The following is a 57,671-nucleotide window of genomic DNA, read 5'->3' as shown; positions in this document are numbered from 1 at the left end:
GGCGCCAAGAATTCGTATAGGAAGAGTCGAAGACCAGGAAGATCTCTCCCGGTTTCATCTCCAACAAGGGAAAACCGGGACAAAGGTGACAGTTCTGACTGGACGAAGTGCATTCTTCCGATTAATATGACCAAATTAGTCATGAACAAAAAGAATATCGCGAACTACCTTGATCAGACTGGGCAGGCCGGTTCGACGTGGCTTCACGGGTGGAAGTTGGGAGAGGCCAAAGCCAAGTTCAGCCGCGTCGTCCGCCTCGCTGTCTCCGGCCAGCCGCAACGTGTGACGGTTCGCGGCAAGGATGCGGTCGTTATCGTCGCGGCGGACGAGTACGAACGCCTCCGCGCCCGAGCTACGTCGGAGAGCCTTCACGAATTATTGTGTCAATCTCCTTTGAACCGCTTGGATTTCGACGTGGAAGGCGTGCAGAGTCCGGTCCGAGAGGTCGAGTTGTGACTGGATGGCTGCTCGACACCAATGTCGTGTCCGAGTTGCGCAAGACCCGGCCCAACCGGCGTGTGAAGGAATGGTCTGACGCCCGGACCGCGGACGCCTTCTTTCTGAGCACCATCACGCTTGCCGAGATCCGATTCGGGATCGAGCGTCAGATAGACCCCAGGTTTCGCCGGGAGCTCAAAAACTGGCTCGACCACCGGCTGAGACCCTGGTTTGCGGGACGCATTCTGCCGGTGGACGAGGAGGTGATCCTGGAATGGCGCCGCATGATCGCGCGCGGGAAAGAGAGGGCGGTGACCTTCAGCCAACCCGATCTATTCATCGCCGCAACCGCCAAGGTGCATTCCCTGACGCTCTGCACGCGCAACGAGAAGGATTTCCGCCGGACGAATATCCCGGTCTTTAACCCCTGGTCAGGGTGAATTCCGTAAAAATGCCGGTTTGAAACCCGCTCGCGGCTCGCAGCTTTCCCCAAGAATCGTCGGGTCTCGGACATGAGGACAGTTTCGCTCGGTTCGTGACCACCCCTGGGACGCGCGGAGAACCTCCGCTCAAAAACGCTCCGGACAAGGGACACCCAGCTCGGCCGAGAGGCGCTCCAGCATCTTCCAGGTGGCCGCTTCCAGACGGACTCCTTCCTGGAGACTCTTCTCGACCATCCTCCAGTCCGGGTCCCCCGGAACCAGAACCTCGTCGAATCCCGGCGCCAGTTCCGACGACTTCAACTGGCTCACGTAGTCCTGGACCCGGGTCAGAAAACGTTCCGGCTCCATGAAATGCTCCACCGACAGGGCCAGGAAGAAGTGGCCCGTGTCCTGGGGCTCCTCCTCCGGAGGATGGGCTGTGATGTCACGGCCAAAGAGCGCACCGGTCAACACGCCGCTGAGGATATCCACCATCACTGCCAGACCGTACCCCTTGTGATTCCCCATCGGGGCGGGCATCCCGCGGACCACTTCCTCGGGATCGGTGGTGGGAACCCCTTTACGGTCCAGCACCCAATTCCCCGGGATCGGATCTCCCCGGAGCAGCGTCACCATGATCTTGCCCCAGGCGGCGCGGCTGATGGCGATGTCGATCATGACTGGAAACTGGCCTCCCGTGGGTACCGCGATGGCCAGGGGATTGGTCCCGTAGGTGGGCGTGGAGCCGCCCCACGGCGCCATGCAGGCGCCCGTATTGCTGACGGCGAGTCCGATCAGACCCTGATCCGCGGCCATGCGCGCATAGTAGCCGGCGGTCCCGAAGTGATTGGACCGGAACACGCCCGCCGCAGCGACCCCCGTCTCCCGGGCGCGGGAGCAGGCCAGTGACATGGCCTGGTGGCTTGCCACCTGTCCGGGTCCCCGATCCGCGTCCAACAGGAGAACGGCTCCCCGGTCGGAGACGACCCGCACCTTGGGACGAGGGTTGACTCCTCCCTTCCGGACTCGTCCCACGAGGAAATCCAGGAAGGACAAGCCGTGGGAATAGACGCCCCTGAGATCGGCGTCCATAAGGTTGTCGACCACACGCTTGGCCTCGAATGACCCGAGGCCGGCCCGTTCCAACAGGGCCTCGGCGAAGGTTCGCAAGTCGCCGGCCCGGGCCCGTCTTCCCTTGCCCGTTCGGTCCGTCATCGGATCTCCATGCCCGTTAGGCCTGTTTGCTGCGTGTTTATGCCTATGTTGCGGCCCCGTTGGAGAAACCCTCGTCCTCCGGAACGCCCAGTGCCTCGGCCGCGTTCCTCCAGAAGATGCCCTCGATGTCCGATTTGGACAACTGCGCAATCTCGGCGGCGTCCCGCAGGGAAAGGAGCTGTTCATAGACCGACAGCACGGGCCGCCCGTCGCAGTGGGGGTATTTGAGGACGCCGTCGTCGGCATCGTAGTGCTGCCAGGCCCGGCCCAGCGCGGCGTAGTGCCCGTGAAAGAAGGCGGCGCCGACGCCGTCCGAGCCCCAGAAGATCCGCTTCGGGTTTTCTTTCGTCAGCAGAGTGATGTAGGGGCGAACATCGGTCACTGCCGAGGTGTCGTAGTGGATGTTGGGCAGATCCCGCAACCTTTCCACCGCCTGCCGAATGGGCCAGTAGGTGAAGCTCCGGGCGCAGTGGGCCAGCAACCACTTGATCCCGGGGTACCGCTTGGTGGTGAATTCGGTCAGGTCGTCCAGGTTCCACTCGTCCGCACAGCCGTGAAACCTCGAGAGGTGCATGGTGACCCAAAGCCCGTAATGGTCCGCCAGCTCCATCTGTTCATGGGGCAGGAATTCGTGGATCCGGCATTGGGCGATGTCCCCGGTCACCGAAAACGTCCGGTACGGTTTCAGGCCGGTGAACTGAGGATGCCGGAGGTCCCGCTCGATGTCCCGGATGCGGCAGGAGGGCGTGACGAGCCGATGGTAGCGGAGGCCGGGGACGCCTTCGATCTCCCGCCGGACCGTCTCCACGTGCCGGCCGACGTCAATGCCCACGACCGGCATGCCCAGAATCAGGTACTGCATTCGCCGGCCGGGATAGAAGACCCGGGCCCAGTCGTTCAGGGTGGCCAGCCCCGCATCGGTCCGCGTCCCCTGCGGGGGCGGGACGGGAAAATCGGAAGCCCAATAGAAATGGATGTGCGCGTCAAGAATCCGGTCGGGAACGAATTCGCTCAGTTCCTCTTCCCAGATCTGCCGGTCGCAGTCTCGGTAGTCGATGATCGAGTGATCCTTCATACGTTGCTCCCGAGTTCCGATGTAGCCGGCATGGAGGACCGGCTCCTCTTTGGCCGCGACATACGTTACCTTGGACAGTGACACGAATCCACCGGGGGCCGGAGTTCCTTGGGGGGCTCTCCGTGAACGACATTGATCCCGGCGACGGGCCGCGCACTTGCCCGCGATTCTCCAGGGAAACGAGATGGATCCTTTCGTCCACACTCAAGTCGCCGACCTGATCGGCAAGACGCCCGTGGTGCGTTTGGACCGGCTGGGCCCAAGCGGGCGGGCGGCGATCCTGGCCAAGCTCGAGTACCTGAACCCCGGGGGCAGCGTGAAGGACCGGATCGCCCGGAGCATGATCGATGCCGCAGAGGCTGAAGGACGGCTTCGGCCCGGAATGGGGATCGTGGAGGCCACCAGCGGAAACACCGGCATCGGACTGGCCATGATCTGCGCGGAGCGCGGGTACCGCCTGATCCTCACCATGCCGGAGACCATGAGCTTCGAAAGGCGCTCCCTGGCCATCCGTTACGGGGCCGAGGTGGTGCTGACTCCCGGCAAAGAGGACATCCCCGGCGCAGTTCGGCGTGCGCGCCGGTTGGTGGAGCGGAGTCCGGGCTGGATCGAGATGCGCCAGTTCGAGAATCCGGCCAACCCCCAGGTGCACCGGGAAACCACCGGACCCGAGATTTTGGAGGCGACCGGCGGGAACGCCGCTGCCCTCGTGGTGGGCGTCGGAACCGGAGGAACGATCACGGGAGTCGGAGAGTTCCTGAAGGAACGCGTCCCCGGCATCCGGATCGTCGGCGTCGAGCCGGCCGGCTCGGCCGTCCTCAGCGGCGGCCCGCCGGGATTGCACGCCATCGAGGGGATCGGCGCCGGGTTCGTTCCTCCGGTGCTGAACCGGGAGGTGATCGACGAGGTGATCCCGGTCGACGACAAGGACGCCTTTCGCATGGCGCGCCGGCTTGCCCGGGAAGAGTCGCTCCTGGTCGGTGTCTCCTCCGGCGCCGCCGTTCTGGCGGCCCGGCAGGTCGCCAAGCGACTGTCCCCGGACCAGAACGTGGTCACCGTCCTCCCGGATACGGGGTCCCGCTACTTCAGCGTGGAAGAGTATTTCAAGGAGGAACGGGACTACGACGAGAGCCTGCTGCTTTGACCTGGAAGTCCGGCCTGAGCCGGTCCGAGCGGAAGTTCGAACGGCAGTTCCGCAGGAAACTGGCGGTTTCCAAGAGAGTCTCACGGTGGCCGGGCCTGCTGGTCTGCGTCGTGCTGACCGGACTCGCGGCCTGGTTGAACCACCTGCCCTACCCCCCCTTCACCACCAGCGGCGGAATTCATCCCGTCAGCGAAGTCCTGCTGGCGCTGCTCTTGGGAATGGCCCTGCGGAATCTGTTTCGGTCTTCCGCGGGATTGAAACCGGGTGTGAACCTGGTGGTCAGGAAGCTGCTTCCCGTGGGAATCATCCTGCTGGGCGCCCGGTTGGATTTCTACACCATGCTTCAGGTGAGCCTGGACGTGCTGCTGGCGATTCTGGTCATCATCGCTGGCGTCGTGGCCAGCACCTGGCTTCTGGGACGCCTGCTGGGAATGGGGGAAAAGATCTCCCTGCTCATCGGGGTGGGGACGGCCATCTGCGGCAGTTCCGCCATCGTGGCCACGGCGCCGGTCGTAGACGGGGACGAACGGGAAGTGGCGTTGTCCATCGCCACCGTCAACCTCATGGGCGTCGTGGCCATGCTCCTGTTTCCACTCCTGGGCGCGCTCCTGGAGCTGACCGCCTCCGGCTACGGCATCTGGTGCGGCCTCTCCATCCACGCCACGCCGCAGGTGCTGGCCGCCGGTTTCGCCCACCAGCTCAACGGACAGTTGGCCGGCGAGCTCTCCACCATCGTCAAGCTCACGCGGATCTCCGTTCTGGGCCCCGCCGTCTTCGTCATCGGAGCCCTCTATGCCCGCAGGCGGCGGAGAGTGGCCTCGTTTCCCCGGCGGACCGTCCACTACGGGAAACTCCTGCCTGGCTTCGTCCTCCTTTTCCTGGGCATGGCGCTGCTTCGGACCCTGGGGTTCTTCCCGGAAGTCACCCTCCACCTGACCGATCGATTCATCCTGGGCCCAGGGGACTATCGGGTGGATCTGGCGCTGCTGCTGGGCAGTTCGGGCCGCTGGATCATTACCGGGGCCATGGCCGGAGTGGGACTGATGACCGACCTGCAGACCTTCAGGACGGGTGGGACCAAAGCCTTTTCACTCGGCCTGGCGGCCACCATCGTCATCGCCCTCCTGGGCTTGGCGAAAATCAGCCTGTGAGCCATGCCGCGGGTTGATCGAGACACACCCCCCGGCGATAATGGTGAATCATCGTAATTCGCAAGGAGGAGCCACAATGTCTGAATCCATCGACCGGAGACGTTTTCTGGGCAGCGCCGCCATCGGGGTAGCCGCCTCCGGACTATCGGTCTCTGCCAGGAGCAACATCAAGTACGATTCGCCCAACACCCGGGTCGTCGTCGGAATCATGGGGATGAGCCGGGGCAGGCGTCTGGCCGAGAGCTTCGGACAACAGCCCAACGTTCACATCAAGTACGTCTGCGACGTCGATTCGCTCCGTCTGGACAAGGTGGCCCACACGGTCGAGCAGCAGACCGGAAGGGCGCCTCAGAAGGTCGGAGACTTCAGGCGGATCCTGGACGATTCCGAGGTGGACGCCCTCCTCAACTCCGGGCCCAACCACTGGCACGCCCCGGCCACCATCCTGGCCTGTTCCGCCGGCAAGCACGCATACGTGGAGAAACCGTGCAGCCACACCCCCCGCGAGGGCGAGCTCATGGTCGCCGCCGCCCGCAAGTACAACCGGGCGGTCCAGATGGGCACCCAGCGGCGAAGCTCGCCGGGCACACGCGAGGCTGTTCAACAACTGCGGGAAGGGGCCATCGGCCGCGTCTACATGGTCCGCACCTGGTACAACAGCGGCCGGGGCACCCTGGGCCGGGGCAAACAAACCCCTGTCCCCGCCCACCTGGACTACGAACTGTGGCAGGGACCGGCCACCCGGGTTCCCTACAAGGACAACCTGATCCACTACAACTGGCACTGGCATTGGCATTGGGGCAATGGCGAACTGGGCAACAATGGAGTCCACACCCTGGACCTGTGCCGGTGGGGAATGGGCGTCGACTACCCGATCAAGGTGACCTCCAGCGGTGGCCGCTATCTCTTCGACGACGACCAGGAGACTCCGGACACCCACACCGTCTGCTACGAATTTGAAGGCAAGCGCTCCATCTCCTGGGCCGGCTTGAGCAACAACCGCCACAGCCCCGGCTTCATCACCTTCTATGGCGACCGGGGCGCTCTGGACCTGGGCACAAAAGGGTCCTACGCCCTCTACGACAAGGGCGACAATCTGGTCGCGAAGAAAGGGGAAGACACCTACGGAGACCTCCCCCACGCCCAGAACTTCCTGGCGGCGATCCGCAACGACGATCCCACGATCTGCAACGCCGAGATCCTCGAGGCACACAAGAGCACTCTCATGTGCCACCTGGGCAACATCGCTCACCGCACGGGCCGGAACCTCAAGTGCGACTCCAGCAACGGCCATATCCTGGGCGACGATGAGGCCAAGGGCTACTGGTCCAAGGAATACGCCAAGGGCTGGGAACCCAAGGTCTAGTTCGAGTTCGAGTTCCTTACCGGGGGGGCTGTCAAGCTCCCCCGTTTATCCCGGCTCAACACGCAAACGAAATCAAGGCGCTCGGACCAGATCTGTTCAGGGTTGGTACGGCAGCCGCCGGATCCAGATGTTCCGGAATTGAACCGGGCTGCCATGGGCCTGCAGCTTCAGCGGCCCCTCCGAAACCATGCGGTTGCGCCGGCCCGCGCCCGTCCCCTCCCACAGGGTGCGCTCGTACTGCACCAGGACTCCGTTGTGAAGAATGGTGAACCGGGCCGGTTTCACCACTCGTCCCGATCTCCGGTCCAGCCGGGCGGCGCGAAACAGGATGTCGTAGGTCTGCCATTGGCCCGGCGCCCGGGTCACATTGACCATGGGGGCGTAAAGGTTGAAGAACGAGGCGCACTGCTGTTTCGCAGTGAATCGGTTGGGGTTGTGGGAATCCAGGATCTGGACCTCGTAAAGGTGGTGGAAGTAGAAACCGCTGTTGCCGTGGGCCGGGTCGTCCGAGGGGAGATTGAACTCGACGTGAACCTGGGCGTCGCGGAACCAATCCTTGGTGATGATGTCGTGATCCCCGGCAATCAGGACGCCTTCCTCAACCTTCCAGTCCGCCGGACTGCCATCCGTGCGAGTGAAGCGGGAGTTGCCGGAACCGTCGAACAGAACCAGGGCGTCGGCGGGCGGACGGCCCCCGTCGTCGGTCTCCACGACCGGCAGGACCGGCACGTACTTCTGGGCCGGGGCCTCCGTGAGGTTGGACAATGGCAAAACACTCAGAATGCACGCAAACAGCAGCAGGCGTTGTGGAAGCATCAACCCGAGTATTCCAGTCCCGGACCACTCGAATCAAGGCCCGGCAGTGGAGTGAGCTACGAAGAGACTCGATGGCAGCCTCCTCTGTGCTCCCGTTTCCGTAGTAAACTTGGGCCTGCCGAAACCGACGACGCCATGATGATCCGAGACCGTGTCACCGAAACCCGATTCCGGGTGCGCTACGCCGAAACGGATCAGATGGGGTTCGCTCACCACTCCAACCACCTGGTCTGGTTCGAAGTCGCGCGGCTCGAGTTCTTTCGGGATCTGGGCCTGAGTTACGACCGGCTGGAACGGGAATCGGAGACGTTCCTTCCAGTCGTGGAAGTCCACTGCCGCTACATGAAGCCGCTGTTTTACGACCGGGAATTTGTGATTCGAACCCGTCTGAAGCGCCTGGGCCGACGGGGCATGACCTTCGGCTACCGGATCGTGGATCCCGCGGGAAACGTGAACTACGCCCGGGGAGAGAGCCGGCACATCGCCACCAACCGGCACGGCCGTCCCTGCACCTTTCCCGACTACTTTCTGACAGCCTGCCGCCTCGATGATGGGACCCAATGACATCGCCCCTTGGCACCGCCGAATGGTGAACCGGCTTCCCCGATGGGTGCGCCGGCTGATCCTTCGGTTCGAGACCCTGATCGAAGACCGGGTGGCCGATTTCGGCCGCTCGCTGCCGGCCGGGACCCGGGTGCTGGACGCCGGCGCCGGCGAGTGCCCGTACGCCCGCGAATTCTCCCATTGCCGCTACGTGGCCGTGGACCTGGCCGTGGGAGACGCCGACTGGGACTATTCGCGGCTCGACGGTGTGGCGGACCTGGCGCGGCTGCCGTTTCGGGACGGCTCCTTCGGGGCGGCCATCAACATCGTGGTCCTGGAGCACGTCCGGGACCCCCGGGCGGTGCTGGAAGAGCTGGGCCGGGTGTTGGCTCCGGGCGCCCGGCTGCTCTTGGCGGCGCCCCAGGAATGGGGAGTCCACCAGGCGCCCCACGACTATTTTCGCTATACCCGTCCCGGCCTCCAATGGCTGCTGGAGCGAGCCGGATTTGCCGGCATTGAAATCGAAGCCGGCGGTGGATTCTTCACGCTGCTGGGAAGGCGCCTGCTGGATTCGATACTCTACTTCCAGGGAGGATGGCGGTGGCTGCTGTTCCCGCCCGTCGCCGCCGTGTGTGGAGTGTTGGGAGTTCTGCTGCCCATGTTCGACTTCCTGGACCCAACCCGCAACACGACACTGGGCTACGTCTGCACCGCCAGAAAGCCGGGCCCGGTAGTCACATCAATGGAGCCGAGTCGATGAGCCGCAAGAAACGAACCGTCATCAACCCGCCGGGGATGTTTCCCCCGGGCGGAGAATACTCCTACGCCGTGGGTGCCGGAGGCCTGCTCTTCATCGCCGGACAGACCGCCTTCTCGCCCGAAGGAGAGCTGGTGGGAGAGGGCGACGACGCCGCGCAGACGCGCCAGGTCTTCGAAAACATCGGCCGGGTCCTCCAAGGCGCCGGCGCCTCTTTTTCGGACGTGGTGGAATTCACCACCTATCTGGTGGGCGTGGAATCGGTGGCGCCCTTTCTGGCGGCCAGGCGGGAGTTGTTCCCTTCCCTTTACCCGGACGGGGACTACCCCACCAACACTCTGATCAACATCGAGTCCCTGGCCGGTTCCAAGGCCCTGGTGGAGATCAGGACCGTGGCGGTCCTGCCCGAATCGGACTGACCGCAGAAAGAGGCCGTCCGGAATCCAACCCCTCCGGAGGTCCGGACGGAAGCCAGAGAAGCGCCTCGGTCCCGTCGGGCAGGGACCAGCGCCGGGTGACGCGCCAACCGCTTTGCTCCAGCCGTTCGTAGACCGCCTGATTGAAGGTGGTGAGGTAACTGATCCCCTGGTGCCCGGTCTTCCCCACCACGGCCTGCACGCGGTCCAACAGTTCCAGTGACGCGGCCGACTGGCCCACCCGGACGACTTCCAGTTCCCTTCCCGACTCCAGGGCCTGAAGCCGCAGGGCCAGCATGTGATAGTGGGCCAGATCGGGGACGAAGCCGATTCTGGCTCCCTCGGGAATCTGCTCCAGGATCTCCCGGTGGCGCCAGTTCTCCCGGCGCGGCGGACCGGCCACGTCGAAGTATCCCGGCGCGAACAAGACCCACTCCCGGCCGGCGCCCCGGTAGTCTCCGTCCTCCGGCACCTGGAAGAGAGCCAGCTTCCCGGGAACCAGAGGCAGGGAGAACGAGACGGCCAGGAACTGGAGGAACGCCAGCGCCGCCGCCAGCCGGACGACCCACTGGCGCCGGTCCCAAGGCAGCAGAATCAGGATGGCCAGCGGTCCGGCCAGCGGGAGGACATACCTGGGATCCTTGGCCTCCAGCATCGTCAGCAGAAAGAGTCCGCCCCAGAATGTCCACCGGATCAGGCTCGCCTCCGGAGGCCGGTCCCGGTTCCGGTCGGACTTGAGGAACGACCCCAGGACGAAGAGCGCGGTGAGGGGAAGGAACAGGTAGTAGCTGGCCAGCGACCTGGGATAGTAGAGCCAGCCCAGCAGCGATTCCAGGCCCGGGTCCTGTTCCCATCCGGCCGCCTGCATGGTGAGAGCGAACCGCTCCATCAGGTTCCGGGCGTTGGGCAGGTACCACCAGAAGACCAGAGGAGCCGCCACCAGCCCGGCGTCGACCAGATTCAGGAGCGAGCGCTTCCGGTCCCGGGAACGGACCAGCGCCCATACCAGCGGAAACGCCAGAAACAGGATGAAGGTCCACTTGGTCAACATCCCCGCCGCGATGACCAGACCCAGCAGCAGGCTATAGCCCTTTCGTTCCAGATGCCGGCTCTTGGCCACCAGGCAGAGGGCCAGCATGACCCACCCGCCGAGCGCCACGTCCAGGAGGGAGAAACGGCTGGTCCAGGCCACCAGGGGAAAGCACCAAGCCAGCAGCGCCGCCCAGGGAGCCGCCCCCCGGGTCAGGCACCGGGAGGCCAGCCACCAGACGCCGCCGAAAAGCATGACCAGTCCCGGGAGATTGGAGAGGAAGACGAGCGCGTCCCGGTTGGGCCACAGGGACAGAACCACCATCTCCTGGAGGTAGTAGAGGGGAGGGTAGTAGGAGGAGAGCGAGGAGAAGTCTTCCGGCAGCCTCCCGGCGTTCAGGGCCTGGAGGGACTCCCAGCCCCGGATCTGATGGTGAGCCATGTCCCAGACCTGGGGTTGCTCATCCAGCGCCAGCCAGGCCACGTGCAGCGCCAGGACGCCCAGTCCCAGGAAGAGGACCGCGAATCGATCCGGCGTCCGCCGGAATCGCTCACCAGTGGGTTGCAGGCTCGGGGACGGGACCGTCATAGGACTTCTTGACGCGGAAGATATTGAACCACTCCCAAGGCTTCCCGCCGGTAATGCTGACGGGGAGGATGCCCCAGCCGGTGCTGTAGAACCCGGCGTGGGAGGAGGGGTCCAGAATGCGCCACGGAGTGTTCATCAGGGCCGGGCGCTGCTCCAGCAGGTCGAGGTATTCATCGGAATCGTAGAGGGTCACCCAGGGGGAAGCCAGGACCGGCTTGACCAGGATATCTCCCGTCTTGGGGCCGACTTCGGTGCGCTCCAGAATCCTGGCTCCCTCCCGCTCCAGGTAGTGGCGGAAACCCCACTCGGCAGTGAACCAGAGCGTTTTCCCCTCGTGTCCGTAATCCTGCGCGATCTCCTGGGCCGCCCGCTGGTAGCTCCGGGCGAAACGGTAGTCGGCGTGGGCGATGGACAGGGAGTAGGCGGCGGTCAGCACCACCCCGAGCCAGACCAGGTTCCGGAGCAGAAAGGCCTCCTTGACCCGTTTCTCCAGTGTGGCGATCCAGAGCAGAATCACGGGTCCCGCCACCAGCGTCGAGTAACGCACCGATCCCGAGTAGTACATGAGGAGGCATGCCAGGCACCCCCCGAAAAACCAGAGCCAGACGGGAAGCCAGCGCCAGTCCCGCCGGGAGAGGAGGTCGGTCCCGAAGCCGGCCAGAAAGCGCCAGAAGACGGCGACGCCGCTGGTGAGAAACAGGGAAAAAAGGAACGCCTGGCTCCAGGTCCAATCCTCCCGCCACACGTAGAACGGGACGATGGAGAGCAGGAACAGGACGGCCAGAACGCGGGCGCCGATGCGGTCGGCCAGACCGTACCAGAGCGCCAACGGAAAGAGCACCGTTCCACCCAGGTTCAGCAGCAGGGACAGGGTCTTTTCCCCCATGATCCAACCCGAATAGATGTCCCGTCCGAGTGCGTGGAGGGCCGTGTTGAGCAGCAGGAATCGATCGTAGTGCAGATATGCGCGCAGATACCACAGGCCCCACAACAGCAGCGGCGATGCCAGAACCAGCAGCGCCTTGCCCCGGGAAATCCGGGGCGCCCCGGACTCGCGCAGGAAGAGACAGACCAGCATCAACAGCATCAAGCCCGCCCCCAGGACGGAGATGAAACAGGTCCCCAGCAGCGATGCTCCCCAGATCAGCCAGTCCCGCCGCGAGGCGATCCCGTCCCTGACCCGCAGGAAACGGGACAAAGCCACAATCCACAAGGACCAGAAGGGGACGTCGGTCATAACCGTGTGGCTGGAGGCGAGAAAACCGGGCGCCGTGACCAGGAGGCAGGAGGCGGCCAGGGGAAACCGGACATAGCGGCGAGCCAGATCGTGAAACCCCCAAGCCGCCAGGAGGGGAAAGACCAGAAAGCCGAGATGGTAGACCCATTCCGACTCGCTGTTGGTGACCCACTTCAGCAGCGCCAGGTAATAGCTGACCAGGGGCAGGTGGCTGTGGCTGGCGCCGTCGGGCGCTCCCATGCCCTCGAAGCTGATGCGGAAATCATAAGGGTAGAGGGGCGTCTGCAGAATGTTGTCGGCCACCCGCAGATAGATGCGGTCGTCGATGTGGAAGGCCTGGAAGAGGAACGGGAGCTGAGTCCCCAGAATCAGCAGGATCAGGACTCTTGCCGGACTTCTCATGGCCTTCGGAACGAGCCGGGTGGATGAACTGATCACATCCCCCACACCATGACCGGGGCGCCGCCTTCCGTCTCCTCGCGGCGATATACCTTCTCGTCCCACGGCCGGCCCTCGGTACGGTCGAAGATCACCAGGTGTCCCGCCGCCGCGGCGCAACGATCCATGTAGGCGCGCGTCTGGGCCAAGCCCTCGCTCAGCGTCCGCTCAAGGCCTCGATGCAGCAGCTTGCACTCTACCACGACCTTCCGGGTCTCCCGGTTCTCACCGGCCCGTCCGCCCAACGGCCAGACCAACAGCAGGTCCGTGCGCCCCCGGCCCAGGCCATACTCGCGTTCGATCCGTCCGCCGCTGTTGACGATGCGCTGCAGGAACGCCTGCAACAGCAGTTGCGGCCCGGCCTCCTTGTACTGGAACCGCTCCACCCAGTGCTCCGAGTGCTCCCGGAAGGATTCCTGGAACGCGGCCAGCAGCTTGTCTACCCGCAGCACGCCGGCGTCATCGACGTACCAGGCCGGGTCGTGATGAAAACCTGCCTGGGTGGTATACGTGAGATCGTGCGGGATCACCTCTTTGTAGATGGGGTTGGCGATGGCGATGGGGTTGTTACGCGCCACGAGACCGAGGTCGCGCACGTACTCCAGATCGTCGACCGGAATCGATTCCACGGCGTCCGCGCCTCTCAGCAGCGGCTCGATGACCCGACGCACCCGTTCCTCCCCGAGCTTGTCCGTGAGCTGGTCCAGATGCGTCTCTCGACGGAGGATCAATCGCTCGCGCGCGTCCTGGATGGCGTCGCCGGTGATCTCCCGGCTGCGGTCCCGTCCGGCCTTGTCGTCGAAGCAGACTTCGTAGGCAAGCGCGTTCACCAGCCATGGCTGTCCCTGCGTGAGTTCCCAGACCCCCCGCCGCGCGTCGTCCGTGAACACTTGGCCCGTCTCCTCAGTGTGCTGTTCCAGCAGAGACTCGACCTCACGTTTTGAGAAGTCCCCCAGTCGCAAGGACTTGGCGCGGATGTTGAAGGCGCTGCCGCCGGTGATGATCGCGTTCCCTGTCGCGGACTGTATGCGGTAGTCACGCACGTCGCGCACCCCACACAGGATTACGGACTGCGGGAAACCGCCCGGCCGGTCGTCGTATCCGGCGCGAAGCTGGCGCAGCACCGAGAGCAGGGTGTCGCCGATCAGGGCGTCGATCTCGTCGATCAGCAGCACCAGAGGCCTCGGATCGGCCTCCGCCCAGCGTGCCAGCACGTGGCGGAAGGCGCCGTCCGGGCCGGCCTGGTCGAGCACCTCCGGCCAGAAGCTCGCCAACGACTCGTCGTCCAGAGTCCTCCGCGCTCGAATCGCGAGTTCGGAGAGCATGGATCGCATCGCCCGCTCCACGTTCTCGCGCGACGCCTGAGCGGCCTCGACGTTCACGTAGACGCAGCGGTATTCGCCCTCGGCGCCGCCGTTCAGCAGATCTCTCAGAGCCAGCAGAGCGGAAGTCTTGCCGGTCTGGCGCGGCGCATGCAACACGAAATACCGCTTCTGCCGGATCAGCATCAGCACTTCATCGCGGTCCAGCCGCTGCAGCGGCGGGATGTGGTAATGATCTTCCGCGATAATGGGGCCGGCGGTGTTGAAGAAACGCGGGATCGTCGTCATCTGTTGAGACTCCTGACCGACGGCCGGACCAATGCCGCTGGGCGTTCGCGCTACCGCGCAAGTTGCGCCGGCAGTCCGAGCGGACCGCAGAGCAGCCATCCTCCGGCCTGGGTCAGAATCTGCACGTCCCCCGGATCTCGTCGACGTCCGTTCCGTCGCTGACGGCCGTCAGTGATCCCTGAAGATGGGCATCTTGTAGAAGATGGCCAGCTTCTCCATCCGGGGAATCAGGCGGCGGACCTTCAGCGTGTCCACCATGAAGCTGCCCAGGATGACGGGAAGACGAGGATTGGGAGCGTGGCAGTCCTGGCACTCGGGGTAGTCGGTCAGGTCGCCCTTCAGATGAGCCTCGCGCATGCGGTTCATCCTCTCCGAATTCCAGAGGTCGTAAATGGAGGAGTCCCGGACGTTGCCGATGGGTTCGGACTGCCAGGTATGGCAACAGGGGAAGAATTCTCCCTTGTAATTGACCATGGCCGGCCCCTGCCAGAGCTGATAGCAGGGATGCCGCCGCCGGGTGTGCTGGACCCTTTCCTCCAACGCCACTTCCGGAATGACGATCTCGTCTTCCTTGATGCGGACTTCGTCGACGCCGTCGATGGACCACATCCGCTGAAAGTCCCGGACCTGATGCTGGTTTTCGGGCAGGCGGACCATCTGAAGGACCACGAACAGATCGGGACGCTGAACCCTCTTCATCTCCAGGAAACTCAGGATGTTGGCCCTGACCTTCTCGAAATCGGCCCCCTTGCGGTACTTCTCGTAAGTTTCGGGAGTGGTTCCGTCGAAGGCGATGATGAGACTGTCCAGACCCGACTCCAGGAGTTCCTGGCTCCGGCGTTGATCCAACAGGGTGGCGTTGGTCGAGACCACCGTGTAGATGTCGGCGTCCTTGCAGTACCGGACCATGCGGAAGATGTCGGGATTCATGAGAGGCTCGCCGCCGCCCCAGGGGAACACCAATTCGGTCTTCTGGCTGATCTCGTCGATGATCTGCTGGAAGAGGCCGAAATCGAAGTCTTCAGGAGGATAGTAGCCCAGCTCCCGCGGACACATGGGGCACTTGAGGTTGCATTTCCCGGTGTTCTCGATGATGAGGGTGATGGGGTAGGCTTCCAGGTCGGCGCGTCCCGTCAGGTATCCCGAGAGCAACTTCCACCGATTCCGTGCCTGAGTCAGCCGCATAGGTCTCTACCCGGGATATGCGGTGCTCATCTTAGCAGAATCACCGCACCGCCACTGATTTGACGGAATGGAGATCAGAGGATCTGTCCCTCGGCGAAGAGGGGGGCCGCCCGGATGGCCGCCTGGGCCGCCGCCAGACGGGCCACGGGAACCCGAAACGGCGAACAGCTCACGTAGTCCATCTTGATCCGATGACAGAAATCGATGGATGCGGTGTCCCCGCCGTGTTCCCCGCAGATCCCGATCTCCAGGTTGGGACGCCGGGACCGGCCTTCCCGGACCGCTATCCGAATCAGCTTCCCGACGCCCTCCTGGTCCAGGGTCTGGAATGGGTTCGACGGCAGGATGCCCTCGTCCACGTAGCGCAACAGGAAGTGCGTTTCGGCGTCGTCCCGGGAGTAGCCCAAGGTCATCTGGGTCAGGTCGTTGGTGCCGAAGGAGAAAAACTCGGCAACCTCGGCCAATTGACTCGCGGTGATGGCGGCCCGGGGCACTTCGATCATGGTCCCGAACCTGTACTCGAGCCGGCATCCCCGCTCCCGCATGACCTCCACGGCCACCCGCTCCAGGACCGGCTGGATCACCTTCAACTCGTTGACGTGCCCTACGAGAGGGATCAGGACCTTGGGCCGGACCGTTCCCCCCTCCTGAGCCACGTCGCAAGCCGCCTCGAAGACGGCCCTCACCTGCATGCTCACGATTCCCGGCATCACGATACTGAGCCGAATTCCCCGCAGCCCCATCATGGGATTGCTCTCGTGCAGCTTCCTCAGCGTCGCCAGTGTCCGCTGCAACTCGCCCACCTCCTGTGTCCGCCCTTCGGTTCGGCACACCTGCAGGCGCTCCCGGATCTCCTCCTCCGTGGGCAGGAACTCGTGCAGCGGCGGATCGATGAGCCGGATCACCACGGGACGCCCGTCCATCACCCGGAAGAGGCCTTCAAAATCTCCCCGTTGCAGGGGCAGAAGACGATCCAGAGCCTGTTTCCGCTCGACCTCGTTACTCGAGAGGATCATCTGGCGGACGATGGGCAGGCGGCTGGTCTCGAAGAACATGTGCTCGGTCCGGCACAAGCCCACCCCTTCGGCGCCGTAGGTCAACGCACGAACCGCATCCTGGGGGTGGTCCGCGTTGGCCAGCACACCCAGATGACGACGGCTGTCGGCCCAGGAAAGGAGCGTCTGCAGGTCGTTTTGATCTTCCAGCTTGGATTCGACGGTGGGAATCTTTCCCAGAAAAATTTCTCCCGAGGTCCCGTCGAGGGAGATCCAATCCCCCTCCCGAACCAGATGTCCGTTGGCCCTGAGCCAACGTTTCGTCTCTCGAAGTTCCATCCCTCCGGCTCCGACCACGCAGGGCACCCCGAACTGACGAGCCACCACGGCGGCATGGCTCGTCGCCCCACCTTCGATGGTCAGGATGCCTCGCGACGCCAGCATGCCGTGAACGTCGTCGGGCCGGGTAAAGGGGCGCACCATGACCACGTCGGTTCCCTCTTTTCCCCATCTCTCGGCCGTGTCGGCGTCGAAGGCCGCCCGTCCCACCGCGGCCCCCGGGGAAGCGTTGACTCCTCTGCCCAACAGGTTCCCGGCGGTCCTCGCCTCTCCCTTGGCTCGAGGCGCGAAGGCAGGGTGCAGGAAGACGTCGACGTCTTCGGGACGGACCCGGAGCAGCGCCTCGTCGCGAGTGATGCGTCCCTCCCTGCAAAGATCCACGGCAATTCGAATGGCCGCCCTGGCCGTTCTCTGCCCGGACCGCGTCTGCAGGATCCAGAGCTTGTTCCGCTCGACGGTGAACTCCACGTCCTGCATGTCGCCATAGTGCTGTTCCAGTTTCCGGCAGATTCGAGTCAGCTCGCGGGCGACTCCCGGCATCCGGGTCCCGAGGTCGGTGATCGTCTCCGTATTGCGGATCCCGGCCACGACATCCTCTCCCTGGGCGTTGGTGAGGTAGTCGCCGTAGAGCGCCGGGGCTCCGGTCACCGGATTCCGCGTAAAGACCACGCCGGTGCCGGAATCGAGGCCCATGTTCCCGAAGACCATGGAAACGACGTTGACCGCCGTCCCCAGGTCGTGGGGAATGCCCGAGGCGTTGCGATAGTCGATGGCGCGCTTGCCGTTCCAGCTCCCAAAGACCGCCTGAACCGCCATCCGAAGCTGTTCCAAGGGGTCCTGCGGAAACTCGCTGCGGGCCTTCGCCCGGATAATGCGTTTGAATTCTGCCGTCAACTCCTTCCAGTCCGAGGCCGTCAGATCCGCGTCCGACGACGCCCGCCGGCTGCGTTTTGACCGCGCCAGATGCGACTCGAAGGCTTCGTCGCCCAACTCCAGCACCACACTGCCGAACATCTGGACCAGGCGGCGATAGGCGTCGGCCGCGAACCGGTCGTCTCCGGAGCGGGTCGCGAGCCCCGCAGCCGTCTCGTCGTTGAGCCCCACGTTGAGCACCGTATCCATCATTCCGGGCATGGAGTGCATGGCCCCGGAACGGCACGAGACGAGCAGCGGGTTCCGGGCATTGCCGAAGCCCTTGCCCGTCGCCTCCTCCATCCAGGCCATGGCCTCCAGCACCTGGTCCCACAACCCCTCGGGGAAGACACCTCCCGAGTTCAGGTATTCCACGCACGCTTCCGTGGTGATGACGAAACCGGGCGGCACAGGCAGGCCGCTGCGGCTGATCTCGGCCAGGCTTGCACCCTTCCCGCCGAGAAGCGCCCGCAAAGACTCCTTCTCGTGATGAGTCTCGCCAGGAGACACTTCGTCGAACCGGAACACCCATTTTCCGCTGTTCATTTGAGCCGCCTCAAACGGAGATTCGAATAGAACGATCCGAGAAGGAAATCCCGCGGGAACCCGGAGACGTGCGGGAGCCGGTCCCGCGTCACCGGCGATACGGGTCAGGATTCATAGTAGTCGAGACCCAGATGGGTGATCTGCTCCTCGCCACGCATATAGCGGAGGGTGTTCTTCAGTTTCATGAGCTGGATGAAGAGATCGTGCTCGGGATAGAGCTCGGGCAGGGTCATGGGACTCTTGAAATAGAAGGAGAGCCATTCCTGGATGCCGGACATTCCGGCCCGTTTGGCCAAGTCCAGGAACAGAACCAGGTCCAACACGATGGGAGCGGCCAATATGCTGTCCTTGCAAAGGAAGTCGATCTTGATCTGCATCGGATATCCCAGCCAGCCGAAGATATCCAGGTTGTCCCATCCCTCCTTGTCGTCCCGGCGCGGCGGGTAATAGTTGATCCGCACCTTGTGGTAGAAGTCGCCGTACATGTCGGGATAGTGCTCGGGCTGCAGGATGTACTCCAGAACCGAGAGCTTGCTCTCTTCCTTCGTCCGGAAGGATCCGGGGTCGTCCAGAACCTCGCCGTCGCGGTTGCCCAATATGTTCGTGGAGAACCAGCCCGAGAGCCCCAGGAGCCTGGCCTTGAGACCAGGGGCGACGATAGTCTTCATCAGCGTCTGCCCCGTCTTGAAGTCCTTGCCGCAGATGGGAACGCCCTCATCCAGAGCCAGTTGTTGGAAGGCCGGCGCGTCCACCGTCAGGTTGGGCGCCCCGTTGGCGTAGGGAATCCCCAGCTTGAGAGCCGCATAGGCGTAGACCATGCTGGAGGGAATGTCCGGGTCATTGTTCTTGAGACCCTCTTCCAGAGCTGACACGTCTTCGTGGACCGGTCCCTGTTCCAAAAACACCTCGGTGCTCCCGCACCAGACCATCACCATGCGGTCGACCTGCTTTTCCTGCTGAAACGACCGGATCTGATCCATCAACTGGTGGGCCAGGTCCCACTTGGTCCGGCCCTTCCTGACGTGGGTCCCGTCCAGCCTCTTGACGTACCGGTTGTCGAACACCGCCGGATAGGGACGAACGTCCTCCAGGACCGGCCTGAGCTGATCCAGGAGACTCATCTCCAGAACGCCGGCCTTGACGGCCGCGGTATACGCGTCGTCGTCGAACACGTCCCAGGACGCGAATTCCAGATCCTCCAGTTGGGCCAGGGGAACGAAATCGGAGATCTTGGGTGAGCGCCCCTCCGTTCGTTTTCCCAGCCGGACGGTCCCGAATTGGGAAAGCGACCCGATGGGCAGAGCCAGCCCCCTCTTCACGGCCTCGACACCGGCAATAAAGGTGGTGCTCACCGCACCCAGGCCAACCAACAGCACCCCCAGTTTTCCCCGGGGTTTCTCGATCCGTACACCCTTCTCAATCATGTCCATTCACCTCGAATTCATGCCGCCACGGGCACCGCATGAGTTTTTCGCCGTCCGCCCGTCGAATTATGTCCTCGCGACCATGGAAATGTCCGCGTAGGACAAGAAAAGCTGTGAGATCTCATGGAGGATTCGCAATCGGTTCCGGCGCAGATCTTCTTCGTGCGACATGACGAGCACGTCGTCGAAGAAACGGTCGACGGGCCCGCGCAAGCGGGCCATCTGCTTCAGCGCTTCCAGAAACTCCCCCTTCTCCAACCTGGCGGCGACCTGGGGGCGCGTCTCCTGGACCGCCCGGTTCAATGTCCGTTCCGCCGGTTCTCTCAGATCGCCGGCGCGGACCTGATCCAGCTCGATGGCCTGGCCCGCCAGAATATTCTTGATCCTCTTGTAGGCCGTTGCCAACACTTCGAAATCCGCTTCCTTCCTCATCTCCTCCAGCGCGACCGCCTTCCGGAACCGGAGATGCAGACTCTGACGAGAGTCTACCGCTTGTACGGCCTGGATGACGTCGTCGGACACGCCCCGGTTCCGAAACACATGCCGGACCCGCCGCTCCAGGAAGGCCAGGATCCGGCCTTCCGGTTCCGGACCGGCCTCGTCTTCCGGGAGCGACTGCCGCGCCATCCGGACCAGGTCTTCGAGCGGATAGTCGAGACGAAACTCCAGCAATATCTTAACGATGCCCAGGGCCTGACGGCGGAGCGCGAAAGGATCGCTGGAGCCTGTGGGAACGATTCCACCGGCGATACACGTGCTGACGGTATCCAGCTTGTCCGCCAGGGCCAACAGGGCCCCGCCCGGCGTGGAGGGAGGGGCATCGCTGAGAGAGACCGGCTTGTAGTGCTCCAGGACGGCCTTCCAGACCGCAGCGGGATAACCCTCCCGGCGCGCGTAGAGGCCCCCCATGACCCCCTGCAACTCCGGAAGCTCGCGGACCATCTCGGAAGTGAGATCGGCCTTGGAGAAAAGGGCCGCCCGCTCCAGGTGAGGGTCGGACTTCAATCGGGCACAGAGCGCCTTCACCCGGTTCACCTTGTCCAGGTAACTTCCCAGCCGCTGGTGAAAGACGATGCCGGCCAGCTTTTCGCACCGCTTCTCCATGCTGGTCTTGAGATCGGTCCGCCAGAAAAACGCCGCGTCTTCGAGGCGGGCTCTCAATACCCTCTCGTGCCCCTGGAGGATCCGGCCATCCGAGTCGGCGTCGGTGTTGACCACGGTCAGGAAGTGGGGCCGGAGCTGCCCTTCCTCGTCAATCACCGAGAAGTATTTCTGGTGGTGGCGCATGACCGTCACCAGCACCTGCCGGGGGATATCCAGAAAGCCCTCGTCGAAGCCTCCGCACAGGACGCTGGGATACTCGTTGAGCTGGACGACCGTTTCCAGAAGGTGTGCGTCTTCCACGGGAGTCAGCCCGCGGGGAACCTTCCGGACCAGCTCCCCGGCGATCTTGCGGCGCCGCTCGTCCATGCCGGCCAGGACGTAGTTCCGGCGCATCCGGTCAGGGTACTCCTCTGCGTGAGCCAACCGGATCTCATCCTTCCCCAGGAACCGGTGGCCACGCGTGATCCTTCCCGAGTCGATTCCTTCGAATCGAAAGGAGACGACCTGGGAATCCCACAGCGAGACGCACCAGCGAAGGGGCCGGATAAATCGAAACCGGCTCTCCCGCCAATACATGCCGCGCGGCCAGGAGAGGCCGGCCACCAGCCGGGGGATCTCTTCCTGGAGTATTTCCGGGAGGGAACGGCCCGGAATCCTCTTCCGGTATCCCAGGTAATCGCCCTTGGGAGTCTCGACCCGCTCCAACATTTGCACGTTCAGCCCCTGGCTGCGAGCGAATCCGACAGCAGCCCTCCCGGGTTCCCCATCGGGTCCCAAGGCGACGCGGACCGGAGGACCCAGGACAAGCTCTTCCCTCCCCGGCTGGCGCCCGGGCAGCCCGCCGGCCAGCAGGGCCAGTCTCCTGGGAGTGCCGTAGGACCGGACCGGGACCGGGGACACTCCTTCCCGGGCCATCAACTCTTCCAGATTCCGGCCAAGCCCGGCCAGAGCCGGAGAGATGACGTCGGCAGGCATCTCCTCCAGGCCCAACTCAAGCAGAAAGCTGTGACCCATGATCTTCCAGGTAAAGCCGTGCCGTCGCCACTGCCAGGGCGCGCACCCGGGCAATCAGGGCGACGCGCTCGGTGACACTGATGGCGCCCCGGCTGTCCAGCAGGTTGAAGGTGTGGGAGCACTTCAGACAATAGTCGTACGCCGGGAGGACGCATCTGGCCTCGTGGCAACGCCGGCATTCCTCCTCGTAGAGTCGAAACAGGTTGAAAAGCAGATCCGTGTCGGCAACCTCGAAGCTGTAACGGGAGAACTCGGCCTCTTCCAGCCAACGAATCTGCCCGTACGTCTGCTCCCGGTTCCACCGGAGTTGGTAAACGCTGTCCTCGCCTGAGATGAAGGCTGCGATCCTCTCCAGCCCGTAGGTCAGCTCCACCGGGACCGGCATCAATTCGATACCGCCGGCCTGCTGAAAATAGGTGAACTGCGTGATCTCGAGCCCGTCCAGGAGCACTTGCCAGCCCACGCCCCAGGCGCCCAGGGTGGGACTCTCCCAATTGTCCTCTTCGAAACGGATGTCGTGACGCTTCAGATCCACGCCGATGCTCCCAAGGCTCTCGAGGTAAAGGTCCTGAATGTTCTCCGGCGACGGCTTGAGAATGACCTGCAACTGGTGGTGGCGATAGAGTCGATTCGGATTCTGTCCGTACCGTCCGTCGGCCGGCCGGCGGCTGGGCTGGACGTAGACGACGCTGTAGGGTTCAGGGCCCAGAACCCGCAGAAAGGTTTCCGGGTGCATGGTCCCGGCGCCGACCTCGGTGTCGTAGGGCTGTTGCGCCACACAACCCGCGTCCATCCAGAATTCGAGCAGACGGTGCACGATGTCCTGAAAAGTCTGCGGAGCTTCGGCTCCATCCCTGGATGCTGCACAGTCGGATTCGTTCATTGCCGGGTTTCAGAGGAGTTCCTTCAGCAGTTTCCGGGTCTTCAGCGGTTTTTCGAGGTGGTATTCTAACAACTTCTCCGAAAAGCGCGCTAACGTTTTGTCCTCCTCAAGGGTCAGGCACTCCGCCTTCAGCGAGGCCGGCGGCACCCGCATGAAAGACTTGGCCCTGGCCGCCAGTGGGCGGGACAGTTCGCCGCCAAGGTCGGGAAGAACCCCTTCCAACCTGAGGGTCCAGAGTTCCAGGTAACGGGACAACAGGGAGATGGGGACCGAACCGACGGCCGCAAGAACGGCCAGGGCCAGGCGGAAGAGATGCTCGCTCTCCTCCTGTTCCCGGCTGAACTCAAGCAGAAGCTCGGCAAAATAGCTCAGATGCAGTGTGGACTCCAACGTGGTGCTTCCCCGCGGAAAGACCCGCAACACCTCGCAACTCCGGATCACCGCCAGTTCCTGGTGCTCCTTGCGATGAAAGCTCAACTTCACGTAGTTCAGGGGCTCCAGGCTGCCCCCGAATCGGCCGCCTGACTTTCGGGCGCCGTGAGCGATGCCCCGCAATTTCCCGAAACTCCGGGTAAAGAAGACGGCAATCTTGTGCGATTCGGAGAAAGGATAGGTTCTGAGGGTGATCGCCTCGGATTGGTGGCGGCTCATGAGGAGGAGACGACGGTCAGGAAATACGTCGCCAATCCCAGGAAGGAAAGAAAACCGACCATGTCCGTGAAGGTGGTCAGAATGATGCTCGAAGCGACGGCGGGGTCGACGTTGAGTTTGATCAGAAACAGGGGAATCAATGTGCCGACGATGCCGGCCACGAGAATGTTGATGATGAGCGCCCCGCCCAAAACGAATCCCAACTCAAAGCTGCCCTTCCAGGCGAAAGCCACGGCCCCGCACAACAATCCCAAGACGACTCCATTGGTGAGGGCGACCGCCAGTTCCTTTCCCAACGCCGCTCGACTGCTCTTCCAGGTCACCTCTCCCAGGGCGAGTCCGCGGACGATCACAGTCAAGGTCTGGGTCCCCGAATTGCCCCCCATCCCGGCCACCACCGGCAGAAAGACGGCCAGATACGAAAACTTGGCGATGGTGGGTTCGAAAAAGGCGACGATCGTGGCCGCCAGCAGAGCCGTCACCAGATTGATGAGCAGCCACGGCAGCCGTTTTCTCACCGATTTCCGAGGCGGTGTGTAGATCCGATCGTCACTCTCCACGCCCGCCATGTAGAAGATGTCCTCGGTGGCCTCTTCCTTGATGACGTCGATCACGTCGTCCACGGTGATCACGCCCACGAGCTTGTTCTCCTCGTCCACCACCGGGATGGCCAGGAGGTCGTAGAGGGCCACTTGCCGTGCCACTTCTTCCTGGTCCGTATCGGTCCGCACCGAGAGGATGTCGGTGGTCATGATCTTTCTCAGCGGCGTGCTGGGAGGAACCATGATCAGTCCCCGCAGGGAGACGATCCCGACCAGATGAGACCGTTTGTCCACCACATAGACATAGAAGGACATTTCCAGATCTTCAGCGGTCTGGATCGTGTGGATGGCCTCGCCCACCGTCACGACCTCCTGGAAGGCCAGCACGTTGGGAGTCATGATCCGGCCGGCGGTTTCCGCCTCATGCTCCAGCAGGCCCTGGACTTCGGCCGATTCCTCCGTGGCCATCAGATCCAGGATTGCCGCGGCCCGGTCTTCGGGCAGGGCCGAGATGAATTGGGCGGCGTCGTCGCTCTCCAGCTCCTGGAGGACCGCGGCCGCCTCGTCGGCGGAAAAGTGGGCCAGAAGCGCAATGGCCGGATCGAGACCCATCCCGGTGAGAGTCTGTCCCGCCAGGTCCTTGTCCTTCTTGATGAGCAGCGAGAAGACCCGCCGCTGCTGCAGCTCACCCAGCTCCAGCATGATGTGGGAGATGTCGCCGGGGCGCAGCTTGGACAGAAGGTTGGCGACGTGCTCGAACGCACTCCGCCTCAGGAGGCGGCGGACGGATTGTGCCAGCAGATGAATCTTATGCGTCTGCATACTCTCACCCCCGGCGCAAGCGCCTCAGTTCAGTCCCGCTGCGGAGGTTGGACACGGGACAGGTTCGTTCGGCGCCATCGTAACCCAGAATTCTCGTCGGGTCGCCGCGTGACCACGAAAAAAATCACGTTGCGGGGCATTTGTTCGTCCTCGTCGGGGATCGAGGTTTTCCGGTTCCGGACCGTGCCGGGTGCACCCGAGCGAGAAATGCGTGCCCGCCGCCGAAAACTTCCTGTTTCGTGAAACGGAGCACCGAATGGGCACTCAGTCCGGTCGAACTTCCTGTTCCTCCAGAGAGGCCGGCTCCTTGAGTCGAAAACGCACGAACTGGTAACCCCTGAGAACAACGCCGCTGAGAAGGTAACCGGAAGCCATGGCCATCAAGGACTGCCGCGAATAGAAGAACACGGCGGCCACCATCAAGGCCAGAATCACAACCAGCAGATGAGACTTCCTGCCTCCCAGATTGAGCCGTTTGAACGACGGATAGCGGACCGTGCTCACCATGAGACAGGCCACCGCATAGTTCATGGCGACCAGTGAGACCTTGAAGAAGACCGTGTCGGGAGGGGTCTCGAAGTAGTGGATGATCGCCGCCACAAAGGCCGCCGCCGCCGGGATGGGAAGTCCGGCGAAATACTTCATCTCCTTCAACTGGACGTTGAACCGGGCGAGGCGCACCGCCCCGCAGATAAAGAAGAAGAAGGCCGAAAAACGGGCGAAATTGCCCAGGTCGGCCAGTCCCCAGGAGTAAATGAGCACCGCCGGTGCGATTCCGAAGCTGACAACGTCGGCCAGGGAGTCCAACTGAACGCCGAAATCGCTGGTGGCATTGGCCATTCGCGCCACCCGGCCGTCCAATCCGTCCAGGACGACGGCGATCCCGATGGCGATCGCCGCCGCCTGGTAGTGCTCGTTGAGTATGGACACCAGGGCGAAGAAGCCCGCGAACATGTTCCCCACGGTGAAGAGCGAAGGCAGGATGAAGACGCTACGGCGAAATCGCTTCCTGGGGCCCCTGGGACCTGTGAATCGCCGTTCGTTACGTCTCAACTTTTTCACGGCCCGGAGTTCCAATACGCCAGGACGGTGCTGCCGCCGTAGACTCGATCGCCTTCACTGACCACCAAGTCGCAATTCCCCGGAAAGAACAGATCGACACGGCTGCCGAATCGAATAAGGCCTATTCTATCACCCCTGCCGAGGACGTCTCCCTCATTCTTCCAGACCCGGATTCGGCGCGCCAATACCCCCGCCACCAGAGCGAAGGTCAGGGGCCTGTCGCCTGAAACGGTCAGTATGACCCGCTCGTTCTCAACCGAAGCCCGGTCGTCCCAGGCGAGATGAAACCGTCCGGAGCGGTGTTCCTTCCGGACCAGGACACCTTCCACCGGGGAACGATTGACGTGAACGTTCCAGATCGAAAGAAAAATACTGACCTCGGTGCCCTCCTCAAACGATCTCACGCGAACGATCTTTCCGTCCGCCGGGCTGACCACGGCGTCGGGATCATCGGGAACGGAGCGGTTCGGATCACGGAAAAACCAGGCGACGAACGCCGCCAGGATGAGGGTGACCACGCCCAGGGCCATGACCTGTAGCCACGCCAGGACCAGGGTCAACGCCACCAGGGGAAGAAAGAAATAATAGCCGTCTCGGGCCATGGGCGGATGCTCCGAACTTTGGCCGGGAGCCGGACCTGAATTGGGTTCCCGGGCAAGACAATGGACTCCTTCCAGGAGGGCATCCCCCGCCTGGACTGAGCGGGAATCAAGGGAGATACGAACGAAAGTCCGGATTCGCCGCAGGCGGACGAAAACCTAGCCGGTCTGCGCCTCCATCCGGTGTCGATGGATGATCACCTGCATCTGATCCTTCAGGGCCAGCTTCTTTTTCTTGATGACGCTCTCACGCAACTTCTCTTCCGGGTTCAGGTAGACCCGGCGAACAAGCTCCTCCAGTTGGCGCTCGTAGCCCTGGTGCTCCAAGGCGAGCCGGGAAAACTCCTTGTCCGTCTCCATCAGATGACTTTTGAGAGCGGCCTCATCCATCGCGCGCTTCCTCCCGGGGCTTGAACCACGGCACGCAGCACCTCGTACCGACGCATGAATTTAGCAAATGGGTCCCCGACCTTCAAGAAGAGTGCCGGGAACGCGAGACAGGGGTTCGACGCCTGCGATGAGCTTGCTCGGCAATGTTTTCAGCGCTCGACCGAGAGTCCCTGCCGGGCTCGATGCCGCTTTAAACCCAGATCGATGAGCTTTTCGATCAGGCCGGGATAGCTCAAACCCGAAGCCTGCCAGAGCTTGGGATACATGCTGATCTGGGTGAATCCCGGAATGGTGTTGGCTTCGTTGATCCAGAGCCGGTGGCTGTCCTTCTCCAGCAGGAAATCGACCCGGGCCATGCCCTCCACTCCCAGAGTTCGGCAGGTCTCCAGGGCCAGCCGCCGCACTTCGTCCATCCGATCCCGGGAGAGGGGCGCCGGGATCAGCAACCGGCTGGTCCCGTCCAGGTACTTGGCGGCGTAGTCGTAGAATTCCCCGGAGGGAACGATCTCGCCCGCGATGGAGGCCCTGGGATGTTCATTCCCCAGGACCGAAACTTCGATCTCCCGGGCGTCGACGCCCTGCTCGGCAAAAACCAGCAGGTCAAATCTCAGGGCTTCCTCCAGATGGCGCCGGAGTTCCCCGGAGTCGCGGCTCTTGCCGACTCCGACGGACGAACCCATGTTGGCCGGCTTCACGAATACGGGGTATGCGAGGTCGTTCTCGATCCTCGCCACGACCCGGTCGGGGTCCTCCTCCCATCCCGCTCTGGTCGTGCTCACGAAGGGTAGGACCGGCAGCCCGGCGTGGGCCAGCACCTGTTTGCACCAGACCTTGTTCATGGCCAGGGACGAGCCCAGCACGCCGGCTCCCACGTAGGGCAGCCCCAACACCTCCAATGCTCCCTGTACGGTGCCGTCCTCTCCGAACGGTCCGTGCAGCACCGGGAACACGACGGGCGGCGGGGGCGGCAGTGCTGCCAGAACCGCGAGCCAGTGCTCCGATCCGGTGGGAAACTCCCAGGGTCCGTCCGGCGAGAGCTCCAACTTCCGGCGCAGAAACTGAGGATCGTAGCTTCCGCCCTGCCGGTTCAGACCCATGACCGAGATCCGGTGCCGTCCCGGGTCCAGGTGGTTCAGAATCGACCGGGTCGAGACGAGGGAGACGTCATGCTCGGCGGAGCGTCCTCCGCAGAGGACCACCACGTGAATCCTGCTGTCCGTCATCGGCATCGAATATCCGGGCCCGGGACCTGGAAGCCAACCGCGGCGATCTCACCGAAAAACATCCGGCGAGGGAGCTCCCGTCCCCCCTCACGACCCACTTCTCGCACCTCTCTTGGCCCCCGGGTCCATGGACTCGTAGGCTTGGATGATTCGCTTGACGAGCCGGTGGCGCACCACGTCCCGGCGATCGAACTCACAGATCGAGATCCCCTGCAAGCCCTTGAGCAACCCGCGGGCCTCCACCAGGCCCGACGTTTGACCCGGGGGAAGATCGATCTGAGTAATGTCCCCGGTGACGACCGCCCTGGAATTGAGACCGATTCGAGTGAGGAACATCTTCATCTGCTCCGAGGTGCAGTTCTGGGCCTCGTCCAGAATGATGAACGAGTCGCCCAGGGTTCTCCCCCGCATGAAGGCCAGAGGAGCGATCTCGATGATCTCCCGGTCCATGAGCTTTTGCACCCTCTCCGCCCCGATCACGTGGATCAAGGCGTCCGACAGGGGCCTCAAGTAGGGGTTGACCTTTTCCTGGAGGTCCCCCGGGAGGAACCCGAGCCGTTCGCCCGCTTCCACCGCGGGACGGGACAACACGATCCTCTGGACTCTTTTGTCCTGGAGAAACGAGACCGCCGTCGCCACCGCAAGGTAGGTCTTTCCCGTGCCGGCCGGACCGATGCCGAAGACCAGATCGTTGCGGTGAATGGCCTGGACGTAACGGGACTGGTTCAGACTCCGCGGCGACACTTCCCGTATGGGAGTCTTCAGGACCAGAGCCTTGGGAAAGAAATCGTGGAGACTCCCGCCCGCCCCTTCGGCGATCTGCTGGAACGCTTCCCTCAGCTCGCCGTTGGAGAAGGAGCATCCATTGGAGACCAAAGACGAAAATTCCGTGAGGAGATTCTCCAGGACCTTCTCGTGTTTCTCATCCCCCTCGATGAAGACGCGCGGGCCCCGCGCGCCGATCCGAACCTGGAACAGCGACTCCAGCAACCGCACGTTCCGGTCCCGGAGGTCGAAGAGAATTTCAGCGCACTGGTCCGGGAGGAGAACCTTCTTCAAGAGTGGGGATCTTGCAGCCGTGCAAATGGGGACATGTATGGGGTCGGGGTCCAGGCAACCACTGCTAGCCCGCTTTTCTCACCAGGGGGCGTGACGATCGCGCAGGATTTTCGCCCTCAGCGCGTGCTCGCGACCGAGAGCGTAGTGGTGACTACGTTTGAGGGAGCACGTGCGCGCTGAGGGCGAAAAGACCAGCGAGCGCGCGCCCAGCGCAGTCTGTTTCGGAGAAACCTTGGAAAAATTCGCGCAAATGCTAAAAAGTAGATCCTTTTTCATCATACGCATAGCGACCTGGTGAGAAATGCGGGCTAACCCGAGGATGCCGCCAGGGTCCGATTCAACGAGTGGGTCAGCCGGGATTTGTAGCGCGCGGCGGTCCGGCGATGAATGACGCCCTTCTGGGCGGTGTGGTCTATGACGGTGTAGATGGTGGGAAGATGGTCCTCGGCGTCCGTGGACCGGCCCTCCTCCAACATGCGGCGGAAACGCTTGATTTCGGTCCTCATCCGGCTCAGATAGTGGCGGTTTCGCATCCTGCGCCTTCGGCTCTGACGCATGCGCTTGTCCGCCGACTTGATATTTGGCATTTGGACTCCCGTAAAGCAGCGCGCATTATAGTTGTCCCCGGCGACAGGTGTCAACGAGCAGGCGCTCCAGGTGAAACCGGGGTTCGGAGACGCCGCTCTTGCAGGCCCGATCCGTTTCTCGAATCCGGATCAGGACTCGCCGGATCCAATCGGGCGAGTAGCGGCGCACCTCCCCTTCCCGGCCGCGATAGCTCCAGATCTTGAGCTTGCGGAGAACCTCCTGAAAGGACCGTCCCCGCTCGAGCATCTCCCGGGCCACCAACAACCGTCTGAAGGTCCAGTAGAGCATGGCCAGGATCTGGGGGAAGCCGACGCCCTTCTCGAAGAGCCGGTTGAGAATCAGGAGCGCCGCCGGGGACTGCCCCTTGGCCATGGCGCCGATGAGGTTGAACACGTCGTATTCCCGACTCTCCAGGGTCATTTCGGCGACGGACTCGGAAGTGATTTTCCGGCTTTCCCATTGGGCCAGAAACTGTTTCTCCAACTCCATTCTGAGGCGGCCCAGGTCGTCCCCCACCAACTCGACCAGGGCCCGCGCGGCCGCCGGTTCCAGGACATAGTCCTCCCGCTTGGCCCAGGCCCGCAGCCACCGGGCCGGCCCCACCTTCTTGTCGAACTCGACCAGGGGTAGGCGCGACAAGGCCCTGGAGCGTTTCTTCAACTCCAGAATCAGCACGGTCCGGGGCGCCGGGCGAGCCACATAGTCCTTCAGCCCGGATCCGGATCCGCCGTGGTCCCGCACGTACACCCATCGCCGCTTGGAGACCCACGGCAGCGTGCGAGCGGCCTGGACCACCTCCCCGGCCGGATCCTTCTCCAGGTCGAAAACGGACCAATCGAAATCCCGGGCCGACTCCGCCACCTGTTCCCGGCAGAGGTCGTAGACGCGCTTGAGAAAGAGGTCCTGGGTCGAAACCACGACGTAGACGGAATGAGGCTGGGCCAGGGACTTCCTAAACTCAGTGAAACGCATTTTCCGGAAAGCGGATCGCCCGGGAACGGGCGGCCATCAGAACCCCTCCATCAGAGTCGTGACCACACTGGAGGAGAAATCCCTCGCCACGCGCTCCAGGGCCGGGCTCAGTTCGGAGAAGAAGTTGCGGACGTCGACGTTGATGACGTACTGCTCCCGAAAGAGGTATTGGTCGTTCTGGTAGAGAACTCGTCCGTCCCGCCGGTCCTGGAGCTTGACGCGGGCCTGGAGCGTGACCAGGAAGGTGGAGCCGAAAGCCCTCTGACGGAAAATGACGGGGTTGGCGGTGGTGGAGAAGATGACTCCGCTGAATACGGCGTCGGCCTGCGAAGGGTCGTGGACCAGACGGTAGGAAGACCTCTCCACAAAGGCGTGAATCAACGATCGCGTGAAGATCTGCTCCACTTGAAACGTGGTGGTTTCATTCTCCAGGGGAAGAACGGCCAGAGTCCGGAGCTGGGGAGCCAACCGATTCTTGGACGCTATCCGGTAACCGCATCCGGCGAAAAATACCAGGACCAGACCCGGCAGAAGGAAAGACAGCAGCGCGGCGCGGACCCGCTTCATCGCGCCACCACGTTGACGAGCCTCTTCGGGATCACGATCACCTTGACCACGTGCCGACCTTCGATATGCCCCCGGATCCTCTCATCGGAAAGGGCCAGTTCCTCCATTTTCTCCGACGCCACATTGGCCGGAGCCTGGATCCGGGAACGGACTCTCCCGTTGACCTGGACCGCGAACTCCACCGTCTCCTCCCGGGCCAGATCGGGGTCGTGCCGGGGCCAGGAAGCGGCTGCGATCCCGTGACGATGCCCCAGGATGGAATACATCTCCTCGGCGAAGTGGGGAGCGAAGGGGGCCAGCAGCAGGGCAATATTCGTCAGCGCCTCGTGGAACAGCTCTCGGTCCGGCCGGCCATGGTCCACATATTCCTGCACCGAATTCAGCAACTCCATGATGGCTGCGACGGCCGTGTTCTGGTGCATCCGCTCCAGGTCGCTCGTCACCTTCCGGATGGTCTGGTGAAGCTTCCGCTGCAGAATTCGCGCCTGGGGAGAAAACTCGGCCGAAGCCCTCCCGGCGGCCGGCACGCCGTCCTCCGGCCACTCGGAACGGAATCGATAAAGCAACCTCCAAAGTCGACCCAGAAACCGCCAGCAGCCCTCCAGTCCACGATCGTTCCAATCCAGGTCCCGGGCGGGCGGAGCGCAGAACTGGATGAACAGCCGGAGAGTGTCGGCGCCATACTTCCGGACGATCTCGTCCGGCTCGACCACGTTCCCAAGGGACTTGCTCATCTTGGCGCCGTCCTTGATGACCATGCCCTGAGTGAAGAGGGTGCGGACCGGTTCATCCAGCTCGACGATGCCCAGATCGCGCATGACCTTGGTGAAGAAGCGCATGTAGATCAGGTGGAGGATGGCGTGCTCCACGCCCCCGATGTAAATGTCGACCGGAAACCAGTAGCGCACCGCCTCCGGGCGAATCGCTGCCTCCGAATTGCGGGCGTCGGTATAGCGGTAGAAGTACCAGGAACTGTCCACGAAGGTGTCCATGGTGTCGGTTTCCCGCCGGGCCGCGCCGCCGCAGGAAGGGCAGGCCGTCCGGACGAATTCGGGGACCTGCGCCAGCGGGGAGCGCCCCAGGTCGATGCCTTCCATTCGAGGCAGCATCACGGGGAGTTGATCCTCCGGAACCGGGACCGTCCCGCACCGGGAGCAATAGACGATGGGGATCGGGGTCCCCCAGTAACGCTGGCGGCTCACCCCCCAATCCCGGAGCCGGTAGGAGACGGTGGCTTCGCCGAAGCCCTTCCGGGCGGCGTACTCGGCCATCTTCCGCTTCGCCTCGCCGGAGGCAAGTCCGGAGAAGGGCCCGCTGTCGACCAGCCTGCCCGGGTCGACGAAGGCCTGGTCCGGGTGGGCGGAAGGCGCTCCTTCAACCGGTTCGATCACGGTCCGTACCGGCAACCCGTATTTGCGGGCGAACTCCAAGTCTCGCTGGTCATGGGCCGGGACGGCCATGATGGCGCCGGTCCCGTATTCCATCAGCACGAAATTGGCCACCCAGATGGGAATCAGTTCCCCCCGGAACGGATTCCAGGCGTAGCGTCCGGTGAAGGCTCCCAGCTTCTCGGCATCGTCTGTGGTGCGATGGCTCCGGTCCTGGCGGCGCACCTGCTCCAACAGCGCCTTCAACCGTCTTCCGTCGCTGTCGTCTCCCAACCAGGCCTTCACCATGGGATGCTCGGGAGCCAATACCATGAAGGTCGCTCCGCAGATGGTGTCCAACCGGGTGGTGAAGATGTCGATCCCCTCTCCGGAAGGGCCTCCGAGCCGGAAACGGACCCGGGCTCCGACCGACTTGCCGATCCAGTTGCGCTGCATGGAGATCACTCGTTCCGGCCAGTCCTCGAGCTGGTCCAGATCCCGGAGCAACTGCTCGGCGTAATCGGTGGTCCGAAAGTTCCACTGCTCCAGTTCCTTCTGCACCACGGGACTGTCGTCGCGCCAGCAGAGGCCGTTGACCACCTGCTCGTTGGCCAGGACCGTCTGGCACTCCTCGCACCAGTTGACGGTCCCCCGGCTCCTGTAGGCCAGGCCCCGGTCGTACATCCGGAGAAAGAACCATTGGTTCCAGCGGTAGTACTCCGGGGTGCAGGTGGCCAGCTCCCGGCGCCAGTCGTAGGACCAACCCATGCGCCGGCACTGCTGCTTCATCCGCTCGATGTTCTTCAGCGTCCATGTTTCCGGCGGCACCTGGTGGCGAATGGCGGCGTTCTCGGCGGGAAGTCCGAAGGCGTCCCAGCCGATGGGGTGCAGGACGTTGAAGCCCTGCATCGATCGGAACCGGGCTATGGAATCGCCCAGCGAGTAGTTGCGTACGTGGCCGAGATGGAGCGCTCCGGAGGGGTACGGAAGCATCTCCAGAACGTAGTATTTGGGCTGGTTCCGGTTCTCGGCGACGACGAATTCGCGGTTCTCCTCCCAGCGTTTCTGCCACTTGGACTCGATCGTCCGGAAATCGTATTGCTCCTGCATGGCGAACCGATCTCTATGCCAGGTCCCGGCCGGCCTGCAACCGGGACAGGGTGATTTCCCGCTGTGCCTGGTACTTGCCTTTCCGGTCGGCGTAGGAAACGCGGCAGACGTCGCGAGCCCGAAGAAAGAGGAGTTGGGCGATGCCCTCCCCCGAATGGATCCTCACGGGTACGGGACCGTTGTTGATCACCGACATGGTCAGGCGCCCCTCCCATTCCGGCTCCAGGGGCGTGACGTTGACCGACACTCCACACCGTGCATAGGTCGACTTGCCGACACAAACGCCCAGGATGTCCCTGGGAATACGAAAGTACTCATAGGACCGGCAGAGGACGAAGCTCCGGGCGGGGATCAGGCAGGAATCTCCCTCGTAGTCCCGGTAGCAACGCTCCGACGTCCGCTTGGGATCCAGAACCGGGATTGCACCGTCTTGAAGCAACTTGTACTTCCGGTCCACCCGGAAGTCGTAGCCGTAGGAGGACACTCCGTAGGAGATGGTCCCCTTCCCGACCAGGCTCTCTTCGAAGGGGTCGATCATCCCGTCAAGCGCCTTCCGAGCGATCCAGTGGTCCGGCCGTATGCTCATGGGCTTCACTCAGCGAATCGCGAAAGTCTACCAGTCTCCCGCCCGGAATTCCCCACCCGAAAGAGTCCGGTCCCGGCCCGGGAATGACTCCTTCTTTACGGAGCCTGAACCGAACCTTGACATCCCGAACCTGTGACCAGTATAAGACAACGGCTAGCAACTCAGGGGGCATTTCCAAGCCTTGATCAAACAAGATATTGTGTCACGCGTCTCCGAAAGGGTGGGATTGACCAAGGTGAGGTCCGAAGAGGCCGTCGACACCGTGTTGGAGGTGTTGAAGCGCGCCCTGAAGCATGGGGAACGCATTGAGTTGCGGGGCTTCGGAGTCTTTCTGGTCAAGCCGCGGAAGAGTGGCATCGGCCGCAACCCCAGGACGGGAGCCGTGGTCCCCATTCCTCCCGGCAAGACCGTTCGCTTCAAACCCGGGAAAGAAATCCGCTCCGGCTGACCTCCCTGCCCCCGGACAAGCTCCTAAGTTAGTGACGGAACGTTCTCCCCAAGACGAGAGCCTGTCGGCGCCGGTGCCGGAGACGCCCCGTTTCAAGCTGGCCCTTCTGCTGCTCCTCGTCACCCTCGTCACAACCTTGTGGGCCGGGTCGTTCTGGCACATCAGCTTCATGATGGGCAACGGTCAATCCGCGCCCGACACGGCGGGGTTCCCCGTGTGGCCGGATCTCATGCTCGGAATCCCTTATGCCGTCAGCGTCCTGGCGATTCTCCTGGCTCACGAATTGGGTCACTATCTCACCTGCCGCTACTATGGAATCCGGGCAACGCTTCCGTACGCGATTCCGGCTCCATGGCCTTTTCCTTTCGGCACGCTGGGGGCGGTGATCCGGATCAAGTCACCGTTCCGGGACCGGCGCCAACTGTTCGACGTGGGCATCGCCGGACCTCTGGCGGGATTCGTGCTCATCGTCCCGGCGCTCATCATCGGACTGGGCTATTCCACCGACTTCACTCCACCCGCTGCCGGCGGCACAACCTACGAGTTCGGAGAACCCCTTCTCTTCCGCCTGGCGGCGGAACTCTTCGTTCCGGCCGGTGAGGACTGGAACATCAACCTTCACCCCATCGGCTGGGCGGCGTGGTTCGGGATGCTGGCCACGGGGATGAATCTCCTGCCCATCGGCCAGCTCGACGGAGGCCACGTGGTCTACGCCCTGCTGGGGCGCCGGGGACACCGGACGGTATCCTACGCCGCCCTGGGCGGACTGGTGGCGTTGGGAATCTGGTGCTTTTTCGGTTACCTGTGTTTCGCGGTGATTTTGGTCTTCATGGGCCTGAGGCACCCGCCGCCCAGCATACAGACCGGACCGCTGGACCGGCGTCGCCTCCTGGCTGCCGTCGCCGGCCTTCTGCTGCTGATCCTCACCTTCATTCCGACGCCGGTCAGGGTCATCGACGCGCCGTTGTAGCGATCCTGGCCGGCTGCGGCGGTCAGGATCGGAAGGTTTCGGTGAACTCCTTCCAGATCTGCTGATATCCTCGCTGCAGAATGATGATGGCCGCCCCGCAGACGAAGAAACGGGCTCCCTTCTCGTAGTAGGGCTTCGCCGCCTCCGGACTCGCCACCGGAATGCCCCACCATTTGCCGTGGCGGCGGCAGGCCTCGGCGACCCGGTCCACGGCCTGCAGGATGAGGGGGTGCCCTCCCTGGGTGGGGACGCCATAGCTCTGGGTCAGATCGCCGGGCCCCACCATGACCCCGTCCAGACCCTCGACCGCCAGGATTTCATCGATGTCCTCGACTCCTTCCTTGTCTTCGATCTGGATCGAGACCAGGGTCTCCTCGTTGGCGGACGCCATGTATTCGGGCATCGCCTCCATGCCGTAGTTGGAGGCGACCTCCACGCCGTCCATTCCCCGTTGTCCCAGGGGATGAAAGCGGCTGTTGCGAACCACGTCCCGGGCCTCCGCCGCCGAGCAGACGTGGGGAACCATGATGCCGTTGGCCCCCGCCTCGAGGCAGCGGAAAAAACTCCAATAGGGACCCTTCCTCATGCGGACCAGCGGGTCCATGCCGGAGGCCCGGCAAGCCAGCCCCATGGCGAAGAGCTGGTCGTAGTCGTAGTCCTGATGCTCCATGTCGATCCAGACGCCGTCGAATCCGATGAGCCCGATCATTTCGATGAGCTTGGGCGAAGAATAGGGAGTGGGACAGGCCAGCATGACCGCCTCACCCCGCCTCAGTTTGTGCAAAATTTCGTTCTTTCTCATGACCTCCTCTTGTCCTCCCTGACTCCGTAACGCCGCCGATGCCGACAAGCCTCGTAAGGTATCCTCTTGGCCGAATCGACTGCAACTTGCGAGCCGACGCAAAAACCGCTGACGAGGAGAAGACATGAACGAATCCAGCCCCTTGCCGCAGGACGTCCTGGAGATGCTGAGGCAATTTGACACCCCGACCATCTGCAACGTGATCGAGCTCTTCGACGTGCGTCCCAGGACCTCCGGCTACATGGACCAGAGAATCAAGGCCCACTTCCCCGAGATGCCCCCCATGGTGGGGTACGCGACCACCGCCACCTATCGTTCCTCGGCGCCGCCGCAGGGAGCGGACGTCTACGACGCCATGGAGAAACAACTCTCCGTTCTCAAGCAACGCCCCGGACCCCACGTCATCGTGTTTCAGGATCTGGACGATCCGTCGACGGCGGCCACCTTCGGCGAGGTGATGTGCACCTCCTACCAAACCTTCGGCGCGGTCGGGCTTGTGACCAGCGGGACCGGCCGCGACCTGGACCAGGTCCGGCAAATCGGGTTCCCCGTCTTCAGCAGCGGCACCAACTGCTCCCACGGCTATTGCCACACCCTCCACGTGGATGTGCCAGTGCATGTCGGCGGTCTCACGGTGCGCCCGGGCGATCTGCTCCACGGCGACGCCAACGGCGTGACGAACATACCCGGTGAAATCGCCGCGGAAGTGGCTCGTCTCTGCCCGGACTTCGTTGCGGCCGAAGAGGTGGTGCTGGACTGTCTTCGCACCCACGGGCCCGATCTTTCCAGACTCCAAGAGGCCCGGAGGGAATGCCGGAGGCGCATCGCCCGGCTCGCCGAGCGGCTCACCGGCTGAGATTCTTCAGATTCGGACCAGAGACTCCGCCATTCCCCGCACCAGAAGCTCCATGGACCGGTAGTTCAGGGTCTCGGGAAGGTCCGTGGAACGGTGGTAGTGCCGATTCCGGAAGAAGGCGGTGTCGGTCACCATCAGGGCCGGATAGCCCTCCTGCCAGAAGGACCAGTTGTCCGAGAGGTCGACGCCGGGAACGAAGGGGAGGGCGATGTGCTCCACCGGCAGGTCCCCGTGGGCCGAGAGAAGACGGGACAGGCGCCGGACCAGATGCCGGGACGCGTAGTTTCCCGCCACGGCGATGAAGTTCCCCCGGTCGGGATAAAACCAGCGCATCAACGAAATGGGATGGCGCTGGGAACCGCGGGCATCGCTGTAGTAGCCCACCATCTCCAACGAGATCATGCCCCGAATCGAATCACCGCGCCGCCGGCAGCGCCGGGCGTAGACCCGGCTCCCCATGGATTCGGTCTTGAAATGGGGAGACTCCTCCAGCGTGAAGGCCACACAACGGATCGAACCGGAGGCGGATTCGTCCCCCAGGACCCGGGCCAACTCCAGGAGGACCGCCACACCGCTGGCGTTGTCGTCGGCGCCCGGGGAACCCAACGCCGTGTCGTAGTGGGCGCCGACCACCAGGACAGGATCGCTGGAGGCCGCTCCGGGAACCGTGGCGACGACGTTGCGATACTCCTTTCCGCCGCATTCGTACTGGTCGTGGCCGATCCGGTATCCGGACTGTTTGAAGACTTCTTCGATGTACTCCCTGGCCCGCTCCAGGCGGCGGTAGCGGTGGGAATTCCTCTCTCCCACGACCCCGGCCAGGAACCGGACGTGCCCTCTCAACCTGAATTGAAGCTCACCCGTCAGATCCGGCATCCGGGTTCCATTATAGAGAACCCGGTTCCGGCGGCTTGCCATCGGCGGCGCCGGGAGGTCAAAATGTCGCCGGCCGCACGGTAATCGACATGAAAGATTCAGAGACACTCCGCCCCGTCCGACTCATCATCTTGAATCCAGGTCACTTCCACGCGACCCTGGTGCTGAAGACCTCCTACCCCCAGGTGTCGCCGGAAGTGCACGTCTTTGCTCCCGATGGTCCGGAAGCTGTGGACCATGTCCAGAGAGTCGAGGGATTCAACCGTCGGAAGCAGGACCCGACCCGCTGGAGGCAGGAGGTCTGCAAGGGACCCGACTACCTGGAACGCATGTTGAGACGCCGCCCGGGCAACGTGGTGGTGGTGGCGGGAAACAACCGGCGAAAGACCCAGTACATCAACGAAAGCGTTCAATCGGGGCTCAACGTCCTCTCGGACAAACCCATGTGCGTCAGTCACGAGGCATGGAAAGTTCTGGAAATGGCCTTCTCGACAGCGGAAGAGAAGGGACTCCTGATCTACGACATCATGACCGAGCGCTTCGAGATCACGACGATCCTGCAACGGGAACTCGCCCAATGTCCGCACGTCATCGGCGCGCCGGTCGGCGGAGACTCCCGGGATCCGGGAATCGTCAAGGACAGCGTCCACCATCTCTTCAAGGAGGTCGCCGGACAGACTCTGATTCGCCCGGAGTGGTATTTCGACGTCGAGCAGCAGGGTGAGGGGATCGTGGACGTATCCACCCACTTGGTGGACCTGGTGTTCTGGCAGGGGTTCCCCGGCGAAGCGGTCGACCGTTCCCGGATCCAGGTGCTGGCGGCCCGCCATTGGCCCACGGTCCTGAGCCGGGAGCAATACGGACAGATCACGGGCAAGAAGGACTTTGCCCCCTTCCTGCGCAAGAACCTGGACCGGGACGGGCGCCTTGCCTATTTCTGCAATGGTGAGATCCTTTTGCGGGTGGACGACCTTCACGCCAGGATCTCCGTGGCCTGGGACTTCGAGGCGCCCCGAGGAGGCGGCGACACCCACTTTTCGGTGATTCGCGGCACCCGGGCGCATCTCTGCATCCTCCAGGGGAAGGAGCAGGGATACCGGCCCGAGTTGACGATCCGGCCCGCGCCGGGAGCCGATGCCGGATTGCTGGAGCGGGGACTTCGGCGTTTTATCGAGGAAATCTCCGACCGGTATCCGGGCCTGGCCCTGGAACCATGGGAATCGGGTTGGCAGGTGTCTATTCCCGACCGCTACCGTGACGGGCACGAGGCGCACTTCGGAGAAGTCACCAGCAAATACCTCGGTTTCCTGGAATCGGGTTCCATGCCCCAATGGGAGATCACCAACATGATCTCCAAGTACTACGTGACCACCCGGGCCCTGGAGATGGCCCGCGCGGATTCATCCTGATACCGATTCGCCCGGGAGCGAGTCATCCCCTGCGGTGGGTCGCAATCAGGTAGGCCGCCGCCCCCCAGACGGCCAGCACCACAACAACGCCCGCATTGGCCAAGCCACGTTCGGCGGTCCAAAGAATCGAATATCCCAGGGCTCCCGGAAAGAGCGCGTAGTAGGCAAACGGAATCAGCGTCCTGCGCAACACCAGGCCCTCGCGGCCCACCAGCCCCACGACGGCCGAAGCCGCTACCACGTTGTGCACGCAGATCATGTTGCCGGCGGCGCCGCCGACGACCTGGAGCGCAACAACCCACGTGGGATCGACGCCGACCCGCTCCCCGACCCCAAACTGGAACAAGGAGAACATCATGTTGCTCACCGTATTGCTGCCGGCCACGAACGCCCCCAGGCCCCCGATCAGCGGGGAGAAAAAAGGCCAGGCCGAGCCGGCCACGGCGGCCACACCGTCAGCCAGAACGATGGGCATCTTCTCCAAACCCGAGTCCCCGCCCCCGCTGTGGATGAAGACCTGGACCATGGGCACCGTGAAGACCAGAGCGGCGGACGCTGTCAGCATGGTCCGGGCAGATTTGCTCCAGGCCCTCCTGAAACGAGTCCATTCCATGGAATGCAGAAAGAAGGTCAGGCAACAGACAAGAATGAAGATGGTCCCGGGAAGATAAAGCGGACGCACGGAGGCCGTGATATCGGTCCCGAAAAGGTTCGGCAGAGTGATGGTCCAGGAACTGACCCAGCCCAGAAACGGAAGTTCCCGGAGGCGAGTCAAGACCAGAAGCACCGCCACCAGCAGATAAGGAAGCCATGACCGCAGTGCGCCCAATTCCACCCGGGCGCCTCCGGAGCCCCCGACCTGGACGGTGCCGGACCACTCCGCCGGCCAACGCGTCCGGTCGTCAAACTCCCAGTATTCCTCCCGCGCGGGCATGAGAAAACCCTTTTTGGCCGCCCCGGCGACGACGGCCAGTCCGAACAAGCCTCCGAACATGGAGGGGAATTCGGGCCCCAGCAGCCACGCCGCCAGCAGGTAGGGGAGCGTCATGGCGAAAGCGGAGAAAAGGGCGAACTTCCAGACCTGGAGGCCTTCCCGATAGGAACGATTCCGGCCGAAGAACCGGGTCAGGAGCGCGAGCACAAAGAGGGGGACGAGAGTGCCTGTCACCGTATGGAGCAAGGCAACCTTGGTTCCGATCATGATCAGGAACTGCGACCAGTCCGCAAAGCCGGCTTGGGAGGAGAAGGAGACAACGGCGGGGTCCGCCGAGAGTCCCGTGTTCACACCCACCAGGATCGGGGTCCCGACGGCTCCGAAGGAGACCGGAGTGCTCTGAATGATCATTCCGGCCATCACCGCGCCCAGGGCGGGAAAACCGAGCGCGACCAGGAGGGGCACGGCCACCGCCGCCGGCGTCCCGAAACCGGCCGCCCCCTCGATGAAGGAGCCGAAGAGCCAGGCGATGATGATGACCTGGATCCGGCGGTCCGGCGTGATATCGGTGAAGATGCGGCGAATGGTGCCCAGAGCTCCACTCTCCTCCAGGGTGTTCAGGAGCAGGATGGCCCCGAACACGATGTAGAGCAGGGAGAGGGCAACCACCAGGCCATTGACGGAGGCGGCCGCCACCTGAGCCGGAGGAACCTGCCAGACCAGGAGGGCCAGCCCCGCCGCGGTGACGTAGGAAATGGGCATGGCCCGGCTGGCCGGCCAACGGAGGCCGACCAGGAAGAGACCGACTACGGCAATGGGGAGCAGGGACAGCAGAGCCAACACGATTTATTTGTTTCGATACGCAAGTGGGCGCCGGCCGCCGGTTAGAAGGCGTCCGGTCCGGCGGCGATTCTGGCCAGGTCGCCGCGCGTGTAGGAGCCCAGACTCCTGAAGTCCAGTTCCGTATAGTTCCTGACCCACTGCAGAGCGATCTTGTAGGAATCCCGATATCGGCCGGCTGCGCCGGTCCCGGACGAGGCCGCCCCACTCAGTTCCAGGATGCTCTCCAACTCCTCCCCCAGCAGCCTCTTGACCAGAGCGAAATCGTGCCTCCGGCCGGTTTCGGCATCCTGGGCTTCGTGGAGCACTCTCTGGGCAATCTGGGCCACCGAGATCCGGGCCGTGGCCAGGTCCTCCATCAGGGCCGGCCGCTTGCCCGGCTGCCCCGCCAGACTGTCGATTCCCTTGGCGCCCCGCCCGTTGAGCCACCCCTCCAGGTACTCCAGCAGCATGCGCGCGTTCCGGCGCGTCCCCGCCTCGGTGATGGGACCCTCGGGGACGGTGATCTCGATGGGGTAGTTCTCGGGCCGCGCCATTTCCGGCGATGGCGTCCAACCCGAACCCCTCAATTCCCGAAAGGGATCCGCCGCCGTCTTCATGTGAAAGATATGGGCCACCCATCCCCGGAGAAATCCCTGCTCGGCCTCCCACTGTTTGTCGGCCCGAATCGCTTCCGCCGCCACCTGGTTCACCTCGGCGTCGCGGCTCGGCAACGCGGTGGCCATGCCGCCGATGGGCACGGCGCCGCGCTTGAGACAGATGGCCACCAGACGGCGAAAGATCCGCATCAGAAAATCGGTGGTCTTGATGTCCACGTCGAAACGGTCGGGCCAAACCGAATCCGGGTCCGCCATCACGTACTCCAGGATGCTGGCCTTGAAGTCCCAGCGCGCCGCGTTGAGCCCGGCCGCGTACTCTCCCAGCGCGTAAAGGATCTCTTCCATCTGGAAAGCGGCGGGAACCGACTCCACCAGGGCAATGGCCCGGATCGTGGCGCTCCGGAGACCCGGCAGAAGATCCTGGCTCGCGGCGAAGAAATCTCTCCAAAAAGCCGCTTCCCCGGCCGACTCCATCTTGGGAAGGTAGAAGTAGATCCCCTGACCCCTTTGGGCCTGGGCCTGACCGGCATGAAAGAGAGTCAGCGCCGTTCCCAGGATGCTGGCGGAAACAGGCGCTCCGTCCACCAGGACCTCCGGCTCGTCCAGGTGGAGCCCCCGCTCCCGGTGCATGAAGAAGGGAAGGTCCCCGTCCGCGAGCTCGTACTTCTTTCCCTTGGCGGCGTTGTAGAAGGTCAGCGTGCGATCCACGGCGCCCTTCCGGTTGGCTGCCGCCTGCAGCGTGTCCACCAAGCGGTGGCCTGCCGAGTCCTCGTCGTCGTCCAGATCGCCCTGGGCGCGGAATCCATCCGGACCCGGATTCAGGGCATTGATGAACATGCTGGTAATGGAAGCGGGACCCGAGATTTCGATCCCCGGTTCGCGGAGTTCCTCGGGCACTTCGGGAACGCTCCAATCGCCGGTTGTGGCGTCGCTCGGAGGCAGGTGCGCCGGTCCGACGCCGTCGTGGAGGGCTCGTTTCACCACCTGAGCGCGCTTCGCTCGAAGTTCCAGGACGCGGCCTGCGAACTGATCGTGAAGGGCCAGCAGATAGTCCTGGAATTCAGGACTCATCAACTCGGCTGCGCCTGGAACCGGAGCACATTGGATTCGACTGCTCATTCTCTTCCCTCCTCCTGAATGCAATCTCAAGCGACCGGTCTGGGACGAGGCTTCCGGGGCTGGCAATTCGGACAGAAATGACTGCCTCGCTGGCTGATGACCGTCTTCTGAATCGTGAACCCGCATTGGGTGCAGGACTGCCCGTCGCGCCCGTACACTTTGAGCAAAGACTGATATTCTCCCGGATTTCCGCGGCTCCTCCGATAATCCTGAAGGGTCGTCCCGCCATGGTGTACGGCCCTTTCCAACACTCGGGGAATCGCTTCGAACAGCTTCACCTTCTCCCATCGGCGAATGTACCGGACTCTTCTGGCCGGATGCACGCCGGCTTCGAAGAGGGCCTCGTCGGCATAGATGTTTCCGACCCCGGCCACCACCTTCTGATCCAGCAGCAACGACTTGATCCGCGCCTTCCTCTTGCCGAGTCTGCCCAGAAAGTCCTCCAGGAGATAGCCGGTGTCCAAGGGCTCGGGACCCAGGGAGCCGAGGCGGGAGCCCAAGCCACCCCCGTCCCGGGAGAGCAGCATGACCCGGCCGAATTTTCTGACGTCCCGAAACACCAGAATCCGGCCCCGGGACAGGCGGGCCACGAAAGCGATGTGGGCGTCCCCGCCCGGACTCGATCCGTTGCTCTTCCCGAATTGGTCCGGGACCGTGAGCTGGCCGGTCATGCCCAGGTGAATGATCCAGTACCAGCGGTCGAGCTTGAAGATGAGGTACTTCGCCCGGCGGGACACGGCGTGGATGGTCTGTCCGGCGACGGCCGCCTCCAGGAAGGCGGGGTCCAATTGGAAGACCCGCGATGGAAACGTGCTCAGCGATCGGATGACCCGCCCCCGGAGACGCGGCTCCAGTTCCCGGCGCAGGGTTTCGACTTCGGGAAGTTCAGGCAAGCTTGCGCCCCCCGACAACGGCCCCGTCTCGCTCCTCACAAATGTTGTGCGAGAAGGAGAAATCTCCTACAGCCCGATGCATGACGGCCATCATATATAGCAATTGGAGGAGTGAGAAGTGAGGAGTGGGAAGTCAAAGATAAACAGTTGTCCCGCACAACCGCACGGCGGCCGGCTTCCAATGACAGCGTCCGGCGTGACCCTGTACCATGTAGACTGAGTGAAACGGATGGAAAGGGGCGGACGCATGCCTTTTTTGGAACTGGATCAAATCGAGGCCCGGGAGATCTTTCCCGGGATCCGGATCAGGGCGCCTCACGGCGAGAATCTCATGCTGTCCATCGTGGACTTCGAACCCGGTGGCCATGTTCCCCTCCACAGTCATCCACATGAACAGGGAGGCGTGATGCTGGAGGGCCGTATGGAGCTGCAGATCGGTTCCGAGTCGAGAGTCCTGGAGCCGGGAGAGTATTACATCATTCCTCCCGACACCCCTCATCAAGCAAGGGCCGTGGGGGGACCTGCACGCGCCCTGGACATCTTCAGTCCCATCCGGGAGGACTACGCCGCCTTGTGGGCGGACGGAGAGGCCGAATGAAGCCTTCGCGAAACGTGCACCTGATCGGGGGCGCCCACAGCGGCTTCATCGGGAAATTCCATCCCGACTTCATCTGGAAAGGGCATCCCGACTATGGACGGAGGACCAACCCGTCGCTGGAAGAGCACCTGAAGCGGGCCGTCACCGGGGCCTTGGAGGACAGCGGGGTTTCGGACCACCAGGTCCAGCGGGGCTACGTGGGCAACTTCACCGGCGAGCTCTTCTCCAAGCAGGGACATCTTGGATCACTCCTGGCCGGTGTCCGGCCGGGTTTCAGGAACAAGGCCTTCTCCCGGGTCGAGGGAGCCTGCGCATCGGGCGGGCTGGCGCTGATCGCGGGAATCGACGCCATTTCCGCAGGTTGCGACTTCGTCCTGGTGGCCGGGGTCGAGGTGCAGACTACGGTCAGCGCCAGGAAGGGCGCCGACTACCTGGCCCGGGCCGCCCATTACGAGACCCAGCGAAGCTGCGATCCCTTCACCTTCCCCTGCCTTTTCGCCCGCCGCTCCAAGGCCTACCGGCAGGAGTACGGCGTGGGGGAAGAAGACCTGGCCCGGGTCGTGGTCAAGGCCTACTCGAATGCCAACCGGAATCCGAACGCCCACATGCAGGCCGTCCGGTTGACCCTCGAAGAGGCGGCGACTCCCTCCGACCGCAACCCCCGGTTTCTCAGTCATCCCGAGTTCCGCGACTACCTGAAGGTGAGCGACTGCTCCCAGGTTTCCGACGGCGCCTCGGCCCTGGTCCTGGTTTCGGACCGGGGCTTGAAGGCACTGGGCAAGTCCCCGGTCCGGGACGCCGTCCAGATCCTCTCCTACGGGCACGCGACCGCTCCCCTGGACGAAACTCCGGATCCCCTGAGGCTTTCCACGGCCGAAAGGGCCGCCCGGGAAGCCTATGAGGATGGGCAGGTCGAACCCGGACAGATCGGCGTGGCCGAGGTGCACGACTGCTTCAGCGTCACCGAATTGCTCCTCTATGAGGCTCTGGGATTTTGCCGGCCGGGGGAAGCGCCGGACCTGGTCCGAAACCGCACCACGACCATCGAGGGAGATCTGCCGGTGAACACGGGGGGCGGCCTCATGGGTTTCGGCCATCCGGTGGGCGCCACGGGCGTCAAGCAGGCCCTGGAGATCTTCAAGCAGTTGAAGGGCCGATGCGGCGGTTACCAGATCGCACACCGTCCCGAGTACGGCCTGGCGGCTAACCTGGGGGGAGACGATCGGACCGGAGTGGTGACCATCTACGGGAATGGCCGGCCGGGGAATGGGACGTCCGGAGACGCCTGAACAAGACTCGAAGAATCACGCGGTTCCGAGGGGACTCCGCTTCATGACGTAGTCGATGGCCTCCTGCGGGACCTCGTATTCGGTGCGGTAATGGTTGCCCTTGTAGTCCACGTCTTCGTACCCGATGGGGCTGGTGTAGAAGGCATCCACGATGAGGCGGCGCGCCCACACGAAGAAACGGGCGCCGGGCCCCAGCCGCCCGCCGGGACGGGCGGTGTAATCCTGAAAGCCGGCATATTCCGGGGCGGAATGAAAATCGATCAGCATCCCCGCTGACCGATCCGCAACGGCGGCCAGGTCGTCCAAGAGCCGAATCTGCTCCTCCTCGGTGGCCTCCGCGAAACGGCGGGCCCGGCGGCGCCCCATCTCCCGGTCGAGCCAGAAGATTCCGGAGATGAAGATCTCCGCCAACTCCTCGTTCTGGTTGGCGAGCACGTCGATGAATTCGGGGGCTCCGGCGTCCAGAGCGCTGCCGGATCGGCCGTCGGCCGGAATGATCAATTCGCTCAGCCGCTGCAGCGTCTGGTATTCGCCCCCGTTGAAGCATTGGGGCGTGTACTCGCCGGTCCGCTGCTTCTCCTGGGACACCGCTTTGTGGACATGCCGGCCGGCCTTCAGATCCAGCACGCCCGCCGATGCCACGGCCAGGGCAATCCGCTGCAGCAGCACCCGGCGGGAAACTTCATTGCCTTGTCGGCCGTCTGGTTCAGACATGGCCTTGCTTCATCTCCTCGGCGATGTAATCGGACGTGCGCCAAGCCAGCGCCGTGATGGTGAGGGTGGGATTCTTGTCGGGATTACTCACGAACGGTCCGGCATCCGCCACGAAAAGGTTCGGGACCTCGTGACCCTGGCAATACTGGTTCAGGGCCGAACTCCGCGGATCGTTCCCCATCCGAACCGTCCCCAACTCATGGATGATGGTGCCGGGGACCGAAATGCCCTTCCCGTCCTGGCGGGGCGACCGGCGGCCCAGCACCTGCCCGCCCATGGACTCGATGAGGTCGACGAAGGTTCGCTCCATGTGCCGGGCCTGCTTCCATTCGTAGTCGCTCCATTTGAAATGGAAGCGCAGCACCGGAATCCCCCACTTGTCCACGGTCACGGGATCCAGTTCACAGTAGCTCAGATTGTTGGGAATCATCTCACCGCGCCCGGCGAAGTAGACGAAGGACCCGTATTCCTTCCGGATCCGGTCCTTGAGCTGACGCCCGTAGCCGCCGATCCGGTTCACCTGGCCCTGAAAGCTGCCGACTCCGGGCATTCCGAAGCCGCCGCCGATCTCGATGTGGTACCCGCGGGGGAATTCCTTGTTCTTCTTGTCCCATTCCCACCACGGCGAGTAGACATGGCCGCCGCTGAAGCCGTCCGTGTCGTAATGGGGCATGCCCTCCAGGGCCGGCACGTATCCTCCGACGCCCAGACCGACGGTGTCCATCAAGAACCGGCCCACCACTCCCGAGTTGTTGGCCAGGCCCTGGGGAAAGCGGCTGGACCGGGAGTTGAGCAACAATCGGGCGGACTCGCAGGCGCTGGCCGCCAACACGACGACCCGGCACCGGATCTGCTGCTCGGTTCGAGTCTTCTTGTCGATGTAGGAGACGGCAGTGACGCGGCCGTTTTCGTCGCTCAGAATCTCCCTGGCCATGGCCTGATCGAAGATCTTCAGCTTGCCCGTCTTCAGGGCGGGCAGGATCTGGACCTGGCTGGAGGCGTAGTTGGAAGCGGTGATGCAACCGCGGCCGCACTGCCCGCAATAGTGGCAGGCCGGCCGGCCGTTCAGCGGCTTGGTAATGACCGCCCGCCGCATGGGAATGCAGGGGATGTTCATCCGGCTGCACGCCTGCTTGATGAGGTGCTCGTGGGCCTTGGGGGGCGGGCACGGTTGGAAGATGCCGTCGGGCGCGCTCCGGATGCCCTCGATGCTCCCGGTGACCCCGATGAAGGCCTCGGCCTTGTCGTAGTAGGGAGCCAGGTCGTCGTAGGTGAGGGGCCAGTCGGTGCCCAGCCCGTCCATGGAGTAGGGCACGAAATCGTAGTCGGCGAACCGAAGTGAGATCCGGCCGTAGTGGTTGGTGCGTCCACCCAGGATCCGGGACCGGAACCAGCGGAATTCGCTGCCGGGCGCCACCGTGTAGGGTTCGCCCTCCAGATCCCAGGCTCCGTTGGGCGCCCGAAAGAAGCCCCAAGGCTGCCTTCCGAAGTAATGGGCCCCACCTTCGCCGGCGCCCCGGTGGTCCACGTGGTGCGGGAGCATGTGCTCCTTGTAGTCCTTTTCGGGATCCAGCATGGGGCCCGCTTCCAGGAGGGCCACTTCGATGCCCTTCCCGGTCAGGACCTGGACTGCGGCGCCGCCGCCGGCGCCGGAACCGATGACCACCACGTCGTAGACCTTGGGACTCCGAATGACCTCCAGCACATGGCTATTCAAGCACAAGCAACCGTCGAGAAAAAGGGGCGTGAGACGGGATCCGGGCTCCCACTTCCGGGCGAAAACCAAATTGAAGCAAAGAGGAAGAACTCAGAGCAGCGCTCGGGCCTCAGCCAGAACCTGGCCGGCCAACACTGCCTGACGCCGGGTGCCGAAGGGCCCGGGACCCGACTCGATCACCTGAATCCTTCCGCTGCCCCCCGGTCTCCAGCGGCGTGCAAACAAGGGTGAGGCATGCCCGCCGAACACGGTGACCAGGTCGAGGTTCAGGGCGCCGGCCAGATGCTGACCCAGCGAATCGTAGCCGACGTAGATCCGGCATTGCTCCAGCAGGGCCCCAAACTCATCGACCGGGCCGTGAAACAGAACCAGCCGGACCGGCAATGTGCCCGGGTCGTCCCGCAGCAGCCTTCCTCCCGCGATTCGGGCCGTTCCATGGCCCCGCTCACCGATCTCAAGGTAGAGACGCCGCGCCTGCTCCAGCTCGTCCCGGCCCAAACCGGCATCCAAGACCAGCGTCGCCCCCTGATCCAGCAAACCGGTCACCAACAGGCGCTCGAAATCCGAGACCGATTCCCGGTTCCGATGAATCCTCTTGTCCGGATTGCCTCCGACTCCCAGATTCATGCCCACCAGAACCGGATCCCGGCCCGGATTCAGGGAGGCCAGCATCTCTTTCGCCCGACGACGGACCGAATCCTCAAGGTGCAGAGACGGACCCCGAAGCGGATTCGGGGGATGAGACCGGAACATCTCCCGAAGCCAACGGTTCAGGTCCTCCAACTGGCTGCGCTCCTCCGTTTCTTTACCTGAAACGGACGGATCCCAGCCGAAGTAGCTCCCCGCCTCCCGGCCGGGAGGAACCAGCGGCAGGAGTCCGCTCTGCAGGAATCGGGAATCGGGATTGATGACGATGAGTTCCCGGTCCGCCGACAGTCCGAGGATCTCCTCGTTGACGGCGTCCATCAGGTCCACCCAGGCGAGCATTCGTTCCAGCAGGGAGCCCCGGCGTGGATAGGAGAGCTCGCGGATCCGGAAACGGCTTGAGTCCGCCGCGATCAGCCCGGCGTTCTTACGGCTGCCCAGGAACACGATTTCCGCATTCGGAAGGGCGTCCAGGCAGGTTCGGACGATGGGGCCGGCGAGCAGCAGATCGGCGCCGAGGGTCACGCGGGAGGGAATCAGCACCCGTCTGACCCGTCGCGGAAGGGCCTCCGTTTTCATCCCGGCCAACCGCCGAGCCCGGTCGACGACGGCGTCTTCATCGTCCATCCCCACCCGGTCGAGCCCTTCATGAAACGACTGCGCCTCCGGGAGCCGGCGGACCCGGGAGACGATCCGAGCCAACAGTTGCTGCTGGAGCCGCCGGTCGCGGACCAGGAAGGAGTCGCTCAATGGTTCGATCAGATCCCGGAACAGGCGCCGGGTCCCGGTCCGGGCGCGTCCGGGGTCGGGGGAGAGCGCGGGATCCAGATAGGAGTCCAAGACTTCCCAGACCGGAAATCGTGGGGTCATCAGATACTAGCTTCGGGGGCTCCCGCCTTTCACCGGAGCAGCGATCAGAGTCGGAGGTTCCGGTTCTTGCACGGGAGGGCGCCCCAGGAGCCACCGGGCGCCTCGTCCCAGATCCTCCAGAATCATGTAGGTGCACGGCACCAGAACCAGGATGACCGGAGACGAGAATACGACGCCGAACGCCAGGGAGACCGCCATGGGAATCAGGAACTGGGCCTGGAGGCTCGTTTCCATGAGCAATGGGGTCAGACCGGCGAAAGTGGTCACGGAGGTGAGGAATATGGGTCGGAACCGAGCCGACCCGGCCGTCAGGATCGACTCCCGGAGCGGGACTCCGGCACGCCGTTGCCGGTTGACGTAATCGACCAGGATCAGGCTGTCGTTCACCACCACTCCCGCCAGGGCCACGATGCCGAATACCGAGAGGATGCTCAGATCCATACCCAGGATCTTGTGCCCCAAAAAGGCGCCCACCAGGCCGAAGGGAATTGCGCTCATGATGAGCAGGGGCTGGAAATAGGACCGGAGAGGTATGGCCAACAATGCGAATATGGCAGCCAGCGCCATGCCGAAGCCTTGGAGTAGACCGTCGATCGTCTCGCTTTGCTGTTCCTGCTCGCCCTCCAACGAATAGGTCAGGCCTGGAAACTGCCGCAACAGGGAGGGAAGGTAGCCGCTCTCCAGTTCCGCCAGGATCTCGTTGGAGTTGGCCCGTTGAGTGTCCACTTCCGCAGTCACGCTGACGGCGCGATTCCGGTCCACCCGGCGGATGGTCGCAAAACCGCGGCTCAGCTCCGAATCGGCCACCACCGAAAAAGGAACCTCTCCGCCCTCCGGAGTCCGGATCCGCATCCCTTCCATCTGCCCCAGGGAACGGCGCCGGTCGGAAGGGTACCGGACCATGATCTTGACCTCGTCACGGCCCCGCTGAATCCGCTGGACCTCTTCTCCGTAGAAGGCTTGTCGAATCTGTCTCGCCAGGTCCGCCTGTGTCAGGCCCAGGGATTCGGCGGCTGGATGAATCTTGAGCTTGACCTCCTGCTTTCCGGCCCGGAAGGAATCGGCGATGTCGTAGACCCCGGCAAATTCGTTCAATTTCAGCTTGAACCGGCGCGCGGCCTCCTGCAGTTGGTCCAGATCGGGGCCGGAGAACTGAACGTTGATGGGAGCCCCCGCGGCGAAGATCGAGGCCGAGTAGGTGAGTTCCACGGCGTCCGGGATGGTCCCCGTCAGTTCCCGCCAGCGGTTGGCGATCTCGCTGCTGCTGATGAGTCTGCCGTCTTGTGCCCGGGGCCGTTCTTCGGACGGCGCCAATTCGATGTTCACCGATCCTATGTGGGCACCGGAAAACCGGGACACGTCTCCGCTTTGTCGGTTTTGAAGGACGCGGGTGGGTTGTTCCCCCACGGAAGTCAGCACGTGGCGGAAGACGCTGGCCGAGCCGCCTCCCTGGCTGGAAGAGTCGAGCTCCTCCCGAAGCAGCGATGCGGCCCGCTCCACTCTCCGCAAGGCGCGGCCCGTGACCTCGGCCGGAGTGCCCTGAGGCATGGTCAGGAAGGCCATGACGTTGTCCGCCTCCACCGGAGGGAAGAAATTGAACTTGATTCTTCCGCCCAGAATCAGGCCGACGACCAGCACCAGGGTGGCAACCCCCAGGGCCGCCGTCAGATAGCGCCACTCGACGGCCACGCTCAGGAACGGTTCGTAGACTCGCTTGACGAATCGTTTGAGCTGGCGCGAGATCAGGTCCTGGAAGCGGTTCCACATCCCGGACAATCCCCGTTTCCGCAGCCCCTCGGAGCGTCTCAGGTGGGAGAGGTGATGGGGCAGGATGAGCAGGGACTCGACCAGTGAAAAGATCAGTGTGGGCAGGACCACCAGCGGAATGACCCGCATGATCTTCCCGGTGGAGCCTTCGATCATCAGCAACGGAGAGAAGGCGGCTACCGTGGTCGCCACCGCAAAGAACACGGGGATCATCATCTCCTGTGTCCCGTCGATGACCGCCCGCAGCTTGGGCTTCCCCTGTTCGTATTGGGAAAAGATGTTCTCGCCGACGACGATGGCGTCGTCCACCACAATTCCCAGCACGACGATGAAGGCGAACAGGGAGATCATGTTGATGGAGACGTCCAGATGGGGCAATGCCAGGAGGCAGCCAATAAACGAAATGGGGATGCCCAGGCTGACCCAGAATGCCAGGCCGACCCTCAGAAACACCGTCAGAGTCAGAACGACCAGCGCCAACCCCGCCAAACCGTTCCTGATCAGCAGGTCGATCCGGCTCCGCAGGACGCGGGAATCGTCCTTCCAAGTGGTCAGCGTCAGACCTTCCGGCAACTGGAGCTGTTTCTGCTTGACGTACTCCCGCACGGCGGCGGCAATCTCCAGAGCGCTCTGCCTCCCGACCCGGAAGATCTGGACCAGGATGGCCGGCTGACCGTCGAACCGGGCCACCTGGTCGGTCTCGGCGAATCCGTCCACGACCCGGGCGACGTCTCCCAGCAGGACCCGCGTGCCGTCCGGTCTCGAGAGCAGAGTCAACCGCCGGAATTCCTCCCCCACGTAGGCCTGGCTCTTGGTTCTCAGCAGGATCTCACCGGCTTCGGTCCTCACCGAGCCCCCGGGCAGGTCGAGGGACGATCGGCGGACGGCCCTCGCTACCTGATCGAAGGTCAGACCGTGGCGGAGCAGGGCGTCCTCCGAAATTTCGATGGAGACTTCATAGGGGCGGGCGCTGGAAAGCTCGGCCTGGGTGATCCCGGGCAGAGAGGCGACCTCGTCCCGAACTTGCTCGGCGACCCGCTTGAGGGTCCGTTCGTCGGCTGGTCCCGAGACAGCTATGTTGATGACCTGGTTGCGGACGATGAACTGCTGGATGACCGGCTGTTCGGCCTCTTCCGGAAAGGTGCTGATGGCGTCCACACGGGCCTTGACGTCGTCCAGAAGTTCCCGGGCATCGGTTCCCTCCAGGATTTCCACGTTCACGATGCCATTGCCCTCGGAAGCCGTCGACGTGATCCGCTTGACTCCGGCAAGGCTTTTAACAGACTCCTCGATCCGGATACAGATTCCCTCTTCGACCTCCTCCGGCGCAGCGCCCGGATAGGCCACCGACACGCTGATCTGGTCCGTCGAGAATTCCGGGAAGACCTCTTTTTGAATCTCGGGAAGGGAGAGGGCGCCGCCCACCAGGATCACGACCATCAGCAGATTGGCCACGACCCCGTTGGATGCGAACCAGGAGACGAGTCCCTTCATGGTGACGCCTCGGAGCCGGAATCCACCCGAATCTGGTCCGCCACGCCGCCGGTGACGGTCGCTGGAGTTTCGAGTTCTCGCGCCTTCACGAAGCGATGACTCCCCTTGCCTGGCCGCAACGCACGTCCAATCGTCCCGAATCGAATTCGTTGCTTCCGACTCGTGACCGCCGCGGCGTTTGCTCCGATCCCGATATTGTACCTGTTTGCAGACGATGCGGGGTCGGGGCCTGGAGGCGCCAAACGCCCAGGGCGCAAGGACCGGCGCGGGCAGAGCGGGCAGACGCACCGCCCCGGAATCTTGGCGTCAGGCGGCTCCGTCCCCGGGGAGATCCCCCGTTTCGGATCGCCGCCGGCGAAATGGCGACGGCTGTCGACTATGGATTGACCGGACGCTGGTTGCGCTCGACGCCGCCGTCCCGGGGGTCCGGATAGAACTGCTTGCAATAGCGTCGAAAGATTCCGATCTCGCCGTCGGACCGGCACAGTCTGGGGCGGGACCGGTACCGCTTCCGGCTCCAGATCTCCACATCCTGCAGCACGTCCCGCTTTTGTTGCCACAACATGAACCGGTTCATGAATTTGTTGCGCAGCCCCGGAGGAAGGAAACTCAGGCCCATGATCGGCCGTTTCGGTTTCCGGATTTCCCGCACCTGCGCGGCGAGGACGACCTCGACGAACTTCCCGTCAACGGGCGTTGCGAGTACCCACAGGCGCATGTCCAGGGGGACGGACCGCTCGCGGATCTCGACGAACGAGTAGCCCAGTCCAAAGACGCGGGTGAAGGCGGAAATATCGACCGCCATTTTCATGATCCCGCCAATGGTCTGGACCCGCTTGAAGTCAAAGCGGCTTTCGAGACAGGCGCCGTCGACGGTCACCCGCCCGATTCGGCTGACATTGTCATAGCCGTGCACGTACCGCAGGTGCGCCAAGTCCACGGCGTTCTCCGTCGTTTCCTGGGGATGGCCGGGAAAGCGGAGGGCCTGGAATCCCAATTCGCTCCAGTCCGCTCCCGACGGCGGATCCTCGGGAAGGCTCCATTGCGGCGGGCGTCCGTCGATGCCCCACCAGGCGAACACCATGCCGCGAACTTCGCGTATCTCGAACACCTTCAGCTTCGCGGCCATTGGCGGCGGCGCAAAGGGAGTCGCGACACATTGGCCGCCGGCGTCGAACTCGTAGCCGTGAAACGGACAGACGAGACAGCCGTCGCGTACCCGGCCTCCGGCATCGGGCCCCAAATCGGCCCCCAGGTGCGGACAGACCGCCTCGGCCACGCAGACGCGCCCTTCACCGTCGCACCAGGCGACGATTTCCTCGCCCATCCAGGTCTTCTGGATCAGTTTCGCCGTGAGAATGGCCTCACGGCTGGAAACGAAGTACCAACCCTCGGGAAACGGAAGCAGCGAGGAGGAATCGTCAGGCTCGAAATGTCGTTTTGCCATGATCCACCGAAGTGACGTCGTCTGACGGCACCGGTAGCCTCCAAGCCAAGTGGGAATACACGAAGCTACTACTCCATTCTATCCGTTATCGACGACCCCATTCTTTCTTCGGCCCGGTGACGCATCACACGCGGCTCGCAAATCTCCTGTCGCGACCCAGGCGATTTCCCGTGGACCGAACCTCGGAACCGTCTAGGAGTCTGCGCCGTAGAAATGATCGTAGCGAGAAAGTGGGGAATCGAGGACAGATTTTCACGATTTTGAGGTGCATAGTTGTTCTATTCGCCGAGAAATCGGGGAAATATGGACCGATTCCCCGCTTTCGCAGTAGATTGATTTCTGCGGTGCAGGCTCCTAGGCAGCCATTTCTGCCAATGGTAGGATATAACGTCCTTTTTGCCGGAATTTAGTCACAGGCTTCTGCTTACCTCAGTTCATGGATTCCCTCAAATCAGCCGTCCTTTTACAGCGTACCTGTCGGCCGGCGAGACTTGGGATCAGCTTCGCGAAGCGGCCGGCGAATTCCCGGGCCGGGTCCGCTTCCGCCGGGTAGATCACCATGAGGAAGATACTCGGCTACCTGGTTGCGGTTGCCATTCTTGCCGGCTCCGTCTACCTGGCCTATTACCTGGTGTCGCTGGCGCCCGAACCGGAACGCACCGAGCCGCCTCCCCAGATTCCCTTTGCCCAGACCGGCCGGGTTGCGGCCGGCACCGGAGCCATCCCCGTCTATGGCGCCGGCACCGTACGGCCCAGCGCGGAAGTCGACATCGCTCCGCTCGTCAGCGGCAGCGTCGTCTGGTTGGAACCGGGTTTCCAGAGCGGCGGGCGGATCGAGTCCGGTCAGCCGATCCTGCGTATCGACAACGCCGACTATCTGCAACGCCTGCGCGAGGCGGAGGCCGAGCTCGAAGCCCGTCGGGTGGCCCTCGATTTGGCCCGGGAAAAAGGGACGTTCGCCCGCGCCGAATTCGAGGAGTACTCGCGCCAGCAACTCGAGGCGGGAGCTCCGGTGGGCGAACCGGGGCCCTTGGCGTTGGGGGAACCGGAAATCAAGGCGGCTCGGGCCGCGCTGCACCGTGTGGAGGTCCAGATCGCCGGCGCCGAGCTGGCCCTGTCCCGAACCGAACTGCGGGCGCCGTTTGACGGCTATGTGCGCAACGAATCGGTGGATACCGGGCAGTTCGTGTCCGCAGGCCAGACCGTTGGGCGGCTGATGGCGGCCGAGGCCGTCGAGGTGGCCGTGCCCCTGTCCGACGCCAACGCCGCCATGATTCCAGGGCTTTGGAAGCTTCGCGCGGGAGACGCCGAACGGCGGGTGGCCGCCCGGGTGACCGCCAGGTTCGACGACGCCAGCTATGTCTGGAAGGGCTACGTCGACCGGGCTGAAGTCTCAGTCGACGAGCAGACGCGAACCATCGACGCGATTGTGCGGGTGCCCAACCCTTTTTCGGCGGGAGTTCCGGCGGACGGGTCCGGCGATGCACCCCCGCTCCTGGTAGGCAAGTTCGTGGAGGTAAAGATTCAAGGTCTTGTACCGGAAAGCTATTTCCGGGTGCCGCGGGCTGCACTGCAAACCGGCGACGAGGTCTGGACAGTTGGTGAAGACCAGACGGTGAGTATTGTCCCGGTCCGCGTCTTGCAGCGGGCCAACGACGAAGCCGTGGTGGTCGGCGCCCTGGAAGACGGGCAGTTGGCCATCACAGGCGGCATTCAATTCGTCACCGAAGGCATGGTGGTACAAACAGCGGCCGGTTCGGCGGAATGAGCCAAAACGAACAACAACCGGCGGAACCCGGCGGGCCAATCGCCTATATGGCGGGCAGCAGCGTCGCGGCCAACCTGCTGATGTTCGGCATCCTCGCTGCGGGCCTCGTGTCTCTGACCGGCCTCGAGCAGGAAGCGTGGCCCGAGGTCCCCTTCTATCAGTTCGAAATCTCCGTGACGCTCCCTGGGGCAACGCCCGACGAGGTGGAGGAGGCCATCGTCGTCAAGATCGAGGATGAGGTCCGTGGACTGGCGGATGTGAAGGCGGTCAGGTCCGTAGCGGCCCCGGGAATGGCGTCCGTCAGGGTCGAATTCAGATCGGGTACGGACATGGGCGCGAAGAGGGATGAAATCGAGTCGGCGGTCGGGCGTATTCAGACGTTCCCGGGCGGAGCCGAGCGGCCCCGAATCCGGGAAATGACCAACGCCCAGAGCATGATGCGCCTCATCCTCTACGGCGACGTTCCCGAGCGCTCGCTGAAAGAGCTCGCCTACCGTATCGAGGACGATCTCGCTTCGCTCCCGAACGTGTCCCAGGTCGAGATTAGCGGTGTGCGCAACTACGAGATCTCGATCGAAGTGCCACTGCAGTGGTTGCGGGCCCTTGGGCTTACTCTGACCGATGTCGCCAATACGATTCGCCGCGGTTCCCTGGATCTGTCTGCGGGCAGCATCAATACCGAGCAGTCCCAGGTGCGGATTCGGACCCTCGGTCAGAGCTACGATCAGCAGGATTTCGAGGAGATCGTCATCCTCGGCCGCGACGACGGCACAGCGGTGCGCTTGGGTGATATTGCCGAGGTGCGCGACAGCTTCGAGGACTCGGATTTGATCGTGCGGCACCAGGGCCATCCCGCCGTGTTCGTTGAGGTTTCGCGAGCCGACGGCGAGAGGGTGATGGATGTGGCGCGCGCCGTTCGGGACCATGTTGCGAACGAGATAGCGCCCTCGCTCCCCGACGGCGTGGGCATCACTATCTGGAGCGACGACTCTTCGGTATTCGTGGAGCGGGGCCTCCTTCTCCTCAAAAACGGATCCTTGGGGTTGTTGCTGGTCTTGTTCGCGCTTGGCCTTTTTCTCGAAGTCCGGTTGGCGTTTTGGGTCGCCGTCGGTCTCGGCGTTTCCGCGATCGGCGCCCTGGCCGCCATGATGATGTTCGACATCCCGCTCCATGAGATTTCGCTCTTCGCTTTCGTGCTCGCCATCGGAATCATCGTAGACGATGCGATCGTCGTGTCCGAGCACATTCACCTGGAGCGAATGCGCGGCACGCCGGGGGTTGTCGCGGCGATCCGGGGTGCACGACGAATCAAGGTGCCACTGATCTTCGCCGTGCTGACTACGATCGTGGCGTTCGTTCCGCTGCTCTTCATACCCGCGGGCTTCGGAGAGGTCTGGAAGGCACTGCCGATCGTCGTCATTGCCACGCTG

Annotated in this window: 49 protein-coding genes; 16 read left to right on the top strand and 33 right to left on the bottom strand. The window is 63.4% G+C overall.

The genetic code is table 11. The annotated features are described in order from the left end of the window. The first annotated feature begins 126 nt into the window (after positions 1-126). Together OXT71_09255 and OXT71_09250 are read left to right on the top strand one after the other, a co-directional pair. On the top strand, positions 127-456 hold the full coding sequence (locus tag OXT71_09255) for a type II toxin-antitoxin system Phd/YefM family antitoxin (protein MDE2926571.1): 330 nt from the start codon (positions 127-129) through the stop codon (positions 454-456). Next, positions 453-878 carry a type II toxin-antitoxin system VapC family toxin gene (locus OXT71_09250; protein ID MDE2926570.1) on the top strand — a complete coding sequence of 142 codons (426 nt, stop codon included), beginning with the start codon at positions 453-455 and terminating at the stop codon, positions 876-878. Before OXT71_09255 ends, OXT71_09250 begins: the two co-directional genes overlap by 4 nt. 129 nt (positions 879-1,007) lie before the next feature. On the opposite strand, the gene OXT71_09245 is transcribed toward OXT71_09250, so the two are convergent. Beyond that, positions 1,008-2,075: an Ldh family oxidoreductase gene (locus OXT71_09245; protein ID MDE2926569.1), complete on the bottom strand. Its 1,068-nt coding sequence runs from the start codon at positions 2,073-2,075 to the stop codon at positions 1,008-1,010. 43 nt (positions 2,076-2,118) lie between these two features. Continuing rightward, positions 2,119-3,234, bottom strand: a complete 1,116-nt coding sequence (locus OXT71_09240) for an amidohydrolase family protein (GenBank protein ID MDE2926568.1) — start codon at positions 3,232-3,234, stop codon at positions 2,119-2,121. A 100-nt stretch (positions 3,235-3,334) separates the two neighbouring features. Between OXT71_09240 and cysK the strand changes: the two genes are divergently transcribed. From cysK to OXT71_09225, 3 genes are all read left to right on the top strand, one after another. Next, complete coding sequence (cysK, locus tag OXT71_09235) at positions 3,335-4,294, top strand: cysteine synthase A (GenBank protein ID MDE2926567.1); 960 nt, start codon at positions 3,335-3,337, stop codon at positions 4,292-4,294. Then, on the top strand, positions 4,291-5,445 hold the full coding sequence (locus tag OXT71_09230) for a putative sulfate exporter family transporter (protein MDE2926566.1): 1,155 nt from the start codon (positions 4,291-4,293) through the stop codon (positions 5,443-5,445). The genes cysK and OXT71_09230 overlap by 4 nt, the downstream gene beginning before the upstream one ends. Positions 5,446-5,521: 76 nt before the next feature. After that, complete coding sequence (locus tag OXT71_09225; GenBank protein MDE2926565.1) at positions 5,522-6,811, top strand: Gfo/Idh/MocA family oxidoreductase; 1,290 nt, start codon at positions 5,522-5,524, stop codon at positions 6,809-6,811. A 96-nt stretch (positions 6,812-6,907) separates the two neighbouring features. Here OXT71_09225 and OXT71_09220 read toward each other — a convergent pair whose 3' ends face one another. After that, positions 6,908-7,627, bottom strand: a complete 720-nt coding sequence (locus OXT71_09220) for a DUF1080 domain-containing protein (GenBank protein MDE2926564.1) — start codon at positions 7,625-7,627, stop codon at positions 6,908-6,910. 135 nt (positions 7,628-7,762) lie between these two features. Between OXT71_09220 and OXT71_09215 the strand changes: the two genes are divergently transcribed. From OXT71_09215 to OXT71_09205, 3 genes are read left to right on the top strand one after another with little or no spacing between them, the layout of a single operon-like run. After that, positions 7,763-8,191 (top strand): thioesterase family protein, encoded by a 429-nt coding sequence (locus OXT71_09215; protein MDE2926563.1) that lies wholly within the window; start codon positions 7,763-7,765, stop codon positions 8,189-8,191. Further along, on the top strand, positions 8,175-8,930 hold the full coding sequence (locus OXT71_09210; protein MDE2926562.1) for a class I SAM-dependent methyltransferase: 756 nt from the start codon (positions 8,175-8,177) through the stop codon (positions 8,928-8,930). Before OXT71_09215 ends, OXT71_09210 begins: the two co-directional genes overlap by 17 nt. Next, the gene (locus OXT71_09205) at positions 8,927-9,346 is read left to right on the top strand and encodes a RidA family protein (protein MDE2926561.1); all 420 of its coding nucleotides are present in this window, start codon (positions 8,927-8,929) and stop codon (positions 9,344-9,346) included. The genes OXT71_09210 and OXT71_09205 overlap by 4 nt, the downstream gene beginning before the upstream one ends. On the opposite strand, the gene OXT71_09200 is transcribed toward OXT71_09205, so the two are convergent. The 20 genes from OXT71_09200 to dcd all read right to left on the bottom strand — a co-directional run bounded on the left by OXT71_09200 (position 9,312) and on the right by dcd (position 34,186). Continuing rightward, positions 9,312-10,961 (bottom strand): glycosyltransferase family 39 protein, encoded by a 1,650-nt coding sequence (locus tag OXT71_09200; protein MDE2926560.1) that lies wholly within the window; start codon positions 10,959-10,961, stop codon positions 9,312-9,314. The two genes, OXT71_09205 and OXT71_09200, sit on opposite strands and share 35 nt — an antisense overlap. After that, positions 10,924-12,600 carry a hypothetical protein gene (locus OXT71_09195; GenBank protein ID MDE2926559.1) on the bottom strand — a complete coding sequence of 559 codons (1,677 nt, stop codon included), beginning with the start codon at positions 12,598-12,600 and terminating at the stop codon, positions 10,924-10,926. Before OXT71_09195 ends, OXT71_09200 begins: the two co-directional genes overlap by 38 nt. A 32-nt stretch (positions 12,601-12,632) precedes the next feature. Beyond that, entirely contained in the window at positions 12,633-14,246 is a 1,614-nt protein-coding gene (locus OXT71_09190) for an ATP-binding protein (protein MDE2926558.1), read from the bottom strand. 168 nt (positions 14,247-14,414) lie between these two features. Further along, the gene (locus OXT71_09185) at positions 14,415-15,431 is read right to left on the bottom strand and encodes a radical SAM protein (protein ID MDE2926557.1); all 1,017 of its coding nucleotides are present in this window, start codon (positions 15,429-15,431) and stop codon (positions 14,415-14,417) included. Between the two features lie 74 nt (positions 15,432-15,505). Then, positions 15,506-18,223, bottom strand: coding sequence for a pyruvate, phosphate dikinase (ppdK, locus tag OXT71_09180; GenBank protein MDE2926556.1), 2,718 nt, complete (start codon positions 18,221-18,223; stop codon positions 15,506-15,508). 104 nt (positions 18,224-18,327) lie between these two features. After that, on the bottom strand, positions 18,328-19,647 hold the full coding sequence (locus tag OXT71_09175) for an inositol-3-phosphate synthase (protein MDE2926555.1): 1,320 nt from the start codon (positions 19,645-19,647) through the stop codon (positions 18,328-18,330). Between the two features lie 66 nt (positions 19,648-19,713). After that, on the bottom strand, positions 19,714-21,765 hold the full coding sequence (gene glyS / locus OXT71_09170) for a glycine--tRNA ligase subunit beta (protein ID MDE2926554.1): 2,052 nt from the start codon (positions 21,763-21,765) through the stop codon (positions 19,714-19,716). Next, a complete protein-coding gene (locus tag OXT71_09165; GenBank protein MDE2926553.1) occupies positions 21,743-22,648 on the bottom strand; it encodes a glycine--tRNA ligase subunit alpha in 906 nt (301 codons plus the stop codon). The genes glyS and OXT71_09165 overlap by 23 nt, the downstream gene beginning before the upstream one ends. 9 nt (positions 22,649-22,657) lie before the next feature. Beyond that, entirely contained in the window at positions 22,658-23,299 is a 642-nt protein-coding gene (gene recO / locus OXT71_09160; protein MDE2926552.1) for a DNA repair protein RecO, read from the bottom strand. Then, positions 23,296-24,663, bottom strand: coding sequence for a magnesium transporter (gene mgtE / locus OXT71_09155; protein ID MDE2926551.1), 1,368 nt, complete (start codon positions 24,661-24,663; stop codon positions 23,296-23,298). Before mgtE ends, recO begins: the two co-directional genes overlap by 4 nt. 264 nt (positions 24,664-24,927) lie before the next feature. Further along, entirely contained in the window at positions 24,928-25,725 is a 798-nt protein-coding gene (gene pssA, locus OXT71_09150; GenBank protein MDE2926550.1) for a CDP-diacylglycerol--serine O-phosphatidyltransferase, read from the bottom strand. Then, positions 25,722-26,327 (bottom strand): phosphatidylserine decarboxylase, encoded by a 606-nt coding sequence (locus OXT71_09145; GenBank protein ID MDE2926549.1) that lies wholly within the window; start codon positions 26,325-26,327, stop codon positions 25,722-25,724. Before OXT71_09145 ends, pssA begins: the two co-directional genes overlap by 4 nt. Positions 26,328-26,483: 156 nt before the next feature. Further along, a complete protein-coding gene (locus tag OXT71_09140) occupies positions 26,484-26,714 on the bottom strand; it encodes a DUF465 domain-containing protein (GenBank protein MDE2926548.1) in 231 nt (76 codons plus the stop codon). A 149-nt stretch (positions 26,715-26,863) separates the two neighbouring features. After that, entirely contained in the window at positions 26,864-27,937 is a 1,074-nt protein-coding gene (locus OXT71_09135) for a D-alanine--D-alanine ligase (GenBank protein MDE2926547.1), read from the bottom strand. An 87-nt stretch (positions 27,938-28,024) separates the two neighbouring features. After that, positions 28,025-28,996: a PhoH family protein gene (locus OXT71_09130; protein ID MDE2926546.1), complete on the bottom strand. Its 972-nt coding sequence runs from the start codon at positions 28,994-28,996 to the stop codon at positions 28,025-28,027. Positions 28,997-29,304: 308 nt separating this feature from the next. Beyond that, entirely contained in the window at positions 29,305-29,583 is a 279-nt protein-coding gene (rpsT, locus tag OXT71_09125; protein ID MDE2926545.1) for a 30S ribosomal protein S20, read from the bottom strand. Positions 29,584-29,608: 25 nt separating this feature from the next. After that, a complete protein-coding gene (gene holA, locus OXT71_09120) occupies positions 29,609-30,556 on the bottom strand; it encodes a DNA polymerase III subunit delta (protein ID MDE2926544.1) in 948 nt (315 codons plus the stop codon). Between the two features lie 36 nt (positions 30,557-30,592). Next, positions 30,593-31,123: an LPS assembly lipoprotein LptE gene (gene lptE, locus OXT71_09115; GenBank protein ID MDE2926543.1), complete on the bottom strand. Its 531-nt coding sequence runs from the start codon at positions 31,121-31,123 to the stop codon at positions 30,593-30,595. Continuing rightward, entirely contained in the window at positions 31,120-33,600 is a 2,481-nt protein-coding gene (gene leuS / locus OXT71_09110; GenBank protein MDE2926542.1) for a leucine--tRNA ligase, read from the bottom strand. The genes lptE and leuS overlap by 4 nt, the downstream gene beginning before the upstream one ends. 13 nt (positions 33,601-33,613) lie before the next feature. After that, a complete protein-coding gene (gene dcd, locus OXT71_09105) occupies positions 33,614-34,186 on the bottom strand; it encodes a dCTP deaminase (protein MDE2926541.1) in 573 nt (190 codons plus the stop codon). Between the two features lie 181 nt (positions 34,187-34,367). Between dcd and OXT71_09100 the strand changes: the two genes are divergently transcribed. Together OXT71_09100 and OXT71_09095 are read left to right on the top strand one after the other, a co-directional pair. Beyond that, positions 34,368-34,634 carry an integration host factor subunit beta gene (locus OXT71_09100; protein ID MDE2926540.1) on the top strand — a complete coding sequence of 89 codons (267 nt, stop codon included), beginning with the start codon at positions 34,368-34,370 and terminating at the stop codon, positions 34,632-34,634. A 31-nt stretch (positions 34,635-34,665) separates the two neighbouring features. Continuing rightward, the gene (locus OXT71_09095) at positions 34,666-35,604 is read left to right on the top strand and encodes a site-2 protease family protein (GenBank protein MDE2926539.1); all 939 of its coding nucleotides are present in this window, start codon (positions 34,666-34,668) and stop codon (positions 35,602-35,604) included. Between the two features lie 22 nt (positions 35,605-35,626). Here OXT71_09095 and OXT71_09090 read toward each other — a convergent pair whose 3' ends face one another. After that, positions 35,627-36,406, bottom strand: coding sequence for an aldolase/citrate lyase family protein (locus tag OXT71_09090; protein MDE2926538.1), 780 nt, complete (start codon positions 36,404-36,406; stop codon positions 35,627-35,629). Positions 36,407-36,530: 124 nt separating this feature from the next. Here OXT71_09090 and OXT71_09085 point away from each other — a divergent pair, with 124 nt between their 5' ends. Next, positions 36,531-37,262 carry an RraA family protein gene (locus OXT71_09085; protein MDE2926537.1) on the top strand — a complete coding sequence of 244 codons (732 nt, stop codon included), beginning with the start codon at positions 36,531-36,533 and terminating at the stop codon, positions 37,260-37,262. Positions 37,263-37,268: 6 nt separating this feature from the next. On the opposite strand, the gene OXT71_09080 is transcribed toward OXT71_09085, so the two are convergent. Next, positions 37,269-38,180 carry a M28 family peptidase gene (locus OXT71_09080; GenBank protein MDE2926536.1) on the bottom strand — a complete coding sequence of 304 codons (912 nt, stop codon included), beginning with the start codon at positions 38,178-38,180 and terminating at the stop codon, positions 37,269-37,271. Between the two features lie 47 nt (positions 38,181-38,227). On the opposite strand from OXT71_09080, the gene OXT71_09075 reads away from it, so the two are divergent. Further along, a complete protein-coding gene (locus OXT71_09075) occupies positions 38,228-39,547 on the top strand; it encodes an oxidoreductase (protein ID MDE2926535.1) in 1,320 nt (439 codons plus the stop codon). A 22-nt stretch (positions 39,548-39,569) separates the two neighbouring features. On the opposite strand, the gene OXT71_09070 is transcribed toward OXT71_09075, so the two are convergent. Genes OXT71_09070 through mutM form a run of 3 tightly spaced genes read right to left on the bottom strand, consistent with a single transcriptional unit; the run spans position 39,570 to position 43,932 of the window. After that, on the bottom strand, positions 39,570-41,324 hold the full coding sequence (locus OXT71_09070; GenBank protein MDE2926534.1) for an L-lactate permease: 1,755 nt from the start codon (positions 41,322-41,324) through the stop codon (positions 39,570-39,572). A gap of 41 nt (positions 41,325-41,365) precedes the next feature. After that, on the bottom strand, positions 41,366-43,039 hold the full coding sequence (locus OXT71_09065) for a malate synthase A (protein ID MDE2926533.1): 1,674 nt from the start codon (positions 43,037-43,039) through the stop codon (positions 41,366-41,368). A 26-nt stretch (positions 43,040-43,065) separates the two neighbouring features. Next, positions 43,066-43,932 (bottom strand): bifunctional DNA-formamidopyrimidine glycosylase/DNA-(apurinic or apyrimidinic site) lyase, encoded by an 867-nt coding sequence (gene mutM, locus OXT71_09060; GenBank protein ID MDE2926532.1) that lies wholly within the window; start codon positions 43,930-43,932, stop codon positions 43,066-43,068. A gap of 247 nt (positions 43,933-44,179) precedes the next feature. On the opposite strand from mutM, the gene OXT71_09055 reads away from it, so the two are divergent. Together OXT71_09055 and OXT71_09050 are read left to right on the top strand one after the other, a co-directional pair. Continuing rightward, positions 44,180-44,530 carry a cupin domain-containing protein gene (locus tag OXT71_09055; GenBank protein MDE2926531.1) on the top strand — a complete coding sequence of 117 codons (351 nt, stop codon included), beginning with the start codon at positions 44,180-44,182 and terminating at the stop codon, positions 44,528-44,530. After that, positions 44,527-45,819, top strand: coding sequence for a hypothetical protein (locus tag OXT71_09050; GenBank protein MDE2926530.1), 1,293 nt, complete (start codon positions 44,527-44,529; stop codon positions 45,817-45,819). The genes OXT71_09055 and OXT71_09050 overlap by 4 nt, the downstream gene beginning before the upstream one ends. Positions 45,820-45,834: 15 nt before the next feature. Here OXT71_09050 and OXT71_09045 read toward each other — a convergent pair whose 3' ends face one another. The 5 genes from OXT71_09045 to OXT71_09025 all read right to left on the bottom strand — a co-directional run bounded on the left by OXT71_09045 (position 45,835) and on the right by OXT71_09025 (position 54,473). Then, entirely contained in the window at positions 45,835-46,533 is a 699-nt protein-coding gene (locus tag OXT71_09045; GenBank protein MDE2926529.1) for a gluconate 2-dehydrogenase subunit 3 family protein, read from the bottom strand. Next, positions 46,526-48,250 carry a GMC family oxidoreductase gene (locus tag OXT71_09040; protein MDE2926528.1) on the bottom strand — a complete coding sequence of 575 codons (1,725 nt, stop codon included), beginning with the start codon at positions 48,248-48,250 and terminating at the stop codon, positions 46,526-46,528. The genes OXT71_09045 and OXT71_09040 overlap by 8 nt, the downstream gene beginning before the upstream one ends. Before the next feature lie 90 nt (positions 48,251-48,340). After that, entirely contained in the window at positions 48,341-49,765 is a 1,425-nt protein-coding gene (locus OXT71_09035; GenBank protein ID MDE2926527.1) for a hypothetical protein, read from the bottom strand. Between the two features lie 6 nt (positions 49,766-49,771). Next, a complete protein-coding gene (locus OXT71_09030) occupies positions 49,772-53,026 on the bottom strand; it encodes an efflux RND transporter permease subunit (GenBank protein ID MDE2926526.1) in 3,255 nt (1,084 codons plus the stop codon). 376 nt (positions 53,027-53,402) lie between these two features. Continuing rightward, positions 53,403-54,473: a Rieske 2Fe-2S domain-containing protein gene (locus OXT71_09025; protein MDE2926525.1), complete on the bottom strand. Its 1,071-nt coding sequence runs from the start codon at positions 54,471-54,473 to the stop codon at positions 53,403-53,405. Between the two features lie 559 nt (positions 54,474-55,032). On the opposite strand from OXT71_09025, the gene OXT71_09020 reads away from it, so the two are divergent. Both OXT71_09020 and OXT71_09015 read left to right on the top strand, forming a co-directional pair. Then, positions 55,033-56,241, top strand: coding sequence for an efflux RND transporter periplasmic adaptor subunit (locus tag OXT71_09020; GenBank protein ID MDE2926524.1), 1,209 nt, complete (start codon positions 55,033-55,035; stop codon positions 56,239-56,241). Further along, the coding region (locus OXT71_09015; GenBank protein MDE2926523.1) for an efflux RND transporter permease subunit at positions 56,238-57,671 on the top strand (1,434 nt) is incomplete at its 3' end. The genes OXT71_09020 and OXT71_09015, both read left to right, overlap by 4 nt.

It is taken from the genome of Acidobacteriota bacterium, from assembly GCA_028874215.1.
Classification (GTDB): Bacteria; Acidobacteriota; UBA6911; order RPQK01; family JAJDTT01; genus JAJDTT01.
Note: the sequence above shows the minus strand (reverse complement) of the source record. Positions and strands in the feature narration are given on the sequence as shown.

Bases quoted from the DNA above. Each gene is read 5' to 3' on its own strand.
- OXT71_09045 (MDE2926529.1), bottom strand. From the start codon at position 46,533: ATGTCTGAACCAGACGGCCGACAAGGCAATGAAGTTTCCCGCCGGGTG.
- OXT71_09195 (MDE2926559.1), bottom strand. From the start codon at position 12,600: ATGAGAAGTCCGGCAAGAGTCCTGATCCTGCTGATTCTGGGGACTCAG.
- OXT71_09055 (MDE2926531.1), top strand. From the start codon at position 44,180: ATGCCTTTTTTGGAACTGGATCAAATCGAGGCCCGGGAGATCTTTCCC.
- OXT71_09075 (MDE2926535.1), top strand. From the start codon at position 38,228: ATGAAAGATTCAGAGACACTCCGCCCCGTCCGACTCATCATCTTGAAT.
- glyS (MDE2926554.1), bottom strand. From the start codon at position 21,765: ATGGGTCACAGCTTTCTGCTTGAGTTGGGCCTGGAGGAGATGCCTGCC.
- OXT71_09165 (MDE2926553.1), bottom strand. From the start codon at position 22,648: ATGAACGAATCCGACTGTGCAGCATCCAGGGATGGAGCCGAAGCTCCG.
- OXT71_09135 (MDE2926547.1), bottom strand. From the start codon at position 27,937: ATGACGGACAGCAGGATTCACGTGGTGGTCCTCTGCGGAGGACGCTCC.
- OXT71_09215 (MDE2926563.1), top strand. From the start codon at position 7,763: ATGATGATCCGAGACCGTGTCACCGAAACCCGATTCCGGGTGCGCTAC.
- OXT71_09145 (MDE2926549.1), bottom strand. From the start codon at position 26,327: ATGGCCCGAGACGGCTATTATTTCTTTCTTCCCCTGGTGGCGTTGACC.
- OXT71_09050 (MDE2926530.1), top strand. From the start codon at position 44,527: ATGAAGCCTTCGCGAAACGTGCACCTGATCGGGGGCGCCCACAGCGGC.
- mgtE (MDE2926551.1), bottom strand. From the start codon at position 24,663: ATGCAGACGCATAAGATTCATCTGCTGGCACAATCCGTCCGCCGCCTC.
- OXT71_09035 (MDE2926527.1), bottom strand. From the start codon at position 49,765: ATGACCCCACGATTTCCGGTCTGGGAAGTCTTGGACTCCTATCTGGAT.
- OXT71_09190 (MDE2926558.1), bottom strand. From the start codon at position 14,246: ATGACGACGATCCCGCGTTTCTTCAACACCGCCGGCCCCATTATCGCG.
- OXT71_09080 (MDE2926536.1), bottom strand. From the start codon at position 38,180: ATGGCAAGCCGCCGGAACCGGGTTCTCTATAATGGAACCCGGATGCCG.
- OXT71_09185 (MDE2926557.1), bottom strand. From the start codon at position 15,431: ATGCGGCTGACTCAGGCACGGAATCGGTGGAAGTTGCTCTCGGGATAC.
- OXT71_09030 (MDE2926526.1), bottom strand. From the start codon at position 53,026: ATGAAGGGACTCGTCTCCTGGTTCGCATCCAACGGGGTCGTGGCCAAT.
- OXT71_09200 (MDE2926560.1), bottom strand. From the start codon at position 10,961: ATGACGGTCCCGTCCCCGAGCCTGCAACCCACTGGTGAGCGATTCCGG.
- OXT71_09090 (MDE2926538.1), bottom strand. From the start codon at position 36,406: ATGAGAAAGAACGAAATTTTGCACAAACTGAGGCGGGGTGAGGCGGTC.
- dcd (MDE2926541.1), bottom strand. From the start codon at position 34,186: ATGAGCATACGGCCGGACCACTGGATCGCTCGGAAGGCGCTTGACGGG.
- OXT71_09020 (MDE2926524.1), top strand. From the start codon at position 55,033: ATGAGGAAGATACTCGGCTACCTGGTTGCGGTTGCCATTCTTGCCGGC.
- cysK (MDE2926567.1), top strand. From the start codon at position 3,335: ATGGATCCTTTCGTCCACACTCAAGTCGCCGACCTGATCGGCAAGACG.
- OXT71_09255 (MDE2926571.1), top strand. From the start codon at position 127: ATGACCAAATTAGTCATGAACAAAAAGAATATCGCGAACTACCTTGAT.
- OXT71_09220 (MDE2926564.1), bottom strand. From the start codon at position 7,627: ATGCTTCCACAACGCCTGCTGCTGTTTGCGTGCATTCTGAGTGTTTTG.
- OXT71_09085 (MDE2926537.1), top strand. From the start codon at position 36,531: ATGAACGAATCCAGCCCCTTGCCGCAGGACGTCCTGGAGATGCTGAGG.
- OXT71_09210 (MDE2926562.1), top strand. From the start codon at position 8,175: ATGATGGGACCCAATGACATCGCCCCTTGGCACCGCCGAATGGTGAAC.
- OXT71_09225 (MDE2926565.1), top strand. From the start codon at position 5,522: ATGTCTGAATCCATCGACCGGAGACGTTTTCTGGGCAGCGCCGCCATC.
- OXT71_09140 (MDE2926548.1), bottom strand. From the start codon at position 26,714: ATGGATGAGGCCGCTCTCAAAAGTCATCTGATGGAGACGGACAAGGAG.
- OXT71_09065 (MDE2926533.1), bottom strand. From the start codon at position 43,039: ATGAGCAGTCGAATCCAATGTGCTCCGGTTCCAGGCGCAGCCGAGTTG.
- OXT71_09205 (MDE2926561.1), top strand. From the start codon at position 8,927: ATGAGCCGCAAGAAACGAACCGTCATCAACCCGCCGGGGATGTTTCCC.
- leuS (MDE2926542.1), bottom strand. From the start codon at position 33,600: ATGCAGGAGCAATACGATTTCCGGACGATCGAGTCCAAGTGGCAGAAA.
- OXT71_09245 (MDE2926569.1), bottom strand. From the start codon at position 2,075: ATGACGGACCGAACGGGCAAGGGAAGACGGGCCCGGGCCGGCGACTTG.
- ppdK (MDE2926556.1), bottom strand. From the start codon at position 18,223: ATGAACAGCGGAAAATGGGTGTTCCGGTTCGACGAAGTGTCTCCTGGC.
- rpsT (MDE2926545.1), bottom strand. From the start codon at position 29,583: ATGCCAAATATCAAGTCGGCGGACAAGCGCATGCGTCAGAGCCGAAGG.
- holA (MDE2926544.1), bottom strand. From the start codon at position 30,556: ATGCGTTTCACTGAGTTTAGGAAGTCCCTGGCCCAGCCTCATTCCGTC.
- lptE (MDE2926543.1), bottom strand. From the start codon at position 31,123: ATGAAGCGGGTCCGCGCCGCGCTGCTGTCTTTCCTTCTGCCGGGTCTG.
- OXT71_09175 (MDE2926555.1), bottom strand. From the start codon at position 19,647: ATGATTGAGAAGGGTGTACGGATCGAGAAACCCCGGGGAAAACTGGGG.
- OXT71_09025 (MDE2926525.1), bottom strand. From the start codon at position 54,473: ATGGCAAAACGACATTTCGAGCCTGACGATTCCTCCTCGCTGCTTCCG.
- recO (MDE2926552.1), bottom strand. From the start codon at position 23,299: ATGAGCCGCCACCAATCCGAGGCGATCACCCTCAGAACCTATCCTTTC.